The sequence below is a fragment of the Aeromonas sp. 102P genome (assembly GCF_051920345.1).
Classification (GTDB): domain Bacteria; phylum Pseudomonadota; class Gammaproteobacteria; order Enterobacterales; family Aeromonadaceae; genus Aeromonas; species Aeromonas veronii.
In genome coordinates this window covers 3,845,760-3,901,372 of sequence record NZ_JBQBCZ010000001.1, presented here as the reverse complement: position 1 = coordinate 3,901,372, position 55,613 = coordinate 3,845,760, and the positions used below count along the sequence as shown (strand labels likewise).

The window sequence follows — 55,613 nt, the reverse complement described above, 5'->3', positions numbered from 1 at the left end:
CGAGGATATCGAGCGGGTATTGAACAAGCAGTCCGGCCTGCTGGGTATTTCGGGGCTCTCCTCCGATATGCGGGTATTGGAAGCTGCCTATCACGAAGGACATCCCGGGGCAAAATTGGCCATTCACGCTTTTGTCCATCGTATTGCCCGCCATATCGGCGGCCATGCCACCTCATTGCGCCGACTGGATGCCGTTATTTTCACCGGCGGGATCGGCGAGAACTCGGCCTTTATCAGAAAGCTGGTATGCGAACGACTTCAGGTATTTGGCGTAGCGATCAGCGAGCCGTTTAACCAGCGTCCCAATAGCGAGGGCTGCCGGGTAATTTCGGCGGCAGAATCCATGGTACTGGCAGCGGTTATTCCCACCAATGAAGAGAAAATGATCGCGCTGGATGCCATTCGTCTGGGGCAGCTGGTTCGTCAGGCCGAGTGCGTCTGACATATTCCACTGTAGTGTCATGAGTAGTGAATGAGGTTTATTTGATGAAAGTTGATATGCAATTGGATCAGGATAAATTCCGTCAGGCATGGCAAGGGTTTGCCGGTGAAAACTGGAAGCACGAGATCAACGTCCGTGATTTTATCCAGCAGAACTACACCCCCTATGAAGGTGACGAACAGTTTTTAGCGGATGCCACAGAAGCGACCACCACTTTGTGGAACAAGGTGATGGAGGGGATCCGTATCGAGAATGCCACCCACGCACCGGTCGATTTTGATGCGAATATTGCCACGACCATTACTGCCCACGGGCCTGGTTATATCGAACAGGGGCTGGAAAAGATTGTTGGCCTGCAAACCGACAAGCCCCTTAAAAGAGCGCTGCACCCGTTTGGCGGCGTAAATATGATCCGCAGCTCTTTTGAAGCATATGGCCGGGAGATGGATCCCGAATTTGAATATACCTTCAGCGAATTGCGCAAAACCCATAACCAGGGCGTGTTCGACGTCTACTCTCCCGAGATGTTGCGCTGCCGAAAATCGGGAATTTTGACCGGTTTGCCGGATGGTTACGGCCGTGGTCGCATTATCGGAGATTATCGTCGGGTCGCGCTCTATGGCATAGATTATCTAATCCATGAGCGGGAGCTGCAGTTTGCCGATCTGCAACCGGCCCTCGAGCGTGGCGAGAATCTGGAGCAGGTGATCCGTCAGCGCGAGGAGCTGGCCGAGCACAAGCGGGCACTGGTGCAGATCAAGCAGATGGCGGCCAGCTATGGCTTTGACATCTCCGGGCCGGCGCGCACGGCGCAGCAGGCAGTCCAGTGGCTCTACTTTGCCTATCTGGCGGCGGTGAAGTCGCAAAATGGCGGGGCCATGTCCCTCGGTCGTACCGCCACCTTCCTCGATATCTATATCGAGCGGGATCTGAAAGCGGGGCTTATCAGCGAACAGGATGCCCAGGAGCTGGTCGATCACTTCATCATGAAGATCCGCATGGTGCGCTTCCTGCGTACCCCCGAGTTTGACTCCCTCTTCTCCGGCGATCCCATCTGGGCGACCGAGGTGATTGGTGGCATGGGGCTGGATGGTCGTACTCTGGTGACCAAGAACTCCTTCCGTTACCTCCACACCCTCAAGACCATGGGGCCGGCGCCCGAGCCCAACCTCACTATCCTTTGGGCGGAAGGGCTGCCGCGGGCCTTCAAGACCTATGCCGCCCGTGTCTCCATCGATACCTCATCCCTGCAGTATGAAAACGATGACCTGATGCGCACCGACTTCGAGAGCGATGACTATGCCATCGCCTGCTGTGTGAGCCCCATGGTGATCGGAAAGCAGATGCAGTTCTTCGGTGCTCGTGCCAACCTCGCCAAGACCCTGCTCTACTGCATCAACGGTGGGGTGGACGAGAAGCTAAAGATCCAGGTTGGCCCGAAAGTGGCGCCCATCATGGACGAGGTGCTGGATTACGACACTGTCATGGCCAGCCTCGACAGCTTTATGGATTGGCTGGCGGTGCAGTACATCAGTGCGCTCAACCTTATTCACTACATGCACGACAAGTACAGCTACGAGGCCTCACTGATGGCGCTGCACGATCGCGACGTCTATCGCACCATGGCCTGCGGTATCGCCGGTCTGTCGGTGGCGGTCGATTCGCTGGCGGCCATCAAGTACGCCAGGGTCAAGCCGGTGCGCGATGCCGACGGGCTGGCGGTCGATTTCGTGATTGAGGGGGAGTATCCCCAGTACGGCAACAACGACGAGCGGGCCGACTCCATCGCCTGCGATCTGGTCGAGCGCTTCATGAAGAAGATCCAGGCGCTGCCGACCTACCGCAATGCGGTGCCGACCCAGTCGATCCTGACCATCACCTCCAACGTGGTGTATGGCCAGAAGACTGGCAACACCCCGGATGGCCGCCGCGCCGGTGCCCCGTTTGCACCGGGAGCCAACCCGATGCACGGTCGGGATCGCAAGGGGGCGGTTGCTTCGCTCGCCTCGGTAGCCAAGCTGCCGTTCAAATACGCCAAGGACGGGATCTCCTACACTTTCTCCATCGTGCCGGGGGCGCTCGGCAAGGAGCCGGCCAATCGCGAGAACAATCTGGTGGGGCTGATGGATGGCTACTTCCATCACGAGCGGGATGTGGAAGGGGGCCAGCACCTCAACGTCAACGTGATGAACCGCGAGATGCTGCTGGATGCCATCGAGAATCCGGACAAGTACCCCAGTCTGACCATCCGGGTCTCCGGCTATGCGGTTCGCTTCAACGCCCTGACCCGCGAGCAGCAGCAGGACGTCATCTCCAGAACCTTCACCAACATGATGTAACTCTCATGCCCGGGGTGAGCAGGCTTGCTCCGGGCCTACTTTTTGTTTGTCAGCACGAGGAAGTAACAGATGCGACAGGTTATCACTACCAAAGCGGCGCCAGGCGCCATCGGCCCCTATGTGCAGGCCACCCGGATTGACAACATCCTCTACACCTCAGGTCAGATCCCACTGGACCCGGTGAGCGGCGATATTGCGGAGGGTATCGAAGCGCAAACCCTGCGCTCCCTGCAAAACGTTCAGGCGATTGTCGAGGCGGCTGGCGGTGAGGTGCGCAACATCTTCAAGACCACGGTGTTTGTCTCGGATCTGAACGACTTTGCTGCGGTGAATCAGGTCTACAACGACTTCTTCTCCGAGCACGATGCCATGTATCCGGCGCGCTCTTGCGTGGAAGTGGCCCGCTTGCCGAAGGATGTGAAGATCGAGATAGAGGCGATTGCTGCGCTGGAGTCCTGACGCGGCGATCCTTATCAATAAAAAGAGCGGCAGCCCGAGGGCTGCCGCTCTTTTTTCATCGAACCCGCCGTGCGCGATAAGGGCGCAAGGAGCAGGTCATTCTGGATCAGGCGATCCGTTCGATACGGGCCATGTAGAAACCGTCGAAGCCGGTCTCGGACGGGCTCACGGTGTGATCGTCACGCAGACGGAAGTTTTCGTTGGCGGCGAGGAACTTGTCCACCTGCTGGCGGTTCTCCTCGGGCAGGATGGAGCAGGTTGCATAGACCAGCAGGCCGCCGACTTTCACCATCTGGCTGTAACGCTGCAGGATCTCTTCTTGCAGCGCGACCAGCACCGGCAGACGCTCGGCGGTATCACGCCACTTGGCATCCGGATTGCGCTTGAGTACGCCCAGACCGGAGCAGGGCACGTCAAGCAGTACGCGGTCGGCGCTCTCTTTGAGGCGCTTGACGGTCTTGCTGCTGGTGATGACCCGGGTCTCTACGTTGTGGGCACCGGCGCGACGAGCGCGTTGCTTGAGGTTCTCCAGCTTCCACTCTTCCACATCCATCGCCAGCAGACGGCCTTTGCCCTGCATCATGGCGGCGATGTGCAGGGTCTTGCCACCGGCACCTGCGCAGGCGTCGATAACGCGCATGCCTGGGGCAACTTCCAAAGCGGCAGCAACCAGCTGGGAGCCTGCGTCCTGCTGTTCGAAGCAACCATCGGCAAAGGCCTTGGTACGGAACAGGGCGGCGTCAGAGGTGACCTGCAGGGCAGTCTCCACACCTTCAACCGGAATGGTGGTGACCTGCTCTTTGGCCAGCATGGCTTGCAGTTCATCACGGGTGCACTTGAGGGTGTTAACCCGAAGGTAACGCTTGGGCATCCAGGCCAGGGCGGCACGCTCGGCAGGCCAGGCTTCACCCAGCTGCTCGCTACCCAGTTTCTCCAGCCAGCTCGGGCAACCATCCATCAATACCGGGTTCTTCTTCGCCTCGGTCAGACGTCGGCGGAATGCTTCTTCATTGAAGCGATCCAGGGTCGGGTGGTTGGGCTGGGCAATTTTGTGGAAGGCATGCCAGCTGTGCAGCAGCGGCCAGACATTCTTTTCGGCCTGACGCACCTGAATACCGGTGAGGAAACAATAGAGGCTGAGACGGCGCAGCAGGTCGCCGGTGACCAGGGCAATCCTTGCCTGTTCTTGCGGTTTGAGTTCGATGCCGGAGAAGTGACGGGCATAAGCGCGGTCGAGGGTAAGACCCTGACCGAGCACATCGTCAATAATGGCAACGACCAGATCCCCGAAACGGGGCAACAGTGGGGATTTGAGCATGAGATTAACCTTGGCCAGATAAAGATGAACCATCCGGGTAGTTGTGGATGATTCTAAAACAGATAAACCGGCGCAATGATAGGTGTAAGGGTCATGCGGTGCAAGGTAGATATATAAAGTGTGGTCGAGTGTGATTCCCTTTTTGACTGTGACTACGTCTGAAAATTGGCAAGAGCAACTGCCGAAGTGTTATCTGTTCTGCGGTGGAGTGCTCGGCTGTGTTATGGCTTGTCACTGGCAGATGAGCGGAGCACAATGCCTGCGTCACTCTCTTGATGGTCGTGGAACCATTATTTATTTGAAGGAAAATCAAGATGATGGATGTTGCTGATCTGCGCCGTGAATACTCCCGTGGCGGGCTGCACCGGGCCGATCTGCCGGCCGAGCCGCTGGCGCTGTTCGAGAAGTGGTTGGCGCAGGCTTGTGAGGCCAAACTGACCGATCCCACCGCCATGGTGGTGGCGACGGTGGATGCCGATGGTCAGCCCTGGCAGCGCACTGTGCTGCTCAAGCACTACGACGCCCAGGGGATGGTCTTTTACACCAACATGGGCAGCCGCAAGGCGCAGCAGCTGGAAGGCAACCCCCGTATCAGCCTGCTCTTTCCCTGGCATACGCTCGACCGTCAGGTTCATGTGACCGGTCGGGTGGAGAAGATGAGCACCTTCGAGGTGATGAAGTATTTCCACAGCCGTCCCAAGGATAGCCAGATCGCCGCCTGGGTCTCCAAGCAGTCGACCCGCATCTCGGCCCGCGGCGTGCTGGAGGCCAAGTTCCTCGAGCTAAAGCAGAAGTTTGCCAATGGTGAAGTGCCGCTGCCGAGCTTCTGGGGCGGATTCCGGGTGGTGATCGAGACGGTGGAGTTCTGGCAGGGGGGCGAGCACCGGCTGCACGACCGCTTCTACTACACCCGCGACGGGGATGGCTGGCATATCGAGCGTCTGGCTCCCTGAGCGCGCTATTCAAATCTGTTTTCACAAGGAGTGTGTATGCGTCTGTATGGTGATCTGCGTTCTGGCAACTGTTACAAGGTGTGGCTGTTGGCCCGCTGGCTGGAGTTGCCCCTTGAGTGGGTTGAGATGGATATTCAGGCGGGGGATACCCGTACCCCCGCATTTCTGGCCATGAACCCCAACGGCAAGATCCCGGTGCTGGAGATTGGCCTGGGCGATACGCTGGCGGAGTCCAATGCCATCCTCTTCTATCTGGCGCAGGGCTCGTCTTTGTGGCCAACCGATCCGCGCCAGCAGGCCGAGGTGCTCAAATGGATGTTCTTTGAGCAGTACAGCCATGAGCCCTACATCGCGGTGGCCCGCTTTATCGTTCACTATCTCGGCCGCCCCGAGTCGCAGGAGGCGCGTCTCGACGGGCTGAAAGCCGGTGGCGAGAAGGCGCTGGCGGTAATGGAGCAGCAGCTGAAACAGAGCCCCTATCTGTGCGGTGATGCGCCTACCATCGCCGATATCGCCCTTTATGCCTACACCCACGTGGCAGAGGAGGGGAGCTTCTCCCTGCAGGGGTGGCCCGCTATCCGTAGCTGGATCGCCCGTATCGAAGCCCATCCCCGCCATCTGACGCTGCCAGCGGCCTGTCAGGCCAGCTGATGGAACTGCTGATCGAGGCCAGTCTGTGGCAACCGCAGTGGGCTGCGCTGTTGCCGCACTGGCAGCAGCAAGGTCATCGCTGGCAGCTGCTGCTGGGCAAAGAGGCGGCGGCTGCCCTCGATCAAACCGATGCACCCTGGGCGAGCAGCCCTCCAGACGGGGTGCTCTGCCCGGGAGCCCTGCTGGCTGCCTGGCTCGATGGGGATCTGCTGGCGGATTTTCATGTTGATCCCAGCCGCCAGGTTCTGATCAGTGCCTCTACCTCCCTATTGACCCTCGCCAAGGAGCAGGGACTGCTCACCCTTGGCCCTGTGGGGGCCGATCTGCCGCTCACCCCCGAGGCCGATTTGGGCGCCGTGCTCAATCGCCTGCTGGCGCGCCGCGTGACGGTGCCGACCCTGGCTGAGGATCATCCGCTATCAGGCGTCGAGCTGCGACCACTGCAGGCTGACGATGATCGCGAGATCGTGCGCTACTGCAGCGACGAGGCGCTGGCCCGCTACACCCTTAATATTCCTCATCCCTATCCGCCGGAGGGGGCCCGCGACTGGCTGGCCCTCAGCTGGCGCAAGGCGGCGCTTGGCCTTGGCTGGAGCTGGGCCATCACCTTGCCAGAGGAGCAAGGTGCGGCGTTGCTTGGGGTGATCTCCCTGCACTGGAATGGCGAGCTCGCCTGGTGGGTGGGCGTGCCCTGGCAAAATCGCGGTCTGGCTACTCGGGCCGCTGGCTTGGTCAAGGGGTTCGCCTTTGACCAACTGCAACTGCCTGCGCTGACGGCTCGCCATATGCCAGACAATTTAGCCTCCGGCCGGGTGATGGCAAAAGTGGGGATGCACTATCGCGGGCGGCGCCATATCAGTGGTCGCCAGCCGTGTGACGTGAGTTACTGGCGACTGGATCGCGCCCCCTCCTTACCCAATCCCTTGGCCGGGGAGATTGCCTGCTGGCTTGCTGATGAGCGGATCGCCGTGGTGATCCTGCGCGATCCTGTAACGTTGGATCGGCAGAGTACCAACGGCAAGCTGGCCATTTCGCTCTTTGTGGATGAGAGGGGCGCGGGGGAGAAGCCCTGTTTTCTGCACTGCCCGCCGCATCTTGAGAGGTTGCTGGCGCTACACTGTTACCCCGTCGATCTGCTGGAGCAGGCCGAACCGGAGCAGTTGTCCCATCTTGGCGGCGTCTTGCTGAAAGACAGGGATGAACAGGGGCTGGCGTGGTTGCTGCAACTGGCCGCACTGCAGCGTCAAGGGCCCGATCTGCTCAGCCGCGAGGAGCGCGCATCACGGCGCCACTGGTTCAACCAATTGATTGCGCAGGCGCTGGGCGGCAACGGTGATTCTTCGCAGATACGCTATCAGCAGTTACGGCTGCTGGTGGAGCTGCCGGAGCTGGTCGACGAGCTGGATGGCTGTTGGCATCAAACGCCCGAACTGACCTTTGAGCGGTTGGCGCGGGAGGCTCCCGCCCTCTGGCTTGCCTACCGGGAGGCGATGAACAGGGCCACCCCGGCTACGCTAACCGCTTTGCAGCAACAGTTTGCAGCTCGTTTTCCTGAGTGCACCCTCCCATTTTTGGACAAAGGTACTCAGAATGACCAGCCGTTGTGTGGAATAATGCCCGCTCTGCTGTACGAGGAGTAATACCTGATGTTGAGAACCGAGCGCCCCGGTGACATGCTGCCGGTTTATGAGCTGCTGAGTGCCGCCTTCGGTCGTTCCGATGAGGCCGAACTGGTCAACCGCCTGCGCGAATGTGGTGCTGCCGTAGTGACCATGGTCGAAGAGGAAGAGTACGAGTTCATGGGGCACCTGATGCTAAGCCCGATCACCATTAACGGCATGGAAGGGCCCTGGCTCGGTCTGGCGCCGGTCGCGGTTCATCCCGACTGGCAAGGTCAGGGTATTGGCTCTGATCTCATCCGTGAAGGGCTTGATACGGCGCTCGAGATGGACTGGAAAGGGGTGGTGGTACTCGGGGATCCGGCCTATTACAGCCGTTTCGGTTTCCGCCCGGCTAGCGAGTTTGGCCTGCACTGCATCTATGAGGTGCCTGCCGACTGCTTTATGGCGATGGAGCTGCAGGAGCGCGGTTTTGCGGGTGTGCAGGGTGAGGTGCTTTATCACCCCCTGTTTGATGAACTCCCCGACGAGCTGCCGGACGCGCAGGCAGAAGAGTCCCATTTATAGCGAGACGTCGCAGCGACAAGCCATAGCGAAAAAGCCCTCATTGAGGGCTTTTTCATCTTGTATTGGTCCCTGCCGGGCTTATTCGAGCAAATTGGCTCAGGCAATGATGTCGAGCTGGGTGCCCTTGCGATTATCTTCGCCCACCATGTCACCCATCTGCTGGGCGAGCGGGCTCTGCTGGAATTGCATGTAGTCACTCAGATTCTGCTGGCGCTGGTAGCGATTGGCCGCCTGATAGAGTTCAGCAGTGCTCGGGCCCGATTTGCTGTCGCTCTCCTGACCGCTGGCTTCCAGGTAGCGCTCCACCACGGCTTTATCTTGCTGGTTAGCCGTATAAGAGACCGCCAGGGTTCTGCGAGCCGTTGCTTTCTCTTCGCTCTGTGCCTGCACTTCATCCTTCTTGAACAGCGCTTCGTTACGGGCCTGACTGACCTGTTCGGGCGTGACAGCCGGAGAGGAGGGGTATTTGCCGTAATCGGGCAGCGGCATGGGCCGGGAGGTGATTTGCATGGTGACGCTTCTCTTGTGAACAGGGACGGACGCATGATACCCATCCATGTTAGCTCAATAAATCACCACTTGTCGGCTCATCAAGAGTGGGTTCAGCTTCGCGCATCGATTGTTAATTGAACCGCCTCTGAGTGACAAAAAAGGCGCCATAAGGCGCCTTTTTATCCTTCGGTTACTGCCGGATCAGTTGAAGAACCAGTAACCACGGTTGACCAGACGGGTCAGCAGTTGCAGGAAGCCAGCCTGATCGGCCAGCTCCACCATGTCGGCTTGAGTGATGATGTCTTTGTCACACAAGAGCGAAATGGCTGCCGCGTCTTCGCTCTGCAGAGTCCAGGCTTCGCCGTCGATGAAGCACTGCTGGCTCTCGCCGCTAAACCAGACGGTGCGCAGACCCGGCACCTTGATGGCAGGCTCGCCCTGGGTCAGCAGGTCGGCTACCTCCTCGGCGCTGTAGTCCGGCTCGACCGGATTGACGTCCAGATCGTGCTTGGCCTCGGAGATCATGGTGCCGAACCACTCCTTGAACAGGGTCTCGTCATCGAGGGCCTGTTGCATCAGCTCGCGCAGACGGTGCAGCTCGTGGGGCTGGATCTCGCCGTGACGGGCGCGGGGCTTGAGATCGGTATCGCCGTAACGTTCGGTGCGGATCTCGTTGTCGATCAGGTGATCGGCAAAGGAGGAGATAAGCGCTTTGGCATCCGGCGCGCGGAAACCCACCGAGAAGTTCATGGAGGGCTCGATGGCGTAGCCTTCGTGGGGGAATCCGGGCGGAATGTAGAGGATATCGCCCGGCTCCATGATGACGTCGATGATCGCCTCGAACGGCTCGCAGTGCAGCAGGGCCGCGTGGGCGGCGAACTCGTTCAAGGGCTTGGCATCGCCGACCCGCCAGTGGCGTTTGCCCTGGCCCTGGGTGATGAAGACGTCGTAGTTGTCGATGTGGGGACCGACCCCGCCGTGAGGGGTGGAGAAGCTCACCATCACGTCGTCAAAACGCCAGCCGGGGATGAACTGGAACGGCACTGCCAGCTCGTTGACCTCGGGGGCCCAGTGGTTGCAGGCCTGCACCAGCACGGTCCAGTTCTCTTCGCCCAGATGGTCGTAGGATTCGAAGGGGCCGTGGGCAGCATCCCACTTGCCGTCGAAACGGGTGACGAGGCGGGACTCTACCACCTCTTCCATGGCCAGACCCGCCAGCTCGTCCGGGCTGATGGGATCCTGAAAGTCCTTGAAGCCACCCTTGATAAGGAGCGGGCGCTTCTGCCAGTAGTGCTCGAGGAAGTGAGCGATATCCAGATTGAGTTCGTACATGCTGTTTCTCGTGTCTCGCAAAGAGGTTTTGCCCAAGGCGGGCTTGGGAAAAGCCACTCGGGATCCTGCCGTGGCAGGGAAAATAACAGGGGCCCTGTGGCGTATCGTGCACAGGGCCCCTTCGTCACTGCCGGTTGGCTTACTTCAGCAGATCGACCAGACGCTGGGCGTCACCGATGTAGTTGGCCGGGGTCAGCTTTTTCAGCTCAACCTTGACCGCTTCCGGCAACTCCAGGGTGTCGATAAAGGTACGCATCCCTTCGGCATCGACGCGGCGACCACGGGTCAGCTCCTTGAGCTTCTCGTAGGGCTTCTCGATACCGTAGCGGCGCATCACGGTCTGGATCGGCTCGGCCAGCACTTCCCAGTTGGCATCCAGATCGGCAGCCATGGCAGCGTCGTTGGCTTCCAGCTTGGAGATACCCTTGAGGGTCGCCTGATAGGCAATCAGGGAGTAACCCACCGCCACACCCAGGTTGCGCAGCACGGTAGAGTCGGTCAGATCCCGCTGCCAGCGGGAGATGGGCAGCTTGCTCGCCAGATGCTGGAACACGGCGTTGGCCAGACCCAGATTGCCTTCGGAGTTCTCGAAGTCGATGGGGTTGACCTTGTGCGGCATGGTGGAGGAGCCGATTTCGCCTGCGATGGTGCGCTGCTTGAAGTGACCCAGGGAGATGTAACCCCACACATCACGGTCGAAGTCGATCAGGATGGTGTTGAAGCGGGCCATGGCGTCGAACAGCTCGGCGATATAGTCGTGCGGCTCGATCTGGGTGGTGTAGGGGTTCCAGGTCAGGCCCAAGGAGGTAACAAACTCCTCGGAGAACTGGTGCCAGTCCACATCCGGGTAGGCGCTGAGGTGGGCGTTGTAGTTGCCGACCGCACCGTTGATCTTGCCGAGGATCTCCACCGCCATGATCTGCTTGAACTGGCGTTCCAGACGGTAGGCGACGTTGGCCATCTCCTTGCCCATGGTGCTCGGGGTCGCCGGCTGGCCGTGGGTACGGGAGAGCAGCGGCATGTCACGGTACTCGTGGGCCAGACGCTTGAGCTCGCTGATCAGCTTCTCGCAATAAGGCTTGATGACCTCTTCGCGGGCGGTTTTCAGCATCAGACCGTGGGAGTTGTTGTTGATGTCTTCCGAGGTGCAGGCGAAGTGGATGAACTCGCTGACAGCCGCCAGCTCCGGGTTCACTTCGACTTTCTCTTTGAGGAAGTACTCCACCGCTTTCACATCATGGTTGGTGGTGCGCTCGATCTGTTTGATACGGGCGGCGTCACTCTCGTTGAAGTTGCTTACGATGCCATCGAGCAGGGCGTTGGCGGCCGCGCTCAGGGCAGGGACTTCCGGGATCCCGGCGTGGCTGGCCAGTTTCTGCAACCAGCGAACCTCGACTTCAACGCGAAAACGCAGCAGGCCGAATTCGGAGAAGATAGGGCGCAGGGCATCGGCCTTGTCGCCATAACGACCGTCAATCGGGGAAACAGCAGTCAGCGCGGACAGCTCCATGGGGTGAACTCCTGATGATTTGTGTGGGGGATCCGTATCCACTCGCGCGTGGGGCTGAGTCGTCATCAAGGCGGATGTGCGGCTGTTCACCCTGATGTCGACCTCGGCTGGCCCGCGCGCGAGCCGATGATTAGTAACGTTTGGCCAGCTCCACCATCTTCTTGCGAGCGAAGATGATCTGGGTGCGGCTGCCACCGAGCTGACGCCACAGCACGCAGGCACGAATGCCCGCCAGCAGCAGGGCGCGCACCTTGTGCTGCACCAGCGGCTGCTGCAGGAACAGCGGGGTACCCGCCACCTGAATGCGCGGCCCGATGGGGCTGATAAGATCGCTGTAGATGCTCGCCATGTTGGCCAAAATCTGCTCGTCGAGCAGATCGAAGTGCTGTTGCTGGCGACCAATCTGGCTGATCCGCTCACCCAGCATATTGAGAATGTCCTTGCGCTTGGCCAGCTTGCGCTCCAGCGCAATCAGGCTCACCACGTAGCGGGTCAGCTCGGCATTCTTCTGGCTGCCGTCGGCACCCAGCTGTTCGACCAGCGCACGGTAGCCGTCGCGAATGGCCAGATGGGTGTTGTTGAACACCTCGAGCGGCTGGCTCGGGTTGGTCACCAGAATGCTGGAGAGGCTCTCGCGCAGGGCGGCCTCGTCACAGCTGCCGTCTCGGGCCACCTTCTGCACCAGATACGCGGCCTGGCAGATGCCGGCAAAGGCCATGGTTCTGTCTTGGAATTTATCGCTCACGTCTGCTGCCTTCTGTTAAGGATTCAAACCGGATGGCTGAAACGTTGTTCGATGATGCCGCCGCCCAGACACACTTCCCCGTCGTAGAAGACGGCGGACTGGCCCGGGGTCACCGCAGCCTGTTTCTCGTCGAAGATGACCCGGATGGTTTCGTCGTCGATGGGCTGGATCAGGCAGGGGATATCCTGCTGGCGGTAGCGGGTCTTGACGGTGCAGCGACGCGGCTCGCGGATCGGGGTGCGATCCACCCAGTGCAGCTGGCTGGCAATCAAACCATCGGAGTAGAGGCGGGGATGTTCGCCCTGCGCCACCACCAGCACATTGCGTTCGACCTCTTTGTCGACCACATACCAGGCCTCTTCGGTGGCATCTTTGCGACCACCGATGCCGAGCCCCTTGCGCTGGCCCAGGGTGTGATACATCAGACCCTGATGCTCGCCGATCACCTTGCCATCCACGGTCTCGATCTTACCGGGCTGGGCGGGCAGGAACTTGGCCAGGAAGTCCTTGAACTTGCGCTCGCCGATAAAGCAGATGCCGGTGGAGTCTTTCTTCTTGGCGGTGATGAGATCCAGCTGCTCGGCGATGCGGCGCACCTCCGGCTTCTCCAGATCGCCAACCGGGAACAGGCTCTGACCCACTTGCTTCTCGCTCAGGGTATAGAGGAAGTAGCTCTGATCCTTGTTGGTATCGAGACCGCGCAGCAGGCGCGGGCGGCCGGTGCTGTCGTCACGGCGCACATAGTGGCCGGTGGCGATGTAGGTGGCACCCAGCTCTTCGGCGGCAAATTCGAGGAACGCCTTGAACTTGATCTCCTTGTTGCACAGGATATCGGGGTTTGGCGTGCGGCCAGCCTTGTACTCTTCGAGGAAGTGCTCGAACACATTGTCCCAGTACTCGGCCGCGAAGTTGATGGTGTGGAGTTTCATCCCCAGCTTGTCGCAGACGGCCTTGGCATCAGCCAAATCCTGGGCGGCAGAGCAGTACTCGTCCGTGTCGTCTTCTTCCCAGTTCTTCATGAACAAGCCTTCGACCTGATAGCCCTGCTGCTGGAGCAGGTAGGCCGAGACGGAAGAATCCACGCCGCCGGACATGCCGACGATCACCTTGATTTGGCTGTTGTCTGTCATTAGTCGAAGTTACCAGTTCGTTTAAACGGGGCGTATTCTACCAGAGTTTTGCGCCCCCGGTCACATATCCATGCCGCAGTTCCCATCAGGAGCCTGATAGCAGGAAATCGTTTTTCTGTTTGTCAGTACCATGATGAAAAAATGGTGCCAAACGATATCGGATAGCCTGTTCACGATCTGTCACGAGAGGCCGTCAGCAAGGTAAAGAGCAGCGCAGGAACCGGAGCGTATATATATACGTGAGGATTCCGAGCAGCACATGAGCCTTGATCACGGCCTCGCAGTAAGAGCGTGGGCAGGCTTTCAGATGAAGGCCTTGAGTGCCGACAGTGGCAGCCGTGTCCCCGCCAGATAATCCTGAATGCACTGCCACACCAAGGGGCTGCGCAGGGCCGGTTTGCATTCCGCTATTTCTTCAAGAGTGAGCCAGTGGCAAGCCAGCACATCGCCGTCAGGATCCTCTGGATGGTGCTGACCGGGCGCTTTTTCAAGGTCGAAGATGATGGCGGTGCGCACATAGGTGGCCTCGCTGTCGGCCGGTTTGAACAGATAGGTGCCAAGCCAGGCGGTCGGTGTGGCGGTCAGACCCGTCTCCTCTTTCAGCTCGCGGCAAGCCGCTTCAAGCAGGTTTTCCCCCGGCTCCACATGGCCGGCGGGTTGGTTGAAACGGCGCTGGCCTTTTATCTCCTCTTCCACCACCAGAAAGCGCCCCTGCCACTGCACCAGGGCGGCGACCGTCAGGCGCGCCTCCATGCGGGCGTGGCTGGTGGCCGATTGCTCTGCCTGATTGCTCATCATGACTCCTTGTCGCTGCTATTGGGATTGCCCGCACGGGCGGGTCTGCGTGCCGTTCCTCGCCCGCTGCTGCGGGGTTTGCCGCTGGTCGGGTTTGAAGTTGAACGCTCGTTTGGGTGAGTGCTGCGGGGGCGCTCGTCCCGTCTCGGCTGGCTGGGCCGCCGTGGCGCATCCCCTGCCGGTTTGGCCGGTTTGGCGGTATGAGCGCCTGAACGGGATGAGGAGGGACGCGGGCGGCGGGTGGAGAGCGGTGCCAACTCGGGGGCGGGCAGGCTGCGGCTCTCACCGGGTGCCAGTCCATCCAGGGTCCAGTCACCGATGGCGTAGCGAATAAGGCGCAGGGTGGGGTGGCCGATATGGGCGGTCATTCGCCGCACCTGGCGGTTGCGCCCCTCGATGATCTTGATCTCCAGCCAGCTGGTGGGGATCTCCTTGCGCTCGCGAATGGGCGGATTGCGCGGCCACACCGCAGGTTCATCCATGATGCGCGCCCCGGCGGGCAGGGTCATGCCGTCATTGAGCTCCACACCGGCGCGCAGGGCGGCCAGTTTCTCCTCGCTCGGGATGCCTTCTACCTGCACCCAGTAGGTCTTGGGGGTCTTCTCCCCCGGCTGGGTGAGGCGCGCCTGCAGCTTGCCATCGTTGGTGAGCAGCAGCAGCCCCTCGCTGTCGCGATCGAGCCGCCCTGCGGCATAGATGCCGGGCTCTTTGATGTAATCCTTGAGAGTCTCGCGGCCCGCCTCGTCGGTGAACTGGCAGAGCACCATGTAGGGCTTGTTCAGCAGGAGCAATTTGCGATCCTCTGGAGCCAGCTCCGGTTTGCGGGGGGATGCATGGCGGGGTGCGGCTGGTTTGGCCGCCGTGCGCGGGGCGTTATCGCGCGGCGTACGGTTGACAGAGAGACGGGAGCGGGGAGATTTCATCGGATACACACTTCAGACAGACGATGGCAGCGAGTGTACCACAGGGTGCTGAGGGCAGGATGAATGGCTGGCGTTACAGCAAGCAGCGCCCAGAGCCAATTCGCCTAGCTTAGCAGGCTCTCGATGACGATAGCCTGACGGGCGGGGGGCGAGCCCGCCAACAGCAGGGCGTAGCTGACCACATCGTCGATCATCGTCTGCGCCAGTCGGGTGAGGGGGCGCAGGGTCTCCCGTCCGCTACCGACCGGCACCGCCAGCAGAATAATGGTCTGCACCTGCCCGATTTGAGAGCCCCACTCGATAGGCTCCTTGCAATTGAGCAGGGTCAGCGCTGGCTGGCTGATCCCTTCGCTCAATACATGGGGCATGGCAAGGCCGGGGCGGATGATGGTGGCCGAGACCTGCTCGCGCCGCTCTACCGCAGCGGTCAGTGTGGCGCGGTCGGTGACCAGCTCGGCGGGCAGCAGATCGATCAGATGCTCGAGGGCTTCGGCCTTGGTCAGCGGTTCGGTGCTGTGGGCCAGCTGGCGCAGGGCAAAATGGTAGTCGGGCAGGACGTTGGCCAGTCGCAACTCCGCCAGCGCGGCGGTGCGCGGGCGCACCAGTGGTTGACCCAGTTCGCCGCACCAGCAGGTGAAGGCCATGTGGGCGAGCTCGGCATCGCACCCTTCAATTTGCAACTGGCAGAGATCGCCGGGCTGGGTGGCGAGGGTCAACAGGGAGAGCTGGTTGCTGGCGGCAACGGTTTGGCGCCGGGTGAGGTTGGCGCAGCGGATGGTGGAGTTGAACATCCCCGCCAGCCGGTTCAACTGCTTGGCCTGGGTGATGCTCAACCCCTGCTGGCAGTAGAAGGTGATTTCGCGGGTCAGCATCAGGCCGGGATCGGCAGGGCCTTGAGTACGGCGTTGGCATCCAGCAGCACGGTTTCCAGTCTCACCTGATGGATAGTGCAGCCGAGGAAGCGCTCTTTCTGCTCAATCTCGATATCGGAGGCAATCAGCACCAGGTCGGCGCTGGCAATATCGCGGGCGGTCAGCATGTTCTCCATGCCCATGGCGCCCTGAGTCTCGACCTTGATCTTGAGTCCCAGCCCAGTGGCGGCTTTTTGCAGGGCATCGGCAGCCATATAGGTATGGGCAATACCGGTCGGGCAAGCGGTGACGGCGACGATCTTCATCTGCTCTCTGTGATGCTGACAAGGGGGAGCAACAAGATAGCGCCAGCGGGGGGCTTTTACCAAAAGCGCATATGAAAAGTGGGATCTTGATGGGGATATGCCTGCCCCTTGAACGGCAGTGCAGGTTCATGCCGGGCCAGTCGGGTATCTGGTTGCTTCAAACAACAAGGGCCACCCCTGTGGGTGGCCCTGAACAATCTGCGTCTGTTGTTATGGCTATCAGGCGGTCTGGGCAGCCAGCGCGGCGGCTTTCAGTTCGCGCTTGATGCGGCGGATCTTGCGCTCCTCGGCGACCGCGACACAGCCCATCAGCACCAGACAGGCGGCGGCTGCGATATCCAGCGCCGCGAAGGTGCCGGTCCAGCCGGTCAGACCGAAGATGGGGGTGCCATCGGCGATCATGCCCAGCCAGTTTGGCGAAGCTGTCACCAATCAGGTAAGCGAAGGTGCCCTTGACGCCATCGGCCACGCTGATGCCCTGCTTGGGGACGAAGCCCACGGCGGCGACGCCGATCAGCAGTTGCGGACCAAACACCAGGAAGCCCAGGGTGAACAGGGAACCCAGGAACATGAACTGGGTAGTCGCATGCTGGTAGAGACCCAGGGTGGCGATGATCAGCGCCAGTGCCACACAGGCAACCAGGCCACGACGGCCATTGGCCAGATCGGAGAGGTAACCCCACATCAGGGTGCCGACCAGAGCGCCCACTTCGAAGAAGGTAAAGCCCTGAATAGCAACGTCTTTGGAGAAGCCCAGCTCCTGGTGGGCATAGACGGTGGACCACTGGTCGATACCGATACGCACCACGTAGAGGAAGATGTTGGCAAAGCAGAGCAGCCAGATCACCTTGTTGAGCAGCACGTACTTCACGAAGATCTGCCACTTGGTCAGCTGCTGCTCTTCGGTAGCGATATCCTCTTCGCTCGCTACTTCGTCAAACAGCTCTTCCACCTTGCCAAGGCCGTAGGCTTCCGGTGAATCGCTACCAAAGCGCAGGCCGATAAAGCCGACGATCAGCGCGATGATGGAGGGGAAGATAAACATGCCGAGCACGTTGCCATCAAACAGGTAGTTGGCACCGAACAGCGCCACACCGGCTGCACCGGCACCGCCCACGTTGTGGGAGAGGTTCCACATACCCAGATAGGTGCCGCGCTTGTTGCGAGGGGTCCACTTGGTGATGGTGGAGTAGCTGCACGAACCGCCACAGCTCTGGAAGAAACCGCTCAGGGCATAGAAGAAGATCATGAAGTAGAGGCTGAAACCTGTGCCGCCCATGCTGGCACTGAAGCCCAGCATGCAGAGCGCGGAGAGGATCAGCATCAGCGGCAGGAACTGCTTGGTGTTCTTGCCATCGGCGTAGTAGGAGACGATGGTCTTGCCCACCCCGTAGGTGATGGAGAAGCCAAGGCCGATCATGCCGAGCTCGGTCATGGAGAGACCGTACTCCTGGATCATGTCATTTTGCGCAATGTTGAAGTTCTTGCGGATCAGATACATGGTCAAATAGCCAATAAATACAACCAGATAAGATTGCATAAACGGCTTGAACCAGAGCTTGCGCCGGGCTTCGACCGGCAGGTCCAGGGTGGGGACCCGGACCTGTTGGAGCAATTTCAACATCTTCGTTCATCCTCTGCGAGATAGACGGTATTTCCGCCGCGCCCCTCATTTGTAGATAGGTTGTTCGAGGTCACGCCACGGAAGGGGGAACGGAACGTCGGGGCTGTCAGCCGTTGCTGCGCTCGACGCTCCATCCATATAAACCCGGGCCCGGCACGGGATGACGGGGCGCATTGCCCGTCGCGGTGCGGGTCACGACATCAGGTGAGGTGACTCTAATAAGAGGGGCAAGAAATGGCTTGAGAGCCATCCCTAGTGGGGCTAGGAAATTTTCCTAGTTTTTGCGCTTTCGCGGACAAAGCGTGAGAAACATCACACCGCTGACGCCGGATTGCTGCCATTTCAGCCAGTTTGGCGTTCTGTGCTGGGCTGTGCTGGGCTGGGAAGGGAGCCAGGGAAAGGCAAGGGGAGAGGTGACGGTAGAGGGCTGATTGACCACCAATTCTTAGGTGGCGATATTGGGGAAAGGCTCGCCAGCCATCCCCAAAAACAAGAGGCCATCCCGCGGGGTGGCCTCTTTTATGGTCTAGGAGCCTCGATGGTGAGGGGGGACTCAGGCCGCCTTGGCCAGGGTCACCTCGTCACTCTTCTTGACCCGCAGCTTTTTCAGGGCAACCGCCACCACGCCAGTGACGATGGCGCCGCAGATCATGCAGAGCAGCGCCAGCAGCGGCTTGTTGACGGCACCCAGCAGGGCCACGATGGGGCCACCGTGGGCGACGCTGTTGGTGATGCCAAACAGGAAGGCCATCACGGCGGCGGTCATGCTGCCCAGCACGTTGGCGGGGATGACGGCGAGCGGGTCACGAGCGGCGAACGGAATCGCACCCTCCGAAATCCCCACCAGACCCATGGCGCCGGCAGCCTTGCCCGCTTCAATCTCGGTGGCGTCGAAGATGCCGAGCTTGCGACCGAGCACGGTGGCCAGCGACATGCCAAGGGGGGCGGCCGGGATGGCGCAGGCCATGGCACCCATAAACTGGGTCTGACCGGAGGCGATCATGCCGACGGAGAAGAGGAAGGCCACCTTGTTGACCGGGCCACCCATATCAAAGCCGGCCATGCCCCCCAGCACGATCCCCAGCAGTACCAGGCTGCCACCGCTCATGGAGAGCAGCATGGCGTTCAGACCCGTCATCATGTCGGCAATGGGGGCACCGATGATGAAGATGAAGACCGCAGCGATAAACAGGGAACCGACGATGGGGGCGATCAGGATCGGCACCAGCGGCTGCACCATCTTGTGGTAGTGGCGGGTGGCAATCCAGCGCACCAGATAACCGACCAGGAGGCCCGCAATGATGGCACCGATAAAGCCGGTACCTGCGTCGGCGCCGTAGAAGCTGCCGTTGTTGGCGATCCAGCCGCCGATAAAGCCGGGGGCCAGTGCCGGGCGATCACCGATGGCGTAGGCGATGTAGCCCGCCAGAATGGGGATCATCAGGGTGAAGGCGGCGACACCCACGTTGAGGATCTGGTTCCACATGCTCCCTGCCGGGATCTGCATGCCGCTTGGGGTCGGATCGCCGCCGATGGCGAGTGCCAGCGCAATCAACAGACCACCGGTCACCACGAACGGGATCATGTGCGATACACCGTTCATCAGGTAGCGATAGAGATCGGAACTGCCACCCGCGCTCTTCTCCTCACCTTTTTTATCTTCTTTGCCAGCCACGTAGGCCGGGGCTTTCAGGGCCTGCTCGATCAGACCCTTGCCATCCTTGATGGGGGCCTTCACGCCGGTCTTGATGAGCGGCTTGCCGTTGAAACGGGCCATGTCCACCTGCTTGTCACAAGCCACCACGATGGCGGTGGCGCGGGCGATCTCGTCCGCAGTCGGGCTGTTCTTGACGCCGATGGAGCCGTTGGTCTCCACCTTCACCTCATAACCCAGATCCTTGGCGGCGCGCTCCAGCGACTCGGCCGCCAGATAGGTGTGGGCGATACCGGCCGGGCAGCCGGTGACACCGATGATAAAGCCTTTGCTGGTGGTCGGGGCCGCGCTCTGCTCCTCTTTCTTGGCCAGCAGCAGCGCCAGCGCATCGGCCGGGGTGTTGGCCGCCAGCAGCTTGGCGATAAAGCCCTCTTCGATCAGCTTGCCGGAGAGCTCGGCCAGCACCTCGATATGGTGGTTGGCGCCGCCATCGGGGGAGGCGATCATAAAGAAAATATGGGACGGCTTGCCATCTTCGGCGCCGTACTCGATGCCGTTGCGGCTGATGCCGATGGCGACCGCCGGGTTGCAGACCGCCGCACTCTTGGCGTGGGGCAGGGCTACGCCCTCTTCAAAGCCGGTGTTGCCCAGCTCTTCGCGGGCCCACAGATCCTTGATAAAGGCCTGCTCGTCGCTGACCTTGCCTTGCGACGCCAGCAGGCGGGCCATCTCGGTGAAGACCTCTTCCTTACGCGTCGCTTTCAAATCGAGGTTGATCAGATGTTCATTGATCAAGGTGGTGATCATAGCGCTCTCCCCGCTTCCGGTGACGGAAGCTATGCGTGAGTACGTATCGACGTACTGGATAAAAATGACCTGATCATTATCGCGGCTCGCCCGCACCCTCCCTATCGGACAAATGTGCTAATTACTGGATTTTTGTGCGCAGTAAAACGCGATGTGATGAAGATCCCGTTTTCAGGTAGGACTCACCATTTTCAGATTATTGCTAATTTTGTCTTTAAAAACAGATAAATGGATTGTGACTGGTCTCGTAACCAGGTTTGTAATGCATCATGTCAATAAATTAATCACCAGCGGGGTCTGGATTTATATGTGGTTTTAAGGCGTTATAAGATGTGACCTTTCTCACAAAAAGTCGCAGTTTCGTCGGGCGGATTAGGATTTTTATGCGCCTGATGGCGGAGGCCAATCGCATTGGCTGGGCGAGCGCAGAGGGGCGTTGTTTGGGAAGAAAGTGTGGTGGCAAGAGAGGGATGGCTGAAAAGAGATAGGTTATAACACGAACGTCCGAATACGCTCCGCTATTCGAACCTACGGACTACACAATATGCGCCACCGACTCCAGCCAGTTGGGAACTTGTTGCCGATACCACTCCAGATATTGCTGTGCCTGCGGCTTCTCCCTTCTGGTCAGCAGATTGGTGACTTCAATAATCAGCCAGCACTTGGCCATGACGAGATGGCGCAGCAACCGGTCGCCAGAGAGCAGCGAACTGTGGCACAGATAGCGTTCAATGATGGTTTCATATTCAGCCAGCGAACCCATCCGCGGCACCAGCGGGGCCAGATCGATGGCCGGACTGCCATAACCAAATCGCTCCCAGTCAAACAACACCAGCTCACCATTGTTGCGGGTGCCCCAGTTGCCCTCATTGCTGTCTCCCGAAATCAGGCATGACTCCTCGAATAGTTCGTGACCAAGTTGCTGGATATGGCGGATCTTCTCGTTTACCGCTTCCGGCAGGCAGAGTACAGAGAGCGCCTCGTTGGTGTCGACGAGCGACCAGCCGTGAGTTTTCACCGCAAAGTCGGGCTGATAGTTGGCGTTATGAAGGTTGGCCAGCTGAGCAAAGGTCTGTTCGTTGTGGTGCAGCTGCGTGAGCGTGACCGGATGAGGGATCTGCTCAAGGAACAGGGTCTCCCCTTCGACCTTGAGCAGGGCAGGAGTGTTGAGCCCGCTTAAATGCAGTGCGGCGCGTTGGTAGAAATGGCGCTCGACAGGCGATGCGCCGCTTTTTCTGATACAGGGTTTGCCATCCAGCAGCTGGATATTTACCGAAGCGCCCCCCATTTTCGCCAACTCCTCTTGCGTCATCCTCTACCCCGTTAGCTATGAGTGGTCAGTTGAGTGAGATAGCTATTTACCGCTTCACGAGTCGTGAAATGGTGCTTGTCGTTTGGGAATCGATCAAACAGCTCGCGATGGAAGTGGTGGGAGCTTTTGCCTGCTCGCTGCCCATATTCCGATGCCCACACCAGCAGTTGTTGAAAGTTCTTTTCGGCTGCCACTGCATCCCGTTGCCTGGCACTTTGTGATCCACGCGATAGCAGTGAATCACGGCATACAGACCAGTCGAGATCCAGAAAAAGCAGGGTATCAGCGGCATCAAGCAGTTGCTCGGCCAGGGCACCAAATACCCCTTCGACCACCCATGATGGCTCTTGAGCAAGTGTTTGGATGGCATGGTCAATCTCATGCTGGGGCCGTTTTTGGTTAAACCCGCCCGGTTGCCAGACGATGGTGTCCAGATTGACCTCTCGGATAATTAATACCTCAGTCAGCTGCGCCGCCAACCAGCTCTTGCCAGACCCCGAGTTGCCAATAATCAGAATACGTTTCATCTATGAGCACTCTTTTCTGGAACAGATATCTGGAGGCTGGAAAGTAGAGGTGATAACGCGAATGTCCGAATACGCTTCGCTATTCGAACCTACGGGCTATCAGAATTTATGGTCAAATTAGGTATCATCGCACATCTGCGTTATAGATAATTTTATTTTACTCATCAGACATTAGATGGATTTCTATTTCGCCGATTAGATTTGATTTTTTGCGTCTGTACTCGTCGATAGCATAAAATTTATTTTCTTTATCTTTGGGTGGTACAGGTGTTTCTGGTAGCTCCTTAACCAAAGCAATGCATTCTTTTGCGACTAAATCCTTATCAGCTAAATCACAGATATTATCCATTAACTTTAATATTTCATTTTGTGCATCGTCAATTTTATCTACAATATCAGTGGCGAGCATAGCTCCTTTTGCTCCACGTTTAATGTTATCCAATTTATTAAAAACTTTATGAATGGAGCCAATGATTCCAGTTCTAGCCTCCACTCTGATTACATCATGATGTTTTGCCTTAGTTTGATATAAAGATTCCGATATGATGGCATCCGATAGCCATTTTGCATCAGAGTACAGAAGTTGAAGGCCCTCTCTGAAGTCTTTATAAGAACTAATACCTTGAAGTAGAAGCATTAGTGTGCCAATTACAGTTACACGAGCTTTTATTGAACCATCTTCAAACTCAACATTGATCTCAAGACCTTCAGATAAAAAGAACTCCGTACGAGTCAAGGAAAACATTCTTAAATTTTCCTTAAATGACTCTAACTGTTCATCGGTTTCCATTCCTCTCGGCTCAACATGAATATAAGCCTGGCTAAGGATGTTCTTGTTTATATAATCTGCCACTATGTGATCTCAATTTTTGTTGATGGTTTAATTTCAAAAAACCTATATAGATATTTACATCGACTTCAATCGCCCTTGGAAATGGCGGTAAACATCATCGTTATTAAAGCCATCCACATTCTGGCTGGAGAAAATAAGTGGGGTGACGCCTTGTGCCAGCGCCAGTTTCTGCGCTTCGACTACCAGCGTATTGATCAGCACCATGCCGGAGATGGAGGAGAAAGCGCCGGTGACCCGATCATTGACTTCGCACAGGCCATCGCCCGGCGGCACGCAGTTATCCAGTACCAGATCGGCCAGCTCCATCAGTTTTTGGCCAGAAGGGTGACGACTCGGGTTTTGCGCCGATTGTGCCACCGAGGTAATAACGAGCACCTTGTGGCCGCGCGCTCTGGCAAGCTGGGCCCACTCGATGGGCAGGGCATTGCGTCCTGAGTTGGAGATCACCACCATCAGATCCCCCGGCGCAATGGGTTGCTCATCCCACAGGATGGCGGCAAGCCCGGGCAGTTTTTCCAGCGCCGAACTGCGCAGGGCACCATCGGCGGTGGTGACGGTGGAGTCGAGCACGGCGTTGATATTGCCAAGGCCACCAGCACGGATAAACCCCTCCAGCCCGACCATATGAGAGTGCCCGGTGCCCAGCATATGGATCATCTTGTTGTGAACGATGGCCTCGCTAAACCAGTGGGCCGCCTGCCGGATCCCGGCTTCGTTCTGGCTGACCATGGTAGCGATGCGCGCTTGCAGTTTTTCGACGTACTCAAACATAACGGCGGGATCCTTTTCTGTTGCCGGAGAGGGGCACCTCATCCTGTGAACGGGTTCTATTGGGTGACTCTTAAGATCCGCTGAGATTTATCAACCTGCTTGCTTAATTCTTTGAGCTTGTTAAGAGAGATTTGGTATTGACCATTTGAGGGCAGGGGCTTCCCGTCAAACTGCTGCCATACCAAGTTTCCCGGGCCATTAAAAATCTCTTCGAATGTGCCGTTAGGAAGAATTTTGATGGCGATGGTGTGTTCTGGCTGGCTGCGGAAGGCGACTGATTTTGCCTGCGTGGCTTTGATTTCAACTTGCAGCCCGGATGGAGATAAAGCGTCATATCCCTTGTTTGATGCATTCATCAATTCTAACCCGTAAGCATCTGCAACCAGACATTCGCCAATACTGCCGACCATATGGCCATCGGGCGTAAAGTGTCGCCCCGGAAACATTTCTTCAAGCTCCTCTACTGTCGAGTAGAGCTGTTGTACCAATCTCTGGAATCGCTTGTGATCGATCATGTTTTTACCGCTTTGATTGTTCAGTTTTGTCGGTCGGATCGTCGAAGCGTAATTGGACGGTCACGAGGAAATTATCGCTACATCCCATTTCTAGCTGGCACGCTACCGCCCCTGGATGACAGCCTCCACTCTGCTGCTGTTAACCGATGATGTGGTGGGAGGGGATGGCGCTATGGTGGCCAGAGCGATCTCGGCAACGTCCCTCCCAATCCCGGTTGCCAAGTGAGCCATGGTAATCAAGGTGGGGGCAATGCAAAACCGGCAGCAGGTAAAAACCTGCCAAGGATCAACAAACTACTTGCTTGATAGCGGGAGTTTATTCGGTTGGTTGTGTGACGGATGACAGACTGGAGCCATCAATACTCCAGAAACTTCTCCCCGCACCGCTCGCAAATTAGATGTTTTACATGGGTGGTCTGGTAGGCCAGTGTTTCACCAAACGCCCAGTTGGTGATGCTGCTGGAAGTAAAGGCTTGCCAGAAGGCTTTGCGCGGATCCTTGGGCATGATGTCCTGGCTGTGATCGCGGGCGACCAGCACCACGATATGGCGGGTTCGTTCCCTGCATTTGTCACAGCGATGGATTTCACTCGGTGGCTTCTGGTTGTGCGGGTTGCTCATAAAGGGGCTCGTGAAGTGAGGCGGGCGCCCATCATATTCCTCTTCACTTGGCTCTCAATCTCTCCTTGCCGGCGCAGTGAGCAGCCTCACGTTTTGCGCTGCTGCAGGCCTGCCCAGCCAGCTCAGGCCGACTCCCGCTTTTGTAGATTGGGGGTGATGATATGACGGTTGGGGGCGAGCTCGGGTTGCTGCATCCGGGTCAGCAGCCGTCTTGCCGCCTGACGGCCGATTTCGCGAGCCGGTGAGCTGACGAAGGTGAGAGCGGGGGAGGTGAGTTCGGCCTCTGCCACATCGTCAAAACCGAGCAGGGCCACCTGCTGGCCGATGTAGTTGTCCTTGCCCACGGTGCGGCCGCTCGCCTCGACACCATAGATGGCGCCGAGCGCCACCTCGGGGTAGTGGCAGAGCACGGCGGTCACCTTGGGGTGCTGGTGCAGCAGTTGGGCGATGGTGTCGGCGGCGCTGCGCTGGGTGCGTTCGCACTCCACTACCCACTCCGGTTTGAAGGGCAGGCCATATTGCAGCAGGCTGGCGCAGTAGCCGCCGATACGCTCGGCGCGGGTGAGGGAGTCGGCCCGCCCGCCGACATAGGCGATATGGCGGTGCCCCTGCTCGATCAGGTAAGTGGTGGCCTGCTTGGCGGCGTGGGTGTTGTCGGGGCCGATAAAGTCGACGTCATCACGATAGTAGGAACGGGCGGCGCACACCACCGGCAGCTCGGAGTCGATCAGGGTCTCCAGCGTCTTGGCCGCCGCGCCGCGCACCGGATTGAAGATGATGCCCGCCACCCCCTGCCGTGACAGGGAGTGGATGCTCTGCTGCAGCCGCTCCGGACTGTGGCCGCACTGGGTCAGAAACAGCAGATAGCCCTGCTGCTCCAGCACCTCGCTCACCCCGGCGGTCACCTCGGTATAGAAGGGGTCGGTGATGTCGCGCAGGATCAGCCCCACCAGATTGGACTGCTGGCTACGCAGGTTGGCGGCGGCGCTGTTGGGCACGTAGTCGAGCTCTTTTATCGCCTGCTGCACCCGCTCGGCGGTGGCCGGGGAGATGCGCCCCTTGCCGTTGAGCACCATGGAGACGGTGGTGACCGACACTCCCGCCCGCTGGGCGACATCGGTGATCTTGGCGGCTTTGGCAGAGAGGGATTTGGGCGACATAGGGCGAACGGACGACGGACAGTTGAAAGCGAGGCCCCAGCATACCTGCTCAGATGCTCAAGTGAAACGTTACATCACCATTGGGCCGATCCGGCTCACAAATTTGGATCCTGCTGCCAGCCATCCCCCTTATTCTGTGATCCTGTCGGCACTTGTAAATTGATAAAACGTTTTATCATCCAGCAAAACCTGATGCTGACCCGCGCCTTTTGCTTCGAGATTGCTTCGAGATTGCCTCGAGCGGGGGAGGGCAGCCGCAGATATTGCTGTCTATTTACAAGGAGCCGTTTCATGGCCAAGCCTCAAGCCAAATCCACCATCTGGGAGTTCCTGCAGAGCCTCGGCAAGACCTTTATGTTGCCGGTCGCCCTGCTGGCCTTCTCGGGCATCCTGCTCGGTGTCGGCAGCTCGCTCACCAGCGATGCGGTCAAGCAGAGCATGCCCTTCCTCGACAATACCGTGCTGCAACTGCTGTTCCTCTGGATGACCAAGGTGGGGCTGGTGGCCTTTATCTACCTGCCGGTGATGTTTGCGGTGGCCATTCCGCTCGGGCTGGCGCGAGAAGAGAAGGGGGTTGCGGCCTTTGCCGGTTTCGTCGGCTATGCAGCGCTCAACCTCTCCATCAACTTCTACCTGACCGTAGCCAACGTCATCGGTGACGGGGCGGCGGAGAAGGCCTACGGGGTGAAATCGATCCTCGGCATCAGCTCCATCGACACCGGGATTCTGGGGGCCATCATCGTCGGCGTGATCGTCGCGAAGCTCCACGCCCGTTTCTACACCTACAAGATGCCCGATGCGCTCGCCTTCTTCGGCGGTGCCCGCTTCGTGCCCATCATCACCGCGCTGGTGCTGGGTGTAGTCGGCTTGGTCGTGCCGTTCGTCTGGCCCTGGTTTGCTGCCGGTATCAACGGCATCGGGGCGCTCATCTCCCACGCCGGTCCCTTCGGCCCCTTCCTGTTCGGTACCGGTGAGCGTCTGCTGCTGCCGCTCGGTCTGCACCATATTCTGGTGGCGCTGATCCGCTTTACCGAAGCGGGCGGCACCCAGCTGGTATGCGGTCACGAGGTGAGCGGCGCCCTCAATATCTTCTACGCCGAGCTCTCCTGCGCCGACACTTCCGGCTTCTCGGTCTCTGCCACCTCCTTCCTCTCTCAGGGCAAGATGCCTGCCTTCCTCGGCGGCCTGCCGGGTGCGGCGCTCGCCATGTATCACTGCGCTCGCCCGGAAAATCGCGGCAAGATCAAGGCACTGCTGGTCTCCGGCGTGGTGGCCTGCGTCATCGGTGGTATCACAGAGCCGCTGGAGTTCCTGTTCCTGTTCGTGGCACCGGTGCTCTACGTCATTCACGCCATCCTGACGGGTCTGGGCTTTATGACCATGGGGCTGCTCGGCGTCACCATTGGCAACACCGACGGCAACCTCATCGATTTTCTGGTGTTCGGCGTGCTGCAAGGTACCGCCACCAAGTGGTATCTGGTGCCGGTCGCGGCGGCCATCTGGTTTGCCATCTACTACAGCGTGTTCCGCTTCGCCATCGTGCGCTTTAACCTGAAAACCCCCGGTCGTGAAATCGAGACCAGCGAGACTGCCCAGCCCGCAGGCAAGAAGGCCGGCAACAGCGGTTACAACGGTGAAATCATCCTTAACGCCCTGGGCGGGGCCGATAACATTCTGGCACTTGATAACTGCATCACCCGCCTGCGGATGTCGGTGCAGGACATGAGCCGGGTCGATGACAAGGTACTGAAAGCAAACGGCGCCATCGGGGTGATCAAGCTCGACGAGCACAACCTGCAGGTGGTGATCGGCCCGCAGGTGCATCTGGTGAAAAACCAGCTGCAGAGCCTGATGGGGGCCTGAACCGGCCAATAAGATCCGAACGGGGGGCGCAAGCCCCCCTTGTTTGCCTCTCCCAATATGTCTCCTGTTTATGGAGGGAGAAACTTCATGCACGATATTTATGACTTCGACCGCGTGGTCGACCGCCACGGCACCTACTGCACCCAGTGGGACTATGTGGCCGACCGTTTTGGCCACGCCGACCTGCTCCCCTTTACCATCTCCGACATGGATTTCGAGACCGCCCCCTGCATTCGCCAGACCCTGGCAGCCCGCCTTGAGCACGGAGTATTTGGCTATAGCCGCTGGAATCACGACGACTTCAAGGGGGCGGTGAGCGACTGGTTTGCCCACCGCTACAGCGCGAGCCTCGACCCCGAGACGCTGGTTTACGGCCCCTCGGTCATCTATGTGATTGCCCAGCTGGTGAGCCTCTGGTCGGCGCCGGGGGAGGGCGTGCTGGTGCATACCCCCGCATACGATGCCTTCGGCAATATGCTGACCGCCAACGACAGGGTGCTGCTGCCCTGTCCGCTCAAAAAAGCAGAGGGGAGCTACCAAGTCGACTGGGAATGTTTCGAGCAACAGGCAGCCCGCCCCGATTGCCGGATTTTGCTGCTCTGCAGCCCCCACAACCCCACCGGCCGGGTCTGGACGCGGGATGAACTCGGCCGGATGGCCGCCATCTGCCTGCGCCACGGGGTCAAGGTCATCTCGGACGACATCCATATGGATGTGAGCTTTGCCCGCTACCTGCCGTGGAGCGAAGTAGCGCAAGATGATCACTGGGCGTTGGTGAGCTCGGGCTCCAAATCCTTCAATATTCCCGCCCTTGGCGGAGCCTACGCCTTTATCGCCAACGCAGCGGCGCGGGCCGCCTATCTGCAGCGGCTCAAGGCAGCCCATGGCCTCTCATCGCCCCCCATTCTCGGGGTGCTGGCCCATATCAGCGCCTATCGGGACGGGGCTGCCTGGCTCGATGCCCTGAAACGCTATCTGCACGGCAACCTCGCCCATGTGGCGGCGCGGCTCAACGCCGCTTTCCCCGCCATCGACTATCGGGTGCCCGAGGGAACCTATCTCTCCTGGATTGACCTGAGCGGCCTTGGCATCGACTTCCCCGAACGGATGGATGCGCTGCAAACCTTGCTGGTGGAGAAATATCGGGTCGCCATCATGCGCGGCGACACCTACGGCCCGGAAGGCACAGGCTATATCCGCCTCAACGTCGGCTGCCCGCGCTCGAAAGTAGATCAAGGACTCGTCGCCCTGATCGGCGCACTGGGGGAGGTGGGGTAGAGCAAATCCATTCAACATGAGAAACATAACGGGGCCATCAGTGATGGCCCCGTTATGTGGGGAAATATAAAAAACCGCCCCGGATTTACGGGGCGGTTTTTTTATTTAGCGATACCGAGATGAGCCGTGGGGGACACAAGGGCTCAGCGATAGCGGCCACGTACCGAGCTGCTGGCGCGACCGGCCATCTTGATCAGGCTCTGGCGGGTGTGCAGATGGCAGAGCGCGACGCCAAGGGCATCTGCTGCGTCCGCCTGCGGGGTGGCGGAGAGTTTCAGCAGATGGGTCACCATATGCTGCACCTGCTCCTTGGCGGCGCCGCCGGTGCCGACCACCGCCTGCTTGATCTGGGTGGCAGAGTATTCGCTCACCGGCAGATAGGCGTTAACCGCGGCGACGATGGCGCTGCCCCGGGCCTGCCCCAGTTTCAGGGCCGAGTCGGCGTTGCGGGCCATAAAGACCCGCTCGATGGCAAACTCGGTGGGTTTGAACTGGGTGATGATCTCGCATACCCCGTCATAGACCTGCTTGAGGCGCTCCGGCAGCTCGCCGCAATCGGTGCGGATGCAGCCAGAGCCAAGATATTCGGCCTTGCCGCCCACGACCCGGATAACCCCGTATCCGGTGATCCGCGATCCCGGATCGATGCCCAAAATAATGCTCATGGGTGTTGATTGCTCTAAACGCGAGTGATGGCCGCCAAGATAGCAAACTCCGGCCTGCTTGGCTGTACGCAGGATGTGCGAACGGTCAGTGCGTGGCGATTGCCATAAAAAAAGGCCCCGAAAGGGGCCTTTTTGATTATCGCTTGTCAGGCGGCGTGATGGATGGGGCTGGCCTGCGCCATTCCCTCCAGCTCGCCCGGGGCGAAGTTGTCCACCTGAATGGCTTCGTAGCGCAGGGCATCGGCGGCCAGCAGCTTGTCTGCCTCGTCCTTGCTCAGCACCGATTTGGCCAGCGCGGCGGCAACCAGCTCCGGCAGCGCCAGTTTGCGGGGCAGTTTGCCCTCTTTCTGGGCCTGAACCAGCTTCTTCTCGTAGGGCTGCACGGCGACCATTGCCTGGAAGGCACGCTCCATCAGGCCGACCGGATCCGACTCGTCTTTGCCTACATAGCAGAGAGCGGTCAGACGGTCGCGGAATTCGCCCGGCTTCATCATGGCCAGACAGATGGCGTGGCAGCGATCGTCTGCCGGCATCTTGTAACCGACGCCGAACGGGAATACCACACGCTTGAGTACGGCACCCACCACCTTGTTCGGGAAGTTCTGGAAGAAGCCCTCGAACGCCTTGCCAATCAGGTAGAGGTTGCGCTCCACCGCGTACTGCACGAACGGCAGATCGGAGACCATGCGGCCCTGATCCTCGTAATGCTTGAGGGTGGCGGAGGCCAGGTAGAGGTGGCTCAGCACGTCACCCAGACGGGCGGAGATCATCTCCTTGCGCTTGAGATCGCCACCCAGCATCAGCATGGAGACGTCGGCGCACAGCGCCAGCCCTTTACTCATGCGGGAGAGCTGCTTGTAGTAGCGGGCGGTTTCACCGGCCACCGGCGCGCTGTTGAACTGGCCCAGGGTCAGCCCCTGGAACAGGGAACCGAAGAAGTTGCCGGCGCCGAAGGCGATGTGTTTCATCAGCAGGGCGTCAAACTTCTCGAGACCGCGCTCCACGTCGGTATCAGCCGCCGCTTCCAGCTCGGCAAACACGTACGGGTGGCAGCGGGTGGCACCCTGCCCGAAGATCATCAGGTTGCGGGTCAGGATGTTGGCCCCTTCCACCGTGATGGCGACCGGAATACCCATGTAGGCGTAGCCGGTGTAGTTTTTCGGGCCCAGCTGGATGGCACGACCGGCGTGGATGTCCATGGAGTCATCCATGATCTGACGCGCCATTTCGGTCATGTGGTACTTGGAGATGGCGGTGACGATGGCCGGTGCCTGACCCAAGTCCAGCGAACCTGCGGTCATGCGACGGGCCCCTTCCAGTTGATAGGTGAGGCCGCCGATGCGGGCCAGCGCTTCCTGCACCCCTTCAAACTTGCCGATGGACATGCCGAACTGCTTGCGCACGTAGGAGTAGGCGCCCACGGTACGGCTCGCCATATGACCGCAAGCGGTGCCAAGGGCTGGCAGCGAGATGCCGCGACCGGCGGAGAGGCACTCCACCAGCATGCGCCAGCCGCGACCGGCGTAATCCGGGCCGCCGATGATCCAGTCGAGCGGAATAAACACATCCTTGCCGAAGGTCGGGCCGTTCAGGAACGCCAGACCCATGGGGTAGTGGCGATCGCCGACACGCACACCGGGGTGGCTGGTGGGGATGAGCGCGCAGGTGATACCCAGCTCTTCCTTGTCACCCAGCAGTTTTTCCGGGTCATAGAGTTTGAACGCCAGCCCCAGCACGGTGGCGCGCGGCGCCAGGGTGATGTAGCGCTTGTTCCAGTTGAGGCGAATACCCAGCACCTCTTCACCCTTGTGCATCCCTTTGCAGACGATCCCCTTGTCAGGAATGGCGCCGGCATCGGAACCCGCTTCCGGCCCGGTCAGGGCGAAGCAGGGCACCTCTTTGCCATTGGCCAGCCCCGGCAGCCAGAAATCTTTCTGGGCCTGGGTGCCGTAGTGCATCAGCAGCTCGCCCGGGCCTAGGGAGTTCGGCACCATGACGGTAACCGCCACGCTCAGGCTCTTGGTGGCAATACGAGTAACGATGGTGGAGTTGGCAATCGCCGAAAATTCGCGGCCGCCGTAGGATTTCGGGATGATCAGGGAGAAGAAGCCTTCCTTCTTCAGATAGTCCCACACCGGCTCCGGCAGGTCTTTGGTTTCGTTGACGATCTTGAAGTCGTCAACCATGGCGAGCAGGGTTTCGACCTGGTTGTCGATAAAGGCCTGCTCCTCTGCGGTCAGCGTCGCCTTGCCGTAGCCGTGCAGTTTTTTCCAGTCGGGGTTGCCGCGAAACAACTCGCCATCCCACCAGACGGAGCCGGCTTCCATGGCCTCCCGCTCGGTGGCTGACAAGGGCGGCAATATCTTTTTGAAGATGCCGAACACTGGACGGGTTACCACCTTTTTACGGATGGAGGGTACGCCGAGCACAACGGCTATCGCCAGCACCAGCAGGACAAGCAATGTGATCATACCGAAGTTCCTTCTATTTCACTGTTTCCGTTGATTTATTGTTGGTTGTTACACGGCCAGGGAGAACCTGGTCGACTCCACGGGCGCCCCGACTCCGGACGCCAGATAAGGAATAACGTTGCGCACCAGCCCTTCCACATCGAGCTGCTGGCCAAAGTCGGCCAGGGCGATGTCGCGCAGGGCATCGGCAGAGGCCATGGTGAATACGACGGTGCCCAGAGTGAAGTGCAGGCGCCAGAAGAGATCCGCGGGCGACAGGGCCGGATTGGCCTTGGAGATGGCCTGGGTGATCCGCTGCAAAATGGGGCCGTAGTGGGCGGTGATAAAGCGGCGCAGGTGGCCCTGGCTGTCGATATAGCCGCGTCCCAGCAACTGCATAAAGATGGCCGGGCCGTTGGCCCGCACCGCCGAGAGCTTCATCAGCGGCTCGACAAAGCTTTCAAACAGTTGCAGCAGGGTCAGCTGCTCCTGCTCCATCAGTACCCGCAGGCGGGCATCGAGATCGGGCATAAACAGGCTCAGATAGCGGTCGAGTACCGCCTGGATCAGCTCCTTCTTGGAGCCGAAGTGATAATTCACCGACGCCAGATTGACGTCGGCTTCACTGGTGATCAGACGCAAAGAGGTATCGGCGAATCCCCGCTCGGCAAACAGCACTTCAGCGGCGTCGAGAATACGGTTTTTGGTATCGATTTTACTCACTGGACACCTCACTTAAACGAATGTTTAAAAAGTACGTTTCATAACGTGAAGTGTCAAGAGAATGTGAATGAGTGTTAGCGGAATGTTTTTCGATGAAAAAAGCAAAGTGGGCGGAACTTAGTCAAAAAGCAGGACTCTATATCTATGCCACTGCAATTAAACATTAAGTCTCGCCCAACCTGCTTCTTGCTAGTTGGGCCTTTTTTTGCGCGTCTGTTACCGGTTTGCAGGCAAAAAAAACCGCCGCAGGGCGCGACGGTGGGGAAAGTGAGTTCGCGTCATCCTGACGGCAAACTGTCGATGCGAGTTCAGGCATGTATCGACGGAGGCAGTATGCCAGCCAGAGCCCCTCAGACTATGTCAGCTTCGCGGTATTTTGTGACAAAGTGTGGCAAGCACTGGCGTGGCCCAAGCTGCCGCTCTTTGCTATGCTGCCCTTTCAAAATATGAGGGGAGAGAAGATGAAGTACCCGGTCGATACCCACACTCACACCATTGCCAGCACCCATGCCTACAGCACCATCCACGACTATCTGCCGATAGCCAGGGCCAAGGGGATCAAGCTGTTCGCCACCACGGATCATGGCCCCGAGATGGCCGATGCCCCTCATGTCTGGCATTTTGCCAACTTGCCGATATTGCCAAGAGTGGTGGATGGGGTAGGGATCCTGCGGGGTATCGAGGCCAACATCAAAAACCTGGAGGGGGAGATCGATTTTCCCGAGCGTTACGAGTCGCGCCTCGACATGATCATGGCGGGCTTTCATGAGCAGGTATTCCCTCCCTGCGATCAGGCTACCCACACCCAGGCGATGATCAACGCCATCAAGAGCGGCCGGGTCGATATGATCAGCCACCCGGGCAACCCTTCATTTCCCATCGATATTCAGGCGGTGGTCAAGGCGGCAGCTGACTATCGGGTCGCGCTGGAGATCAACAACTCCTCTTTCATTCACTCGCGCCCGGGGAGCGAAGGCAACTGCCGTGCCATCGTTGAAGCTGCGCGAGATCTGGGGGCCTATCTTACCTTCGGCTCTGATTCCCACGTGGCATTTACCCTTGGCGATTTTGACCACTGCCACCGTCTGGTGACCGAAGCGGGCTTCCCGCAAGAGCGGATCCTGGTGCGCTCCCCCCGCGCCCTGCTCGAATTTCTCGAAAGCCGCGGCCGCGCCCATATCCCCGAGTTTTCCGATCTGTAAATCGGCTCTAACACCATGAGCCAACTCATAAAATCGAGTTGGCTCAATTGACTTGCCGGTCATTTTTTATGAATGTGGAGAGCAACAAGCCGGTATAGCTCAGTTGGTAGAGCAGCGCATTCGTAATGCGAAGGTCAGGAGTTCGATTCCCCTTATCGGCACCAGATAAAACAAAGGGTTAGCTTCTTGGTGAAGCTAACCCTTTGTGCATTTTGGCTTGGGGTACCACGTGGGGTACCACATCTAGCAAACGGTAGGCACATTACTGTATCCACTTACCTGGCCACCGGCAGGTCCTCCCAGCGTGTGGTGTAACAGGGGCTCAGGTGCTCTTGTCGCATCATCCACTCAGGCGACCCCGTGCCTTGGCTGGCAAAGCCTACGCGCCCCAATCCCTTGGCTTTGATCTGGTCCATCACTGCCATCAGCGCATCTGATTGAGCGGAGGACGGGGCAAACAGATCGGCCTGTTGCTGCCCCTTGGGGGTGAACTCACTCAGCATGACGCCCCCCTTCTGATAGCGGTAACCGTCGCGCCAAATCTGCGGTAGCAGCACGTTCACTTGCTGCAGCAGCAACCGGGTATCATCGCTAGGGCAGACCAGTCGGACGCCAGCCTGCTCACTGTAGTAAGGAGCTCGTTCGTCAAAGGGGCTGGTTCGCACGAACAGGTGCACCCGTTGGCAACACATCCCCTCGGCCCGCAACTTCTCGGCTGCGCGAGCCATAAAGCCTGACAACGCTTGGGCCATTTCTCCACGGTCAGTCACGCGCTCACCAAAGGAACGGCTCGAGAGGATCTGCTGCTTCGCCGCCGGTTCAACGGTCAGCTCTGCGCAAGGCAGGCCACGCAGCTCCTGTACGATTCGCTCGACCACCACGCCGTATTGGGCGCGTAACCCTTTGGCGTCGCTAGCCACCAGGTCAGCAACGGTGTTGATGCCTTGTGCCACCAACTTGGCTCCCAAGCGCCGTCCTATGCCCCACACCTCGTCCACCGGGGTGATAGCCATCAGCCGTGCACGGCGCAGCTCGTCACGCAAATCCACGACGCCGCCTGTGGCAGGCCATTTTTTGGCTGCATAGTTGGCCAGCTTAGCAAGGGTCTTGGTGGGGCCGATCCCAACCCCTACCGTTAGGCCGGTCCACTGCCACACTCGCTGCCGGATCTGTTGCCCATAGGCTATGAGGTCCCCGGCAAACGACTCCGACAGTGACAGGAATGCTTCATCGATAGAGTAGACCTCCAGCTCGGGGGCCATGGTCTCCAACGTGCTCATCACCCTGCCAGACATGTCTCCATAGAGCGCGTAGTTGGAGCTGAATGCCACACCGCCATGCGCCTCGAACTGCTCGCGGATCTTGAAGTAGGGCCCGGCCATCTTGATACCCATCGCCTTGGCTTCGGGGCTGCGCGACACCACGCATCCATCGTTGTTGGAGAGCACCACGATCGGGCGGCCACGCAGCTCAGGGCGAAACAACCGCTCACAGCTGGCGTAGAAGTTGTTTACATCAACGAGCGCTATAGCCATCACGCTGCCTCAGATTGCCAATCACATGGGTGACCACTCCGAACAACTCCAGGGAGAGACTCATACAAGGGTCGATAGGCGCGAACGCCGGATTGGCTGGCAACAGCCGCAACCTCGGCTTGAGCTGCAAGGTCTTTACCGTGAAGCCGCCATCGAGTTGTGCAATCACCACATCACCATGGCGCGGGGTGAGGCTCTTATCGACCACCAGCAAGTCACCGGGAAAGATGCCGACCCCGGTCATGCTCTCCCCCTCGGCACGCAGATAGAAGGTTGCTGCAGGGTGGGCCACGCAGTGGGTGTTGAGGTCCAACTTCCCTTCCAGATAGTCGCTGGCTGGGCTGGGAAAGCCGCAAGAGGCGCGGTGCAAGAACAGCGGGATGGTCACCTCGGCGGGTGATGGGTCTGGGGTTAACAGCTTCATGGCAAAATACCTGTGTTTATATACAGGCATTATAGCGCACCACCTTTGAACCAGCGCAAGTCCCGCATGCCAGTGATGGCGTACCATGGCGCCAACAAATAACAAAGAGGTCAGTATGAGTCACAATCTGTGTGCTCTACCGAAAGAGCAGCAAGAACGGGTCGAGGTCGAGAAGGCCGCCGCATATGCGGTATGGAAGGAGCGCAACGGTCACTTGGCCAGCGCAGAAAGCGAAGCGAACCAACATCAAGGTGAACTGGGTCGCTACTTCCTTGAAAAGGTCGCCTACTTCAAGTCGCGCTGACCCTATCAACACGTTCATCGGTGGCTATGCAGGTCACTAGCAACAAACCGCATTCCAAACAACTTAACGAGGTACGTATTGTGACGGCATTGGTAGTCAACTTGGTAGAGACCTACTCCAGCCGAGGTGCTTACAAGGGCGCCATTAGCGCTTGGCGGGTTTCAAGTGATATGGCCAACAAAATCTCCACCGTCATTGGGGTTTACAAGTCTCAAGTCGTGGTTGTCATCGAAGGCTGCCAGCTGAAACTCTCGACACCTGATGCCAATGAACTACACGATGACGGGTGTGATGGTCGTTACTTCGTGGTCGGTGGAGACGTTTACGAAGACACCAAAGCTTGGCTAAAGCCGCATCCGTGGTTATTCAAGTCACTGGCCAGCGTACAAGGCCCACGCTACCTGAGCCTCGAAGAGGCCAACCAGATACCTTCAGGCAGCGTCATACTGAAGTAAGCCATATCTACACATCTTGATAGATAAGGTGAGGGAGGCTCGCGCCTCCCCCACTCAACACCACACCTCACACAAGCTCTCTGCCTGCGCCAGAACCAGCTGAGCAGCCTCTTCCTGCTGGTCTGGCGGGTACTTGTACTTGCGCAGGATGCGCTTGACCATCAGCCGCAGTTTGGCGCGCACGCTTTCGCGGCTGCTCCAATCCACGGTCACGCTACGGCGCAGGTTGGCTGTCAGCTCATGGGCTATCTTGGCCAGTATCTCGTCCCCCAGCTCACGCACTGACGCCTCGTTGTTGGCCAACGCATCATAGAAGGCGAGCTCGTCATCGTTAAGGCCCAAGGCCTGCCCCCGCTTGCTTACGGCGGCAAACTTCTTGGCCATGTCGATCAGCTCCTCGATCACCTGTGCGGTTTCGATGGAGCGGTTCTGATAGCGTGCGATCACCTTGGTCAGCATCTCCGAGAACTTCTTCTCCTGGGAGAGGTTGGTCGCGAACTTCGACTTGATCTCCCCCTCCAGCAGTCGCTCCAGCAACTCCACCGCAAGATTGCGCTCCGGCAGGTTGCGCACCTCGGCCAGAAACTCATCATCGAGCAGGCCGATATTGGGCTTGTCGAGCCCCACCGCTTCAAACACATCGACCACATCGCCCGATACCACCGCATTGCCGATGATCTGGCGAATGGCCAAGTCGCGCTCTTCGTCGGTTTTCTTCTTTTGGGAGATCGCCTTCTTGGTCAACAACACTTTGACCGCCTGCAAGAAGGCCACTTCTTCCCGCACTGCCTTGGCCTCGTCAAGGGTGCAGCAGAGCGTGAACGCCTTGCTCATCGCCAGCGCGTTGTCGGCAAAGCGCTTCTTGCCATCCTCAAGGCCAAGAATAAAGTTGGCGGCCCCGGCGAGCAGCTTGTGGCCACCGGTGAGGTAGTCGCTGTAATCAAAGCCATGCAGCAGGGCGCGCAGGATATCGAGTTTCTCCTCCAACACCGCGTAGGCCTCATGGGCATCGACGGTCGGCTTGCCCCGTCCTTTGCTGGCGGTGTACTCCTTGATGGCGCTCTTGAGCTCGTTGGCGATCCCGATGTAATCGACCACCAGCCCGCCTTGCTTGTCCTTGAACACCCGGTTCACCCGTGCAATCGCCTGCATCAGGTTGTGGCCCTTCATCGGCTTGTCCACATAGAGGGTATGCACGCAGGGCGCATCGAAGCCGGTCAGCCACATATCACGCACGATGACCAGCTTGAGCGGGTCACTCGGGTCTTTGAACCGCTTCTCCAGCCGTTTCTTCACTTGGGTGGCATGGATGTGGGGCCGCAGCAATGCCTTGTCAGAAGCGCTACCGGTCATCACGATCTTGATGGCCCCCTTGTCGGGGTCCGGGTCATGCCAGTCGGGGCGCAGGGCCACGATGGCATCATACAAGTGCACGCAAATCTCGCGGCTCATGGCGACCACCATGGCCTTGCCATGCTGCGCCTGATTGCGCTCTTCGAAGTGGGCCACCAGATCGGCGGCAACCCGCTCAATTCTTGGCTTGCTGCCAACCACCTTCTCCAAGGCTGCCCACCGTGACTTAAGCTTGGCCTGCTCGCTCTCTTCCTCATCCTCGGCCAACTCATCCACTTCGTCGTCGATGTGGGGAAGCTCTTCGTTATTAAGTGACAACTTGGCCAAGCGTGACTCGTAGTAGATGGCAACCGTGGCACCATCGTCCTTGGCCTGCTGCATGTCGTAGACGTGGATGTAGTCGCCAAAGACGGCGCGAGTGTCGCGGTCTTCCGCTGATACGGGCGTACCGGTAAAGGCCACGAACGTCGCGTTGGGCAGCGCGTCGCGCAAGTGCTGTGCATACCCGACCTGATAGCGCGCAGCCCCTTCTGCAACCTTGCCTGGCGCTTTGAGCGAGGCGCTGAAACCGTACTGGGTTCGATGTGCTTCATCCGCGATGACCACGATGTTGGCGCGGTCGCTGAGCACAGGGAACGTGTCCTCATCCTCGCCGGGCATGAACTTCTGGATGGTCGTGAACACGATGCCACCGGAGGGCCTGTTGCCAAGCTTGTCACGCAGGTCACCTCGCGTACTCACTTGCACCGGCTCCTCGCGCAGCAGATCTTGCGAGAGTGAGAAGACCCCGAACAGCTGGCCATCAAGGTCATTGCGGTCAGTGATGACGACGATGGTCGGGTTCTCCATCGCGGCGTCTCGCATCACCCGGGCCGCAAAGCAGGTCATGGTGATGCTCTTGCCACTGCCCTGGGTATGCCACACCACCCCGCCCTTGTGGCTGCCGTCTGGACGCGATGCGAGCACCACCTGCGCGATGGCCGCCCTGACTGCATGGAACTGATGGTAACCGGCGATCTTCTTGACCAACCGGCCATCATCTTCAAACAGCACGAAGAAGCGCAGGTAATCGAGCAACATGGCCGGGGTCAGAATGCCGCGCACCATGGTCTCCAGCTCGCCAAACTCGCCGTAGGGGTCGAGGTTGACCCCATCCACAGTGCGCCACTGCATAAAGCGTTCGGCATCCGCAGACAGCGATCCCATCCGCGCCTCGCTACCATCGGAGGCAATCATGATCTCGTTGTACTGGAACAGGTCGGGGATCTGCTCCTTGTAGGTCTGCAGTTGGTCGAATGCCTTCCAGATGTCGGCATGCACGTCGGCCGGGTTCTTGAGCTCCAGCACCACCAGCGGCAGCCCGTTGATGAAGAGGATGATGTCGGGGCGGCGGGTGTGTTTGGGCCCCTTGATAGAGAACTGGTTGATGGCGAGCCACTCGTTGGCGGTGGGCTGCTCGAAGTCAACGAGGCGGACAAAGTCCCCCACCGTTTCGCCATCGCGCTGGTACTGGACTGGCACTCCATTCACCAGCAAGCGGTGAAATGCCCGGTTGGCCGACAGCAGCGCTGGGGTATCGAGGTTGACCACTTGGGTCAGCGCATCTTCACGCGCCACCAGCGGCACGGAGGGGTTGAGCCGGGCAATCGCCTCCCGCAAGCGCTCGCGCAGCAGCACTTGCTGGAACTGCTCACGCCACGGGTTATCAGAATCGGGGGCAACGTCGTAGCCACACACCACGCGATAGCCGACTTCGGCCAACCACCCCAGCACCTCTTGTTCCAACTGATCTTCGGTCATGCACCATCACTCATCAACAGGGAGAAACGCCCGTCAGGCGGGCTCGGTGGGCCTCAGTGGCAAACGCAGTTCGCACGCAGAATCCGCCACCGGCTGGCATGGCAATATCAGCCGGTGGGACGAACTGGCAGCCAAGTCAAACGGCAAGACCCACAACGTCAGGCGGGCATCATAACAAAAAGGTTCGAGTGGAACTTTGAGCTGGCTCCATGATGGATAAATCAATACCAGATGACCATCATCTTGCTCGGTCAGGTACTTGTGGCCATAAGCGTACAGCTGGTAGAGGTCACCCTGGCTGATGCCGTACTTGCCGTCATGGTCGTTGCTATCGAGCCGCTTCCACTTCACATCCATCACCCAACGCTTGCTGCCGTGCTGCAACAAGAGGTCCGGCTGTAACCGGAACATCTGCTTGCCTTGCTGGGAGCAAAGGTACTGACTGGCCACCTGGGCCTTGAGGTTGGCATCGGGCAACAGCTGTTCACGCAGGCACGACTCTACATAGCGCTCGAACAGCTTCTCCATGGGGAACAGCAGGCTGATGCCGCGCCACTCGCCATTCAGGGCACTCGGCATGGCACGATAGAGGATAAGCTCACACCACGGCCGAACCCCTTGATAGTGGGCCATCAAGCGGTCATGTCGCCACAGTCTGAAGTCCCCTTCCACGTCGAGGCTGGCAGGCACATCCACCAGCAAGTGGCGCAGCTCCTGTGCCAACCGCCAGTTATCCGGGTGCTGAGTCGCATTGGCGACGGTCTCCAGCGCCCGCTTGAGCAGCCGGTTCTCGGCCCGGTCGGGCAAGAAGAGGTCGTAACGTAACGCAAAGTGGTGGCCCCGGCCCGGTGGCTGGCGCATCTGCCGGGCGACATCCAGCTGACCACGCAAGAACGGCTCGGTCGCCTCAAGGCGCTGATAGTCACTGCGCACGCCGCGTTTGACCAGTTGATCGAGCTCGGCCAGAAAGCGCGCGATAACCCACTCGTTGAGCGGCATATCAAAGCGTTCCAGCGACGCCTCCGCCGTTTCACGGGGGGGCAGATCCAGGGCTCGTTCCAGCATCCGGCGGATCAACTCACGACCATCCTCGAGTGGGTCATCCTCATTGGCGGTCTTGGGCAGGATCTCGATAACCTGCCCGGTGGGGGTCTCTATCACCCCCACGTAGTTGTCCAGTTGCAAGGTCCGGCTATCTTCCACCTGCGCAAGAGCGGGTGTATGGCATACCTTGTAGCGCTGGCTCAACTGACATAGCCAATCGAAATCAACCCGGTCTATATGGGCAAGCGTCAGCGTATCAACAGCGTTATCTCTAACGGTTAGCCGACCATACTCACGAACCGTGATGGGAGCCTTCACTGCGCCCCCTTGTCACCCTCGATGGTCAAGGCATAGGCTTCAATACGCCTAAACGCCTTCTCATTGATGCTCCAACGTTGGCGTTGTCCCCCAACCGCTATATCACCAAGCAGGGTCTTGAGTTCGAGCTTGGGCGCCTCGAGGAACATCGCCTCAGCGCGGCTCTTGCGATGATCATTGAGCACCCAGGCGATGCGCTGCCAGTCCTCAAAGAAGTACTCCTGCAATAGCGGCAGGATCTGATGCTGGAAGATGTATCCCAACTGCGCCAAGGTTGGCTTGGCAGCCGCTTTGAGCGGCATAAAGTAGGCATGACCGAGGCAATGGTCGCGGTCCAACAGCACCTCGATGCGCTGGTTCAGCGTGCGCAGCAAGCGGCCTACGTCTACCTTGTGCCCCTCTTCCTCGATGACAACGCCATCAAGCAGCTCGGCCCTGGGCGGCATCTCTTCAAACACAAAGCGCCGACGCAGCGCGATATCGAGTCCGGCCAAGGAGCGGTCGGCGGTGTTCATGGTGCCGATAAGGTAGAGGTTGTCAGGAACGCTAAAGGTGTCCTTGGAGTAGGGCAGCGTGGTACTGAGCGCCTCGTCGCGCCCAGCCCGCTTACTTGGCTCAATCAGGGTAATCAGCTCACCGAAGATGCGCGATACATTGCCCCGGTTGATCTCATCGATAATCAACACGAATGGCTTGCGCTGGGATGGTTTTTTCGGTGCTAAGCCGCGATGCTTGGGATCAGGCAAATTGCAGTACTCAACCAGGTAGTCGAGCATCCCCTTCACGTAAGACGGGCCACTCGCCCCCCGATCACCCGTGTAGTAGAGATGGCGGACATTTTTCATGTTGCCACTGGAGCGCGAGCCTTCGATGCCGTTGTCTTGCTGAAAGACGCTGAATGTCCTTTTTTTGGGATTGTAACGCGCCTTAAAGTGCATCCCCTTATCGGTCTTCATCTGCAACAGGTGGTCTTCGGCCTGCTCACTGCGCCGTTGCAGCTCCTGCAGCGCCCTGTCGAACGGGTCACCCGCTGGCGTCTCATTCTGCACCACTGCAAACTCGCTCTGAGCTAGCTCACATAGCTGAGCAAAGACGCCCGGCTCAACCCGGTACTCCAGAGAGCCGTCCTCTCGGGTAAACGCCCGCAGCCCTTCAACGAAGTCCTCGTAGCTGAAGCTCTGGTGGAAGGTCACAAAGTCGATACGCCCCTCCTTTACCAGCTCATCAAAACGCGTCTTCAAGGCTTGGCGATCCGTCTCGTGCTCGGCCAGCCAGACGGGGTCGAGAATGGCCAGCGCCTTGTTGATGGTGTGGTAGGTCTTGCCGGTGCCGGGGGGACCATAGAGGATCTGGTTGAGTGGGGATGGTGCAAGTTGTGGCATGGGAGCGTCCTGCTGCGATGCGGATGGGGTGGGAGGAGTCATAATCGAGCCATTCGGAATATGGGTAAGTTGATACCGATAGGGGTCAGAGCCTATCCGGGCCAATTGCAACTGATCGCCAGCACATACAGACAACTGCTTGAACATGGTTCCAAAGCGTTTCTGCAACCGGCCAAACTTACCCAGCACGGCGGTAGTGACCTTCTCTCCGGTTGGCAAAACCAGCTCAATAGCTGCATCTGCTTCACCTTGGTCATTCGCTATAACATCCACAGGAAAGAAGGCAAATTGGTTGCGCCCGATGCTGATATAGCCATTATCAACAGCCCCCTGGGTCAACTTGACGACAAGCGTAGCGGAGTGCGCCTCAGTTGCGAGTATCATGCTTGCGCCTCCGCAACCATTGCCTCGGCATCCGGCAGGCGCAGTTGGCCGGTGATCAGGCGGGGTAGCAGGGTATCGCGCAAATTGGCGAGGGTTTGGGCTTGCCGATGGTTTTCGGTAATCTTCTGTTGGAGAGGGGAAATGACATCGTTAAATGCCATTGCCACCTTTTCACTAGGAACGATGACGAGATAACGACCCAATACGTCATTTTGCACACGCTGACGCCCACTCGTACCAGACATACTTTGGATTGCGTGTTCACGAAATGCCGGGTGACGAGCCAAGAGGTAGCCATGGTAGGCCGGTAATGGAGCCTTCGGGCGTAACACCACAAACTCGGTAGACCCCCATCCAGTTTGCTCTTGGGATAGGAAATCAACAAACGCTGTTTTGCCATTCTCAAGGCAAGGCGTGATCCGTGCCAGCAAGGTATCACCGTTGATAAACTTGGTGCCAGAACCCATCTCGCGGTCTGACACCCCAGCTACGGTATGCCCACTCGTCGCAACACTTGCCATGTCCAGATAAGGTGCCATCTCCCCTTTCTTCAGCTTTCGTGTTGGATTGATTTCATAGGCCTCGCTCAATTGGGATAGGCTCCACCCCCTCGGCACCAAGCCCAACGGGGATTCTTCGAAGCTGTCGGGGAACAGGGCTGCGACCTCGGGGGCCAGACCTGCCGGTTGCTCCTCACGAGTACGGGCATGAACCGGGTCGAAGTCGACAAACCACGACTTGAACAACGCCTGTGCGATGGCCTCCAACGTGGCGCTGGTCTCGCGCAGCAGAGCGATGCGGTCGTCGAGCGCACAAAGAAAAGCGCTTGCACACCGCTGTTCTTCAAGCGGGGGAAGTGTAATCTCAAAGTTCTTTAACGACGTGAAGTTAAAAACTGGCTGAACTGAATTCGCGTTATGAGCTTTGATCGAGTCAGATGTACGAGGCCAAGCAAAATAGTAATAGACAAAATCACGACACGCGACCTTGTCGTTTACTCGGAGCCTCATAGTGTTTGTGGAGAGTAGGTAGTGTTCAATTCCTTTTGCCGTACTAAGTATACCGACCTTACCAATCGTCCCAACTTTAGGAAAAACTAGGTCCCCCTCTTTGCATTGATGCCGAACCAACTGCTGATATTTATCAACGCTAACATAGCGTCTATCTGACCAATCACATGATCGACCTTGGATATTTTTTCCTTGCACAACGAGTGCACCCGTTTCGGTGTAATCATGACTTTTCAGGTTACTCCCAAATGGGGCATCCCCCATTTCGGCAGCAATATCTTGAATACGGAAAGTGCGCCACTCAGAACTCATACCCCAGCCCTCCCAGCTTCTGTCTAATCAACTGGTCCAGCTCGGCTCCCTTGGTAATCTGATCACCCAGTTGCTTGGTCAAGCGCGCCATCTTGTCGGCAAAGGCCTCATCGTCCTCCTCCACCTCTTCGGCCCCTACATAGCGGCCAGGGGTCAACACATGGCCGTGTTCGGCGATCTCAGCCAAGGTTACGCTGCGGCAGAATCCCGCGACATCCTCGTAAGACTGATCGCACTCCCCGTCCCCTTTCCACGCGTGGAAGGTATCGGCAATACGGGCAATCGCGTGCTCATCGAGTTCGCACTGCACCCGGCTGGTCATGGTGCCCAGTTTGCGGGCATCGATAAACAGCACCTCGCCTTGGCGGCGGGTCTTGTTCTTGGCAAGGAACCAGAGGCAGGCGGGGATCTGGGTGTTGGTGAAGAGCTGACCCGGCAGGGCCACCATACACTCCACCACGTCCGCCTCCACCATGGCACGGCGAATGTCGCCCTCGCTATTCTGGCTAGAGCTCATGGAACCGTTGGCCAACACGATACCGGCACGGCCAGTTGGCTTGAGGTGGTAGAGCATATGCTGCAGCCAGGCGTAGTTGGCGTTGCCCGCAGGCGGCGTGCCGTAGACCCAGCGTGGATCCCCCTCGAGGCTACCATGCCACCAGTCGCTGATATTGAACGGCGGGTTGGCCAGCACAAAGTCAGCCCGCAAGTCCGGGTGCTGATTGCGGGTGAAGGTATCACCGTTTTCGCGCCCGAGGTTGTAGTCCATCCCCTGGATGGCGAGGTTCATCGCCGCCAGCCGCCAAGTGGTCGGGTTCGACTCCTGACCGTAGATGGAGACATCACCCAGCTTGCCGCCATGGGCTTCGATAAACCTCTCCGACTGCACGAACATGCCGCCTGAACCGCAGCAGGGGTCGTAGACCTGACCATGATGGGGAGCAAGTACCGCCACCAGTGTCTTGACGATGCTGGCAGGCGTGTAGAACTGGCCCCCCTTCTTGCCCTCGGCACTGGCAAACTCGCCAAGGAAGTACTCGTAAACCTGCCCCAGGATGTCGCGGGCTTCACTGACATCACTGCCAAAGCCAATCTTGGAAACCAGATCCACCAGCTCGCCGAGCTTGCCATCGGGCAACTGGGCACGGGCGTAGCGCTTGTCGAGGATGCCCTTGAGCCGTGGGTTCTCCTGCTCGATCAGGGTCAGCGCATCGTCAATGCGCTTGCCGATATCGGCCTGCTTGGCATGGGCGCGCAGCCCCTCCCAACGGGCCCCTTCCGGTACCCAGAAGGCGTTCACCTCACGGTAGTAGTCGCGATCTTCCAGCTCCTCGGCCAGCAGCTCATCGTCACAGTCGTAGAGGAAGTACTCGTCGCTCTCATCGGCAAAGCGGCGGGTCAGTTCGCTTCGACGGGCAGCGAAGGAGTCGGAGATGTACTTGAGGAAGATAAGGCCCAGCACGATGTGCTTGTACTCGGCGGCGTCCATGTCGGCACGCAGCTTGTCTGCGGCAGCCCACAGGGTCTTCTTCAGCCCCTCGATACCGGTAACTTGCGGCTCATCCTTGGCCTGCTTGCCCTTTCCACTGGCTTTCGCTTTGCGTGGTGCTGCAGCGGCTGCTTCGCCATCCAACACCCGGAGCACAGCCCCGCCCCGACCGCGCCCCTTGCGCAGTACGCCCTGTTCCAGTAGGGCATCGCGTGCGGCGGTAAATACCTCATCGGTCAGGTCGCTGAATTGGGCTTTCAAGGTTTCCATCAGGGCTTGGTTGCCGATACTGCTGCCATCTTCAGGAACGGCGGCCAGCAGCGCCAGGCTGAGCTCGTTGGGGTAGGTCATGGGGTTCTCCGGTTATGCGTGTTGCCGTCACAGCCCACCTGCGCGAAAGCCAAAGTGAGGATGCGGGCCAAGTCGTCAGACTGACGGAACGGCGCATGCCGAGCCTTGCAGGCGCAGCAGGGACCTATCCAGGGTGGTGGGTCAACAGAAAGCGATGCAGCCAAGGTGATGCATCGGCGAGAAAAAGTCCGGCCCGTCAGTTGTCTATCCATTATCTGGCGGGCAGTTTATACAAATGAACCCCGCAGCACTATGCGTAATGTCACGCGTAATGGCGATCACGGTGCATCGTTGTTCTTGCAAAGATGAGATAGTCAACGCCTCAAGTTGGCAGGCAAAAAACAAAAGGAAGGCCATGAATTGGCTTTCCCCACGATCTATCCCATTAATCACGGATGAGTAGGCGCCAAAATGTGACCACAAGCGGATTGGTGGTCACGCCTTGCGCTCAGGATTGGCGTCCATGTTGGTCGCTGGGTAAATGGCTAAGTAGACATAGCCGTGGCTACCCAGGGTATCGGCTTCGCAGGTAAAGCCGCCGTGCTGGATAGTGATGCAGTGCTGATGCTGGGCATCCAGTTCGCCGGTCAGCAGATTGGCTTCCAGTGCCTTGATGATCTCCGGGAAAGCCAGGTCGAGCTTGGCTATCTGCGCCTCACTCCATTCACCTATCAGACTGGCCCGATCGGATAGAAAATCGAGCCGGTAGCGGCTCTGTATCAGACGAGCGCCAAAACGTGGAGAGATATCACGCGGCAGACCCCAGCTGATGCTGGGGAGCGGTGTGAGAGCCTGGTGATCTGGATGGTGTGTGGCAGAGCATGTGGGGTGGATTGTGGTCATGATTAGCGATACCTCAGTTCAATGTCGATGCAGGTGCCGGGTACGTTGTGACGCTGGCGCAATCTGGTCAGGTGCTCGGGAAGGTCGGTCAGACAGGCCAGCCGCCCCCGGTAGAGCCGTGAGAGATTGACGTAGTCAGGGTGACTCACGGTTATGGTCACCTGATGCCCTGGCAGCCAGTGGCCAAAAAGGCGGGCTTTGGCCTCTTTGATGGTGGTGATGCCGGGAGCGGGTAACGTCTGCCGGTTACGCAGATGCAGTTTGTTAAGCTCGGGGGCATAGTGATGCACCTCGAGCCCAGTGATAAGACGGGTCATGTTCGGTGATTCCAGTGATGCAAAGGGCCAGCCTGTGAGGGCTGGCCCTTTATGCTGTTTGTGGATGAGCGAGACAGTGGGGCGTCAACGAGCTCAGTCAGTCGCCTCGTTGATAACCGGCTTGCAATTGAGCCGGTCCAGCAGGTGCCGTGAGCCGTACTGGGCCACCAGCCGGTCTATGGCCATCTGGGCGCAGGCTGTTCTGCTGGGCTTATTCTCAGGGATTGCGTAACGCGCGGTGAGCCAACCACCGAGCAGGGCTATGCGGTAGCCGCTAGGGATGTGCGTGAGCGACGTCCCTATCCCCCTCCCGTGAATGAGGAAGGGCACGGCCTGCCCGCCGATGTTGATATCCATGCGCTGGCCCTTGAGCTCGAAGGTGGTGAGCTCGCCGGTCTGTGGATGCTTGCCCGGCACCCGGATGGTGATGCTTTTCGCCATGTCACACCTCCGGTTTGGCTTCAAAATGGTGGGTCACAACGCCAGCCTCTTGGTCGATGCTGATAAACGCCGGGGCTTGTGGGTGGTACTGGTAGAGCCGTGCCAATTCAGCGCGAAACGCCTCAACGTTCGGCGCAATCACATGGCTGGTATCCCCTTCGGCGTAGGTAAAGGTCTCCAGCTTCTCGGTGTTAATCCAGATGCCGAAATACCACGCGTCATCCTCGGTATCGTATTGCTGCCAACCTTGAGCCAGTAGCGTGCGGTCGTAGTAGTAACGGTCAGCCTGATGGCTGCCTCGGTCGATGCGGCAACCCGTTACGGTGAGCTCGAACGGGATACGCCCCGCCTTGCGGGCTTTCTTGACCCGGCGCAGCAGTTTGAGGGTCTTGGCTCTGCTACGGCCATTACCAAGCGGGGGCGACTGCCTGGCCCGCAATGCGAGGTGGGTCATTATCTTCGATGCGGTGTTGTGGTTGAGCTGGCCGATGGCAACGGTGAGCTGCTGAGCGGTCAGGGTGTTGTAATCACGTAAGTCATGCATGGTTGGGGTTCCTTCAAATGCAAACAGCCCCTCGGTGTGAGGGGCTGTGTGGGGTCTTGTTTGTACTGGTGGCCGTGACTCAGGTATGACTACTCCAATCCGGCGTGTCGTTACTGCCGTGGTTGACGTAGGCTCCAACAATCACCCGTTGCCACTCGCCGACCGGTTGACCCGCTGCATTACAGGCGCAGCGAAAGCGGGCGAAGTGAATCTCTCGTGGCAGGTGTTCACGCATATCTCGTGGGCTGACAAAGAGCGTGGTCTTGTGCAGTACCGGGTTGGGTGCAACCAGCGGGCCGCCAATACGCCGTCCCTCCACATCGTGGGCATAGGCAAAGCCCGGCAGCATCAACTGCTGACTGATGAGCTTGGCGAGTGCTGGATGGGCACACATGGCCTCCGCTACGGCGGCCTGGCTAAAGCTGTCGTTGAACTCAATCATTGTTATTTCTCCCTTTCTGCAGGTGCTCGGTAAGCCGTTGCCAGCAGCGCAAATTGTTCGACTAGATAGCTGATACTGATGCCCAGTTCATCGCTGACCCCATCCCCGAGACGGTGATGCAGGTATGCCATGTCATCAGAGATACGTTGTGCTATCTGGGCGGTTGAGCTCGGTGGTGAGCTTGTCACTGTCAGAGTGATGGAATGGTTCATCACATCTCCCCCCAAGGGGCTTGCTCCCACAGTGACAACCGGGTCAGCACGTCTTGCGCGAGAGCCTGTTGCAACTGCTGTATTACCTTCACAAGCCGAGGTGCCTGCTCAGGGCTCCCGCTCCATTCACTCGATTGGTACAGGGCGCAGCAGGTGAATTTGTACAGCGCCACCAGCTCGCTATCGGTGAGTGGTGCCTGGTGGTAACGGTGGGCAGGTTTAAATGGACTCAGTTTGGTAGAGCAGTGCTGGCGCGGTTCCTTCTGGTCCTGCTGACGCCCTAGCTGATAGCGATGCCAGACCGCCCGCCGATTGGCGAGCATCATCAGTCGTACTAACCGATCTACCCGCCACGTCCAGGTACTGGTGGTGTCTGCTGGCGGTAGCCACCAGAGGGAGCGCAGCAACTCAAGGGTGTAGTGCGGTGGCATCGGGGCATTGCAAAAGCGGTGTAACTGCACGGCAAAGGCAAGGTAATCTTGGCGATCGATCATGAAGGCAGACATGGGGTGACTCCTTGAAATGCAAAAGGCCACCTTCGGTGAGGTGGCCTTGTGGGTGATGTCGGGATATCCGGATCATTGTGTTGGCGCTGATGATCCGGTTTTGGGGATGCTGGCGTTATTCGTGTGCCTGCTCTGCGTCTGGGTGAGCAGCATCAAACAGGATGGCGTAGAGCGCACAATCAATGCCGTTGACGGCATCGTGATGCGGGTAATAGGGCGGCACGTCTCGGAATCGCTCGACGTAGTCGCCAAAGCAACTGAGACACTCGCGGATCTCGATGGTGGATCCTTGCAGCAGGGTCTCTTCAAGCCGCTTGGCATAGGCCTCGTCATCACGCGCCTTGGTGACGGCCTTCTCCAGCAACGTCAGGGCATCTTCGTTGCTGGCGACTGCCAGGCCATGGCGCAGCTTCTCGAGGGTTTCCTCAAGGGAATAGGGATTGGGTAATCGCATGGTGCTTGTCCCTTCTTTGAGTAGCTAATGGCGTAGCTGATGCAGCAGCGTATCGATAGCGTCGATGCAGTCAGCCTGGGTGAGCAGGTAGCCATTGGGTAGGTGAGTCACGATGGCGGGCTCGGCCTGCATTTCGACGTTGTCTGCAAGCCAGCAGCGCAATTCGAGGAGGATATCGAGGGCGGTGAGGTGTGACTTACCTAGAGTTAGAGTCATAGCTGACCTCTCTCTTTCAGGGATACCACGCCCTCTGCACCGACCACCAGATGGTCAAGCAATCGCACATCGACCAGCGCCAAGGCCTCTTTGAGGGCTTGGGTAAAGACCCGGTCTGATTGACTGGGTTCCGGGTCACCACTGGGGTGATTATGGACCGCGATGATGGCCCCGCAATTGAGTATCAGGGCCCGCTTGACCACTTCCCGTGGGTAGATGCTGGCGCTATCGAGGGTACCGCGAAACAGCTCCTCAAAAGCCAGTACGCGATGTTGGGAGTCGAGGAACAGTGCGCCAAACACTTCATGTTCCCGGTCTTGTAGCAGAGTTTGCAGCCGCTCGGCGGCCTCTGTGGTACTGGTGATGGTAGTGCCTTTGGCCAGGCGTTTGCGAGCAATCTGATTGGCGATGCGCAACAGGTCTTGCTCGGTCACGGGCTCGGTGACGACATAAGTGCCGGGGCATTCCCCGGCTTTCAGTTTGTAGTAACGCATGGTGGTCTCCAGAAAAAGCAAAACCCCGGCACGCAGGAAGCATGTCGGGGTTAAAGGTAGAAATGTTGTTGGTTCACTTTGAGGGTAGTTCAGCTGGCCGTCGTGATGGCTCCTGCCGTGGCGGCGGATTCACTCTGTATCGGCATCAGCGGTTCTGGGACCAGAATGGTGAGCGGGACGGCCAGCGCTAGGCTCAAGCGCTCAGCCAGTTCGTAAGCTGGGCCGATGGTGTCGCAGTCAGTGACCCAAGTGGCTAGCGCCAGTCCGCTGGCCTCCACGGCCCGCAGGTAGACGCCGTAGCCCTGCACGGTCAGGCCACTGTCACGTACCACCTGTGTCTCCCCCTCTCGATTGATGGCCTCCAGCTCAACGGCTATCGGTTGTTTGGGCATCAGGCCTCGTTAGTCACCACTGACGGTGACGGTAAAAAAGCCCAGTTGGGCGTAGGCAAGAAAACTGTTCTGCCACATGTGAAAGAGTTCATGGGCTTCTGTTGGCGGCAGCGGTCCCCATCCCTGCAGATAGTGCTCACCATCAAGGAAGTTGAAGTCGAGCTCCTTGTAGAGCTCAGCATCCGGACCCAGCCCCTGGTAGCTGAAATCAGTGACGTAATCGAACAACCAGCCATCCAGACCACGTATCAGGCGGAGCTCGACCGGATGGACGCCCCCTTGTTCGGGTGTGTAGCCGGGATTGCAAAAGTTGAAGGTCAGTTGGGTTAAACGCTCCAGATTGAGGTCGGTTTTAGCGATTTCCTGGTCAAGCAGCTCCAGTAGAGCCGGTGCTACGGGCAGGGCAAAGCCGTCCCGAAAAAAGGGAATGGTCATGGTGAACTCCGAATAAAGGGGTCGGACTAGCGCAGTCGCCAGGGCAGAAGCCAGGTTGGTAACGTGTTCGTCAGCGGTGTGAATAGTGCGGGGAACGTAGGTACGGTGGTGCGGATCGGCGGCAGTGGCGTTTGTGCAAGCGTGATGACTAGCAAGACGGTACTCCACGCCTGGTCTACCTGCTCACTGTGGTGCACACCCTGGATACACCAGGTCACGAAGTGCTCGCAGTTGTTGAACTGCAGGTTGTAGGCCCGCTCTCCCAGCCGTTGGTGTGCTCGCGCCAAGCTTTCGCTCGGGCTGTAGTAACGGTGGCTGTAGTCACGCAGGTAGCAGTCGCCATTGCCTGTAAATATCTCCAACGATGAGACAATAATCCGCCCTGTCACCGGGCCTTCACTCGAGAAAGGCCCGGTATAGTGAATGACTTGGTTATTGCCCGCGTAGAGGCCGTGATGGTCATAGCCCCATCTGCTTACGACCAGATGGTCACCAGGTTGCATGTCTGCTCCTTTTAGAAAACAAAAAGCCCGGTACGAGACCGGGCATAGCGAGGTTGGGCGTGGCTCACTCGAAGGTGTAACCGGCATCCCCCCGGTCGGTATGAATAACTACCTCCAGTACTCGGCACAGCGGTGTTGACTTGAGGGTGAACCGGGCTTGCTGTCCAAAGTTCATGGCAACAGGGAACACCTGCTTGATGTACTCTGGCTTCAGCCTGTCTTTACTGGCGAGACAGGTGCTCCATTTCACGCGACCGCTGATACAATCATTGCTCGGCACTTCCCGAACCAACTGACACTGGCCACGGTTGATGGTGATGTCATTGATCGTGACAGGGTCATTACGAGACACGACCTGCAGTACGCCCTGCTGTGCGCGAAGTTCAAAGTTCAAGGGGGCAGCAGCTGGCTCAGGCTCCGGAGCTGGAAAGGCACAGTCGAAGGCAGCGTCTGTTGCGGCGGACAGGACCTCTTGTACACCCGCTACCGGCAGCTCAACGGTGCGGCCATCCTGGGTGGTGGCTTGCAGCGACTTGGCAGAGCGCAGCGCGGCCCACATGTCATAAAACGCCTTGCTGTCATTGCCTGCCACCATGCTCGATAGCGGGGGATAGGTATGGCCATCGATGCGTAGCCAAACGGTTTCAGTAGGTGCTTGGCCCGCTTGGTTGAGTTCGATGCGGCTAAGCTGGCCCATCCGGCACGAGAGATAGAGATAGGTCGCGTCATCAACCGTTGCCGAATACTCCGTCACACCCTGCCCCCAGCCATCGTTCCAGCGGCCATGGTCTCCAAACGCCAGTACTGCGGGCGTCAGCAGTAAGCCCAGCAGGGCTATTATCCATTGATGCATCCCACGCTCCTTAAACGGCATAGCCGAGAATGTTGTTCATAAAGCCCTGAAAGGCGAAGAAGCCGATCAGCGCCCCGATGGCCTGTGGCCCCATCAGCCAAAATATCTTGGCCTTGAAGGTCTCGACAGCGCCGCTGGTCGAGATCCAGTCCGGGTGAGTAAAACGGCGAAACCACTCCCCGATACACATGCCAACGCCAGTGAAGAGTGTGCCGAACACGAAGGTGGCGGTCAGCCCCCAGAATCCGAGCCAAGGGGCTTTGCCGGTCCAGGCGATGTTGATGGTCAGGGCCAGAAAAAGCAGGCCCGCGATAGCAAAGTAACGTTTCATGATGTCTCCTAATCGTGCATAACAAAGACTCCCCAATTGGCGATGGAACGCCAGTGAGGAGCCGTAGCAATGAAAAAGCCCCTGGCCAATCAGATTGGCCAGGGGCAGGGTTGTGGCTATGACTGCTTGATGAAGGTCAGCGGATAGCGCTGGCGTGGCTCATCACGGTAGATGTTGGCCCCTTCGGCATAGTCCAGCAGCTCTGCTTGGAAGGCCGTGCCGTTAAAGGGGGTAGTGATACGCAGCAGATACTGCTCCATGACCCAATCACCGCTCGTTTCGTGACAGGTCACGTTCAGCACCATATCTCCGCCAATCGGTGCAAACAGCAGGTGTTGCTGGACGCTGGTGTCGCTGCGACCCAACTCACACTGCCGAAGTGCGCTGGTATCCCGGTCGGCGGTAAAGCCAAACGGCGCCTGGCCAAAGAGCAACTCAACCAGGGTTGTCACATCTGGTTCGGAGGTGGAGGGTGTGACAGTCCAGCGCAGGGGGGAATTAAAGAGCCCTTGGGCAAAGGTAGGCGAGCTGATTGGCTGGCCATCATCTACGCGGGTGACTTGCATAGCGCTCGGCAGACCGCTTGCTGGTTGCAGTTGGATGGAGGCCTCCAGCTTCATCGGATTGCCCTCAATGACGAACCGGGGCCAAGGCAGCACAAACACAATTTCCCCGGTCACCGGTTGGTAGTGATGTTTCACTTTCAGCGTTTGGGTTGCGTTATCAAACTGCCAATACTGGGTCGAGAACGGGGTGACATTGTCCGCGAACTTTAGGTTCAGGGGTTGCGCGACACCTTCCGGTTGACGCTCGTCCAGCTGGAAGAAGCGGTTTTGGAGGGTAAAGCCGCCAGCTTGTTGCTGGTGGTCCTGCTCAATGTAGGCATCGCTATAACGTCCCCAGCGGGTTGGGTTGTAGTTTTGTAATTCCACCCGCTCGAAGCCGGCTATGCTGTTACCGAGCTTGCTGCCATAACGCCACAGGGGTTGGCTCAGCTTGATGGTCTTATCGCCGTTGTGCTGTTGCAGCTCATCACGGCTTACGTTAAATGGCGACTGGCCCAGGCTGGGGGCGTTGAGGGTGAGGGCGTGCCAGTCGTATTGAGTGATACGCTGAACATCCCCCTGCGCCGTGACGCGTTGGCTACGGGGTTCATGGTAACTGGGCGGCATCTTGTCATTCACCAACCAACTATTAACCTCTTTGGGTTTTTGCCATTCGGTCATGGTGTCGCTGTTGACCCAGGCCCCTTGGGCATCCACGCTCTCCACGATATCCCGCTTTTGCACGAAGGCCACGCAGTGGTCAACGGCGATGTTGTCTGGGTTGGCGCTCCAGCGGGTCATTTCCGCCTGAATGTCGAACCCATCACAATAGGTCAGCTCAGGCCGTGAGCCCGCGCCTTCAGATGCCGGGTCTCCCTCGTTGTAGAACTCTATCGTGTGGTAGCTGTAGAGGCCATCGGCGTCCTGACTAAAGGTGCCCTGACTTGCCTTCTCCCCCCTGAAGCTGGCGTTCCCGTCCTGGCTGTAATCAAATGCCCAGCTAGCCCACTCGCGGTAATGTTTTTGCTCCCAATCTTTAGTGACCTCATTGGTATAGCGCTGCAGTGTCAGCGAGGGGTCAACCCCTCCGTTCTCATCAAGTAACCACTGCGTTCCTTCGGTCTTCGTGGTTTCGATGGCGCCGACGCGCTTACTGTAAAGAACCTCTTGTTGGCGAAGGTGCTGCATGGTTTGCAAGTGGAAACTGTTTGACCACAGGTTGCGCACGTTGACCTGTACCGATGTCCAGCCTTGCGGATTGTTGCTGGCCAACGACTCGGCCAGCTGGGCTTGCAGAGTGTTCGCCTCAAGGAGTTGTTGCTCCCTGGTTGCTGCGACGTCAGCCAGGACTGTGCTGTGTGCATCCCCCGCAGCCAGGTAGTCGCCAAACAGTTTTTGCGCATTGGCCGCCAGGGTTGTTAGCCCCAGTTCGCTTGCAATCTGTTGTT

The 55,613-nt window shown here is 58.7% G+C and carries 56 protein-coding genes, 1 tRNA gene and 1 pseudogene (2 of these 58 cut by a window edge); 13 read left to right on the top strand and 45 right to left on the bottom strand.

Going from position 1 to position 55,613, the window contains the following annotated elements:
• The 3 genes from tdcD to ACTG1K_RS18250 all read left to right on the top strand — a co-directional run.
• Positions 1-442, top strand: the 3' end of a protein-coding gene (gene tdcD, locus ACTG1K_RS18260) for a propionate kinase (protein ID WP_440006272.1). The gene continues 917 nt to the left of window position 1, outside the view; the window shows 442 of its 1,359 coding nt (coding positions 918-1,359); its start codon lies off the left edge, out of view; its stop codon occupies positions 440-442.
• 44 nt (positions 443-486) lie between these two features.
• The gene (gene pflB, locus ACTG1K_RS18255) at positions 487-2,781 is read left to right on the top strand and encodes a formate C-acetyltransferase (protein ID WP_425855075.1); all 2,295 of its coding nucleotides are present in this window, start codon (positions 487-489) and stop codon (positions 2,779-2,781) included.
• Positions 2,782-2,850: 69 nt separating this feature from the next.
• The gene (locus ACTG1K_RS18250; protein WP_323910570.1) at positions 2,851-3,240 is read left to right on the top strand and encodes a RidA family protein; all 390 of its coding nucleotides are present in this window, start codon (positions 2,851-2,853) and stop codon (positions 3,238-3,240) included.
• A 106-nt stretch (positions 3,241-3,346) separates the two neighbouring features.
• Here ACTG1K_RS18250 and ACTG1K_RS18245 read toward each other — a convergent pair whose 3' ends face one another.
• Complete coding sequence (locus ACTG1K_RS18245) at positions 3,347-4,558, bottom strand: RsmB/NOP family class I SAM-dependent RNA methyltransferase (protein WP_425855077.1); 1,212 nt, start codon at positions 4,556-4,558, stop codon at positions 3,347-3,349.
• Between the two features lie 314 nt (positions 4,559-4,872).
• Between ACTG1K_RS18245 and pdxH the strand changes: the two genes are divergently transcribed.
• Genes pdxH through ACTG1K_RS18225 form a run of 4 tightly spaced genes read left to right on the top strand, consistent with a single transcriptional unit; the run spans position 4,873 to position 8,348 of the window.
• On the top strand, positions 4,873-5,511 hold the full coding sequence (gene pdxH / locus ACTG1K_RS18240; protein ID WP_005353629.1) for a pyridoxamine 5'-phosphate oxidase: 639 nt from the start codon (positions 4,873-4,875) through the stop codon (positions 5,509-5,511).
• A gap of 36 nt (positions 5,512-5,547) precedes the next feature.
• Complete coding sequence (locus ACTG1K_RS18235; protein ID WP_440006269.1) at positions 5,548-6,162, top strand: glutathione S-transferase family protein; 615 nt, start codon at positions 5,548-5,550, stop codon at positions 6,160-6,162.
• Positions 6,162-7,802 (top strand): GNAT family N-acetyltransferase, encoded by a 1,641-nt coding sequence (locus ACTG1K_RS18230; protein WP_440006267.1) that lies wholly within the window; start codon positions 6,162-6,164, stop codon positions 7,800-7,802. The genes ACTG1K_RS18235 and ACTG1K_RS18230 overlap by 1 nt, the downstream gene beginning before the upstream one ends.
• 6 nt (positions 7,803-7,808) lie before the next feature.
• Entirely contained in the window at positions 7,809-8,348 is a 540-nt protein-coding gene (locus tag ACTG1K_RS18225; RefSeq protein WP_005353625.1) for a GNAT family N-acetyltransferase, read from the top strand.
• 96 nt (positions 8,349-8,444) lie between these two features.
• On the opposite strand, the gene ACTG1K_RS18220 is transcribed toward ACTG1K_RS18225, so the two are convergent.
• The 18 genes and pseudogenes from ACTG1K_RS18220 to ACTG1K_RS18135 all read right to left on the bottom strand — a co-directional run bounded on the left by ACTG1K_RS18220 (position 8,445) and on the right by ACTG1K_RS18135 (position 26,295).
• Positions 8,445-8,858, bottom strand: coding sequence for a hypothetical protein (locus ACTG1K_RS18220; protein ID WP_111900845.1), 414 nt, complete (start codon positions 8,856-8,858; stop codon positions 8,445-8,447).
• Positions 8,859-9,041: 183 nt separating this feature from the next.
• The gene (locus ACTG1K_RS18215) at positions 9,042-10,172 is read right to left on the bottom strand and encodes a ribosomal protein uL16 3-hydroxylase (RefSeq protein WP_111900844.1); all 1,131 of its coding nucleotides are present in this window, start codon (positions 10,170-10,172) and stop codon (positions 9,042-9,044) included.
• Between the two features lie 139 nt (positions 10,173-10,311).
• On the bottom strand, positions 10,312-11,682 hold the full coding sequence (gene purB / locus ACTG1K_RS18210; protein WP_005334624.1) for an adenylosuccinate lyase: 1,371 nt from the start codon (positions 11,680-11,682) through the stop codon (positions 10,312-10,314).
• Between the two features lie 130 nt (positions 11,683-11,812).
• Positions 11,813-12,427: a high frequency lysogenization protein HflD gene (hflD, locus tag ACTG1K_RS18205; protein WP_005334622.1), complete on the bottom strand. Its 615-nt coding sequence runs from the start codon at positions 12,425-12,427 to the stop codon at positions 11,813-11,815.
• A gap of 23 nt (positions 12,428-12,450) precedes the next feature.
• Positions 12,451-13,557 (bottom strand): tRNA 2-thiouridine(34) synthase MnmA, encoded by a 1,107-nt coding sequence (gene mnmA / locus ACTG1K_RS18200; protein WP_005353619.1) that lies wholly within the window; start codon positions 13,555-13,557, stop codon positions 12,451-12,453.
• A 303-nt stretch (positions 13,558-13,860) separates the two neighbouring features.
• On the bottom strand, positions 13,861-14,352 hold the full coding sequence (locus ACTG1K_RS18195; protein WP_021229916.1) for an NUDIX hydrolase: 492 nt from the start codon (positions 14,350-14,352) through the stop codon (positions 13,861-13,863).
• Entirely contained in the window at positions 14,352-15,275 is a 924-nt protein-coding gene (gene rluE / locus ACTG1K_RS18190) for a 23S rRNA pseudouridine(2457) synthase RluE (RefSeq protein ID WP_440006265.1), read from the bottom strand. The genes ACTG1K_RS18195 and rluE overlap by 1 nt, the downstream gene beginning before the upstream one ends.
• Before the next feature lie 104 nt (positions 15,276-15,379).
• Positions 15,380-16,147, bottom strand: coding sequence for a PTS sugar transporter subunit IIA (locus ACTG1K_RS18185; protein WP_440006263.1), 768 nt, complete (start codon positions 16,145-16,147; stop codon positions 15,380-15,382).
• Complete coding sequence (locus tag ACTG1K_RS18180) at positions 16,147-16,452, bottom strand: PTS fructose transporter subunit IIB (RefSeq protein ID WP_005334611.1); 306 nt, start codon at positions 16,450-16,452, stop codon at positions 16,147-16,149. Before ACTG1K_RS18180 ends, ACTG1K_RS18185 begins: the two co-directional genes overlap by 1 nt.
• Before the next feature lie 219 nt (positions 16,453-16,671).
• Positions 16,672-18,076 (bottom strand): annotated as a pseudogene (uhpT, locus tag ACTG1K_RS18175) (hexose-6-phosphate:phosphate antiporter).
• Between the two features lie 553 nt (positions 18,077-18,629).
• Positions 18,630-20,537: a PTS fructose transporter subunit IIABC gene (locus tag ACTG1K_RS18170; protein WP_429151115.1), complete on the bottom strand. Its 1,908-nt coding sequence runs from the start codon at positions 20,535-20,537 to the stop codon at positions 18,630-18,632.
• 535 nt (positions 20,538-21,072) lie between these two features.
• Positions 21,073-21,849, bottom strand: a complete 777-nt coding sequence (locus ACTG1K_RS18165) for a phosphotransferase family protein (RefSeq protein WP_429188815.1) — start codon at positions 21,847-21,849, stop codon at positions 21,073-21,075.
• A gap of 11 nt (positions 21,850-21,860) precedes the next feature.
• Positions 21,861-22,376 (bottom strand): AAA family ATPase, encoded by a 516-nt coding sequence (locus ACTG1K_RS18160; RefSeq protein ID WP_429188817.1) that lies wholly within the window; start codon positions 22,374-22,376, stop codon positions 21,861-21,863.
• Positions 22,377-22,533: 157 nt separating this feature from the next.
• Positions 22,534-23,166 carry a hypothetical protein gene (locus tag ACTG1K_RS18155; protein WP_230599658.1) on the bottom strand — a complete coding sequence of 211 codons (633 nt, stop codon included), beginning with the start codon at positions 23,164-23,166 and terminating at the stop codon, positions 22,534-22,536.
• 117 nt (positions 23,167-23,283) lie between these two features.
• A complete protein-coding gene (locus ACTG1K_RS18150; protein WP_075114887.1) occupies positions 23,284-24,000 on the bottom strand; it encodes a sugar isomerase domain-containing protein in 717 nt (238 codons plus the stop codon).
• A 56-nt stretch (positions 24,001-24,056) separates the two neighbouring features.
• The gene (locus tag ACTG1K_RS18145; RefSeq protein ID WP_075114888.1) at positions 24,057-24,515 is read right to left on the bottom strand and encodes a DUF6998 domain-containing protein; all 459 of its coding nucleotides are present in this window, start codon (positions 24,513-24,515) and stop codon (positions 24,057-24,059) included.
• A 356-nt stretch (positions 24,516-24,871) separates the two neighbouring features.
• A complete protein-coding gene (locus ACTG1K_RS18140; RefSeq protein ID WP_075114889.1) occupies positions 24,872-25,135 on the bottom strand; it encodes a hypothetical protein in 264 nt (87 codons plus the stop codon).
• 122 nt (positions 25,136-25,257) lie between these two features.
• A complete protein-coding gene (locus ACTG1K_RS18135; protein WP_440006259.1) occupies positions 25,258-26,295 on the bottom strand; it encodes a Mal regulon transcriptional regulator MalI in 1,038 nt (345 codons plus the stop codon).
• A 291-nt stretch (positions 26,296-26,586) separates the two neighbouring features.
• Between ACTG1K_RS18135 and malX the strand changes: the two genes are divergently transcribed.
• Both malX and ACTG1K_RS18125 read left to right on the top strand, forming a co-directional pair.
• Positions 26,587-28,158, top strand: a complete 1,572-nt coding sequence (gene malX, locus ACTG1K_RS18130; RefSeq protein WP_075114891.1) for a maltose/glucose-specific PTS transporter subunit IIBC — start codon at positions 26,587-26,589, stop codon at positions 28,156-28,158.
• Positions 28,159-28,245: 87 nt separating this feature from the next.
• Complete coding sequence (locus tag ACTG1K_RS18125) at positions 28,246-29,436, top strand: MalY/PatB family protein (RefSeq protein WP_440006257.1); 1,191 nt, start codon at positions 28,246-28,248, stop codon at positions 29,434-29,436.
• 143 nt (positions 29,437-29,579) lie between these two features.
• On the opposite strand, the gene ruvC is transcribed toward ACTG1K_RS18125, so the two are convergent.
• The 3 genes from ruvC to ACTG1K_RS18110 all read right to left on the bottom strand — a co-directional run bounded on the left by ruvC (position 29,580) and on the right by ACTG1K_RS18110 (position 33,274).
• Positions 29,580-30,101, bottom strand: coding sequence for a crossover junction endodeoxyribonuclease RuvC (ruvC, locus tag ACTG1K_RS18120; protein ID WP_005334512.1), 522 nt, complete (start codon positions 30,099-30,101; stop codon positions 29,580-29,582).
• A 146-nt stretch (positions 30,102-30,247) separates the two neighbouring features.
• Positions 30,248-32,572, bottom strand: coding sequence for an acyl-CoA dehydrogenase (locus ACTG1K_RS18115; RefSeq protein WP_440006255.1), 2,325 nt, complete (start codon positions 32,570-32,572; stop codon positions 30,248-30,250).
• A gap of 48 nt (positions 32,573-32,620) precedes the next feature.
• Positions 32,621-33,274: a TetR/AcrR family transcriptional regulator gene (locus ACTG1K_RS18110; RefSeq protein WP_245095416.1), complete on the bottom strand. Its 654-nt coding sequence runs from the start codon at positions 33,272-33,274 to the stop codon at positions 32,621-32,623.
• A gap of 461 nt (positions 33,275-33,735) precedes the next feature.
• On the opposite strand from ACTG1K_RS18110, the gene ACTG1K_RS18105 reads away from it, so the two are divergent.
• Both ACTG1K_RS18105 and ACTG1K_RS18100 read left to right on the top strand, forming a co-directional pair.
• Positions 33,736-34,476 carry a phosphatase gene (locus ACTG1K_RS18105; RefSeq protein ID WP_429238594.1) on the top strand — a complete coding sequence of 247 codons (741 nt, stop codon included), beginning with the start codon at positions 33,736-33,738 and terminating at the stop codon, positions 34,474-34,476.
• A gap of 88 nt (positions 34,477-34,564) precedes the next feature.
• Positions 34,565-34,640 (top strand) — tRNA-Thr (locus tag ACTG1K_RS18100).
• Positions 34,641-34,751: 111 nt separating this feature from the next.
• Here the strand turns inward: ACTG1K_RS18100 and umuC are convergent.
• Together umuC and umuD are read right to left on the bottom strand one after the other, a co-directional pair.
• Positions 34,752-36,011: a translesion error-prone DNA polymerase V subunit UmuC gene (gene umuC, locus ACTG1K_RS18095; RefSeq protein ID WP_029303585.1), complete on the bottom strand. Its 1,260-nt coding sequence runs from the start codon at positions 36,009-36,011 to the stop codon at positions 34,752-34,754.
• Complete coding sequence (gene umuD, locus ACTG1K_RS18090; RefSeq protein ID WP_029303586.1) at positions 35,992-36,435, bottom strand: translesion error-prone DNA polymerase V autoproteolytic subunit; 444 nt, start codon at positions 36,433-36,435, stop codon at positions 35,992-35,994. The genes umuC and umuD overlap by 20 nt, the downstream gene beginning before the upstream one ends.
• A gap of 115 nt (positions 36,436-36,550) precedes the next feature.
• Between umuD and ACTG1K_RS18085 the strand changes: the two genes are divergently transcribed.
• Together ACTG1K_RS18085 and ACTG1K_RS18080 are read left to right on the top strand one after the other, a co-directional pair.
• Entirely contained in the window at positions 36,551-36,739 is a 189-nt protein-coding gene (locus ACTG1K_RS18085; protein ID WP_029303587.1) for a DUF3283 family protein, read from the top strand.
• Positions 36,740-36,909: 170 nt separating this feature from the next.
• Positions 36,910-37,194 carry an acyl-CoA synthetase gene (locus tag ACTG1K_RS18080; RefSeq protein ID WP_113721844.1) on the top strand — a complete coding sequence of 95 codons (285 nt, stop codon included), beginning with the start codon at positions 36,910-36,912 and terminating at the stop codon, positions 37,192-37,194.
• Positions 37,195-37,248: 54 nt separating this feature from the next.
• Here the strand turns inward: ACTG1K_RS18080 and ACTG1K_RS18075 are convergent, their stop codons facing one another.
• The 21 genes from ACTG1K_RS18075 to ACTG1K_RS17975 form a co-directional block, all read right to left on the bottom strand.
• Positions 37,249-40,347 carry a type I restriction endonuclease subunit R gene (locus ACTG1K_RS18075; protein WP_440006252.1) on the bottom strand — a complete coding sequence of 1,033 codons (3,099 nt, stop codon included), beginning with the start codon at positions 40,345-40,347 and terminating at the stop codon, positions 37,249-37,251.
• A 33-nt stretch (positions 40,348-40,380) separates the two neighbouring features.
• Positions 40,381-41,709, bottom strand: coding sequence for an McrC family protein (locus ACTG1K_RS18070; protein ID WP_440006250.1), 1,329 nt, complete (start codon positions 41,707-41,709; stop codon positions 40,381-40,383).
• Positions 41,706-43,475 carry an McrB family protein gene (locus ACTG1K_RS18065; protein ID WP_244053588.1) on the bottom strand — a complete coding sequence of 590 codons (1,770 nt, stop codon included), beginning with the start codon at positions 43,473-43,475 and terminating at the stop codon, positions 41,706-41,708. The genes ACTG1K_RS18070 and ACTG1K_RS18065 overlap by 4 nt, the downstream gene beginning before the upstream one ends.
• Positions 43,472-44,797 (bottom strand): restriction endonuclease subunit S, encoded by a 1,326-nt coding sequence (locus tag ACTG1K_RS18060; RefSeq protein ID WP_244058997.1) that lies wholly within the window; start codon positions 44,795-44,797, stop codon positions 43,472-43,474. Before ACTG1K_RS18060 ends, ACTG1K_RS18065 begins: the two co-directional genes overlap by 4 nt.
• A complete protein-coding gene (locus ACTG1K_RS18055; RefSeq protein WP_244053585.1) occupies positions 44,787-46,637 on the bottom strand; it encodes a type I restriction-modification system subunit M in 1,851 nt (616 codons plus the stop codon). The genes ACTG1K_RS18060 and ACTG1K_RS18055 overlap by 11 nt, the downstream gene beginning before the upstream one ends.
• Before the next feature lie 435 nt (positions 46,638-47,072).
• Complete coding sequence (locus tag ACTG1K_RS18050; protein ID WP_244053584.1) at positions 47,073-47,480, bottom strand: type IV toxin-antitoxin system YeeU family antitoxin; 408 nt, start codon at positions 47,478-47,480, stop codon at positions 47,073-47,075.
• A 2-nt stretch (positions 47,481-47,482) separates the two neighbouring features.
• Complete coding sequence (locus ACTG1K_RS18045; RefSeq protein ID WP_244053583.1) at positions 47,483-47,797, bottom strand: hypothetical protein; 315 nt, start codon at positions 47,795-47,797, stop codon at positions 47,483-47,485.
• 93 nt (positions 47,798-47,890) lie between these two features.
• Positions 47,891-48,238, bottom strand: a complete 348-nt coding sequence (locus ACTG1K_RS18040; protein ID WP_244053582.1) for a hypothetical protein — start codon at positions 48,236-48,238, stop codon at positions 47,891-47,893.
• A gap of 1 nt (position 48,239) precedes the next feature.
• On the bottom strand, positions 48,240-48,782 hold the full coding sequence (locus ACTG1K_RS18035; RefSeq protein ID WP_236766432.1) for a hypothetical protein: 543 nt from the start codon (positions 48,780-48,782) through the stop codon (positions 48,240-48,242).
• Positions 48,783-48,861: 79 nt separating this feature from the next.
• On the bottom strand, positions 48,862-49,224 hold the full coding sequence (locus ACTG1K_RS18030; protein WP_134996533.1) for a hypothetical protein: 363 nt from the start codon (positions 49,222-49,224) through the stop codon (positions 48,862-48,864).
• Positions 49,225-49,226: 2 nt separating this feature from the next.
• Positions 49,227-49,436 carry a hypothetical protein gene (locus ACTG1K_RS18025; RefSeq protein WP_034165709.1) on the bottom strand — a complete coding sequence of 70 codons (210 nt, stop codon included), beginning with the start codon at positions 49,434-49,436 and terminating at the stop codon, positions 49,227-49,229.
• Complete coding sequence (locus ACTG1K_RS18020) at positions 49,436-49,942, bottom strand: hypothetical protein (protein WP_182859631.1); 507 nt, start codon at positions 49,940-49,942, stop codon at positions 49,436-49,438. Before ACTG1K_RS18020 ends, ACTG1K_RS18025 begins: the two co-directional genes overlap by 1 nt.
• A 115-nt stretch (positions 49,943-50,057) precedes the next feature.
• Positions 50,058-50,396, bottom strand: a complete 339-nt coding sequence (locus ACTG1K_RS18015) for a hypothetical protein (protein ID WP_244053581.1) — start codon at positions 50,394-50,396, stop codon at positions 50,058-50,060.
• 24 nt (positions 50,397-50,420) lie between these two features.
• Positions 50,421-50,612 carry a hypothetical protein gene (locus tag ACTG1K_RS18010; protein ID WP_244053580.1) on the bottom strand — a complete coding sequence of 64 codons (192 nt, stop codon included), beginning with the start codon at positions 50,610-50,612 and terminating at the stop codon, positions 50,421-50,423.
• A complete protein-coding gene (gene radC, locus ACTG1K_RS18005) occupies positions 50,609-51,106 on the bottom strand; it encodes a RadC family protein (RefSeq protein WP_244053579.1) in 498 nt (165 codons plus the stop codon). Before radC ends, ACTG1K_RS18010 begins: the two co-directional genes overlap by 4 nt.
• 89 nt (positions 51,107-51,195) lie before the next feature.
• Entirely contained in the window at positions 51,196-51,498 is a 303-nt protein-coding gene (locus ACTG1K_RS18000) for a hypothetical protein (protein ID WP_128318379.1), read from the bottom strand.
• A 9-nt stretch (positions 51,499-51,507) separates the two neighbouring features.
• Entirely contained in the window at positions 51,508-51,933 is a 426-nt protein-coding gene (locus tag ACTG1K_RS17995; protein WP_128318378.1) for a DUF2787 family protein, read from the bottom strand.
• Positions 51,934-51,959: 26 nt separating this feature from the next.
• Positions 51,960-52,436 carry a lecithin retinol acyltransferase family protein gene (locus ACTG1K_RS17990; RefSeq protein ID WP_200164143.1) on the bottom strand — a complete coding sequence of 159 codons (477 nt, stop codon included), beginning with the start codon at positions 52,434-52,436 and terminating at the stop codon, positions 51,960-51,962.
• 64 nt (positions 52,437-52,500) lie between these two features.
• Positions 52,501-53,289, bottom strand: a complete 789-nt coding sequence (locus ACTG1K_RS17985; protein ID WP_128318376.1) for a hypothetical protein — start codon at positions 53,287-53,289, stop codon at positions 52,501-52,503.
• A gap of 10 nt (positions 53,290-53,299) precedes the next feature.
• On the bottom strand, positions 53,300-53,620 hold the full coding sequence (locus ACTG1K_RS17980; protein ID WP_104015522.1) for a hypothetical protein: 321 nt from the start codon (positions 53,618-53,620) through the stop codon (positions 53,300-53,302).
• Positions 53,621-53,736: 116 nt separating this feature from the next.
• Positions 53,737-55,613 carry the 3' portion of a hypothetical protein gene (locus ACTG1K_RS17975; RefSeq protein ID WP_244053577.1) on the bottom strand. Its footprint extends 493 nt past the window's final position, so the window shows 1,877 of its 2,370 coding nt (coding positions 494-2,370); its start codon lies beyond the right edge, outside the window; it ends in the stop codon at positions 53,737-53,739.

Excerpts from the sequence above, each read along its gene's own strand:
- pflB (WP_425855075.1), top strand. The coding sequence starts at position 487 with ATGAAAGTTGATATGCAATTGGATCAGGATAAATTCCGTCAGGCATGG.
- ACTG1K_RS18250 (WP_323910570.1), top strand. The coding sequence starts at position 2,851 with ATGCGACAGGTTATCACTACCAAAGCGGCGCCAGGCGCCATCGGCCCC.
- ACTG1K_RS18245 (WP_425855077.1), bottom strand. The coding sequence starts at position 4,558 with ATGCTCAAATCCCCACTGTTGCCCCGTTTCGGGGATCTGGTCGTTGCC.
- pdxH (WP_005353629.1), top strand. The coding sequence starts at position 4,873 with ATGATGGATGTTGCTGATCTGCGCCGTGAATACTCCCGTGGCGGGCTG.
- ACTG1K_RS18235 (WP_440006269.1), top strand. The coding sequence starts at position 5,548 with ATGCGTCTGTATGGTGATCTGCGTTCTGGCAACTGTTACAAGGTGTGG.
- ACTG1K_RS18230 (WP_440006267.1), top strand. The coding sequence starts at position 6,162 with ATGGAACTGCTGATCGAGGCCAGTCTGTGGCAACCGCAGTGGGCTGCG.
- ACTG1K_RS18225 (WP_005353625.1), top strand. The coding sequence starts at position 7,809 with ATGTTGAGAACCGAGCGCCCCGGTGACATGCTGCCGGTTTATGAGCTG.
- ACTG1K_RS18220 (WP_111900845.1), bottom strand. The coding sequence starts at position 8,858 with ATGCAAATCACCTCCCGGCCCATGCCGCTGCCCGATTACGGCAAATAC.
- ACTG1K_RS18215 (WP_111900844.1), bottom strand. The coding sequence starts at position 10,172 with ATGTACGAACTCAATCTGGATATCGCTCACTTCCTCGAGCACTACTGG.
- purB (WP_005334624.1), bottom strand. The coding sequence starts at position 11,682 with ATGGAGCTGTCCGCGCTGACTGCTGTTTCCCCGATTGACGGTCGTTAT.
- mnmA (WP_005353619.1), bottom strand. The coding sequence starts at position 13,557 with ATGACAGACAACAGCCAAATCAAGGTGATCGTCGGCATGTCCGGCGGC.
- ACTG1K_RS18195 (WP_021229916.1), bottom strand. The coding sequence starts at position 14,352 with ATGAGCAATCAGGCAGAGCAATCGGCCACCAGCCACGCCCGCATGGAG.
- rluE (WP_440006265.1), bottom strand. The coding sequence starts at position 15,275 with ATGAAATCTCCCCGCTCCCGTCTCTCTGTCAACCGTACGCCGCGCGAT.
- ACTG1K_RS18185 (WP_440006263.1), bottom strand. The coding sequence starts at position 16,147 with ATGCTGACCCGCGAAATCACCTTCTACTGCCAGCAGGGGTTGAGCATC.
- ACTG1K_RS18180 (WP_005334611.1), bottom strand. The coding sequence starts at position 16,452 with ATGAAGATCGTCGCCGTCACCGCTTGCCCGACCGGTATTGCCCATACC.
- ACTG1K_RS18170 (WP_429151115.1), bottom strand. The coding sequence starts at position 20,537 with ATGATCACCACCTTGATCAATGAACATCTGATCAACCTCGATTTGAAA.
- ACTG1K_RS18165 (WP_429188815.1), bottom strand. The coding sequence starts at position 21,849 with ATGACGCAAGAGGAGTTGGCGAAAATGGGGGGCGCTTCGGTAAATATC.
- ACTG1K_RS18160 (WP_429188817.1), bottom strand. The coding sequence starts at position 22,376 with ATGAAACGTATTCTGATTATTGGCAACTCGGGGTCTGGCAAGAGCTGG.
- ACTG1K_RS18155 (WP_230599658.1), bottom strand. The coding sequence starts at position 23,166 with ATGGAAACCGATGAACAGTTAGAGTCATTTAAGGAAAATTTAAGAATG.
- ACTG1K_RS18150 (WP_075114887.1), bottom strand. The coding sequence starts at position 24,000 with ATGTTTGAGTACGTCGAAAAACTGCAAGCGCGCATCGCTACCATGGTC.
- ACTG1K_RS18145 (WP_075114888.1), bottom strand. The coding sequence starts at position 24,515 with ATGATCGATCACAAGCGATTCCAGAGATTGGTACAACAGCTCTACTCG.
- ACTG1K_RS18140 (WP_075114889.1), bottom strand. The coding sequence starts at position 25,135 with ATGAGCAACCCGCACAACCAGAAGCCACCGAGTGAAATCCATCGCTGT.
- ACTG1K_RS18135 (WP_440006259.1), bottom strand. The coding sequence starts at position 26,295 with ATGTCGCCCAAATCCCTCTCTGCCAAAGCCGCCAAGATCACCGATGTC.
- malX (WP_075114891.1), top strand. The coding sequence starts at position 26,587 with ATGGCCAAGCCTCAAGCCAAATCCACCATCTGGGAGTTCCTGCAGAGC.
- ACTG1K_RS18125 (WP_440006257.1), top strand. The coding sequence starts at position 28,246 with ATGCACGATATTTATGACTTCGACCGCGTGGTCGACCGCCACGGCACC.
- ruvC (WP_005334512.1), bottom strand. The coding sequence starts at position 30,101 with ATGAGCATTATTTTGGGCATCGATCCGGGATCGCGGATCACCGGATAC.
- ACTG1K_RS18115 (WP_440006255.1), bottom strand. The coding sequence starts at position 32,572 with ATGATCACATTGCTTGTCCTGCTGGTGCTGGCGATAGCCGTTGTGCTC.
- ACTG1K_RS18105 (WP_429238594.1), top strand. The coding sequence starts at position 33,736 with ATGAAGTACCCGGTCGATACCCACACTCACACCATTGCCAGCACCCAT.
- umuC (WP_029303585.1), bottom strand. The coding sequence starts at position 36,011 with ATGGCTATAGCGCTCGTTGATGTAAACAACTTCTACGCCAGCTGTGAG.
- umuD (WP_029303586.1), bottom strand. The coding sequence starts at position 36,435 with ATGAAGCTGTTAACCCCAGACCCATCACCCGCCGAGGTGACCATCCCG.
- ACTG1K_RS18085 (WP_029303587.1), top strand. The coding sequence starts at position 36,551 with ATGAGTCACAATCTGTGTGCTCTACCGAAAGAGCAGCAAGAACGGGTC.
- ACTG1K_RS18080 (WP_113721844.1), top strand. The coding sequence starts at position 36,910 with ATGGCCAACAAAATCTCCACCGTCATTGGGGTTTACAAGTCTCAAGTC.
- ACTG1K_RS18075 (WP_440006252.1), bottom strand. The coding sequence starts at position 40,347 with ATGACCGAAGATCAGTTGGAACAAGAGGTGCTGGGGTGGTTGGCCGAA.
- ACTG1K_RS18065 (WP_244053588.1), bottom strand. The coding sequence starts at position 43,475 with ATGATACTCGCAACTGAGGCGCACTCCGCTACGCTTGTCGTCAAGTTG.
- ACTG1K_RS18060 (WP_244058997.1), bottom strand. The coding sequence starts at position 44,797 with ATGAGTTCTGAGTGGCGCACTTTCCGTATTCAAGATATTGCTGCCGAA.
- ACTG1K_RS18055 (WP_244053585.1), bottom strand. The coding sequence starts at position 46,637 with ATGACCTACCCCAACGAGCTCAGCCTGGCGCTGCTGGCCGCCGTTCCT.
- ACTG1K_RS18050 (WP_244053584.1), bottom strand. The coding sequence starts at position 47,480 with ATGACCACAATCCACCCCACATGCTCTGCCACACACCATCCAGATCAC.
- ACTG1K_RS18045 (WP_244053583.1), bottom strand. The coding sequence starts at position 47,797 with ATGACCCGTCTTATCACTGGGCTCGAGGTGCATCACTATGCCCCCGAG.
- ACTG1K_RS18040 (WP_244053582.1), bottom strand. The coding sequence starts at position 48,238 with ATGGCGAAAAGCATCACCATCCGGGTGCCGGGCAAGCATCCACAGACC.
- ACTG1K_RS18035 (WP_236766432.1), bottom strand. The coding sequence starts at position 48,782 with ATGCATGACTTACGTGATTACAACACCCTGACCGCTCAGCAGCTCACC.
- ACTG1K_RS18030 (WP_134996533.1), bottom strand. The coding sequence starts at position 49,224 with ATGATTGAGTTCAACGACAGCTTTAGCCAGGCCGCCGTAGCGGAGGCC.
- ACTG1K_RS18025 (WP_034165709.1), bottom strand. The coding sequence starts at position 49,436 with ATGAACCATTCCATCACTCTGACAGTGACAAGCTCACCACCGAGCTCA.
- ACTG1K_RS18020 (WP_182859631.1), bottom strand. The coding sequence starts at position 49,942 with ATGTCTGCCTTCATGATCGATCGCCAAGATTACCTTGCCTTTGCCGTG.
- ACTG1K_RS18015 (WP_244053581.1), bottom strand. The coding sequence starts at position 50,396 with ATGCGATTACCCAATCCCTATTCCCTTGAGGAAACCCTCGAGAAGCTG.
- ACTG1K_RS18010 (WP_244053580.1), bottom strand. The coding sequence starts at position 50,612 with ATGACTCTAACTCTAGGTAAGTCACACCTCACCGCCCTCGATATCCTC.
- radC (WP_244053579.1), bottom strand. The coding sequence starts at position 51,106 with ATGCGTTACTACAAACTGAAAGCCGGGGAATGCCCCGGCACTTATGTC.
- ACTG1K_RS18000 (WP_128318379.1), bottom strand. The coding sequence starts at position 51,498 with ATGCCCAAACAACCGATAGCCGTTGAGCTGGAGGCCATCAATCGAGAG.
- ACTG1K_RS17995 (WP_128318378.1), bottom strand. The coding sequence starts at position 51,933 with ATGACCATTCCCTTTTTTCGGGACGGCTTTGCCCTGCCCGTAGCACCG.
- ACTG1K_RS17990 (WP_200164143.1), bottom strand. The coding sequence starts at position 52,436 with ATGCAACCTGGTGACCATCTGGTCGTAAGCAGATGGGGCTATGACCAT.
- ACTG1K_RS17985 (WP_128318376.1), bottom strand. The coding sequence starts at position 53,289 with ATGCATCAATGGATAATAGCCCTGCTGGGCTTACTGCTGACGCCCGCA.
- ACTG1K_RS17980 (WP_104015522.1), bottom strand. The coding sequence starts at position 53,620 with ATGAAACGTTACTTTGCTATCGCGGGCCTGCTTTTTCTGGCCCTGACC.